The organism is Paraburkholderia sp. RL17-373-BIF-A (genome assembly GCF_046030175.1).
Classification (GTDB): Bacteria; Pseudomonadota; Gammaproteobacteria; order Burkholderiales; family Burkholderiaceae; genus Paraburkholderia.
This window is the reverse complement of the sequence record NZ_JARESO010000024.1, coordinates 57,672-115,342: the sequence shown is the minus strand read 5'-3', so window position 1 is coordinate 115,342 and position 57,671 is coordinate 57,672. Positions and strand designations below refer to the sequence as shown.

At 60.3% G+C, this 57,671-nt stretch carries 50 protein-coding genes and 6 pseudogenes (2 of these 56 cut by a window edge); 21 read left to right on the top strand and 35 right to left on the bottom strand.

All coding sequences use genetic code 11. The features are described 5' to 3' along the window. The 6 genes from P0D80_RS27350 to P0D80_RS27325 form a co-directional block, all read right to left on the bottom strand. Positions 1 to 789, bottom strand: partial view of an acetamidase/formamidase family protein gene (locus P0D80_RS27350; protein ID WP_408183536.1) — the 5' portion only. 207 nt of this gene lie to the left of the window's left edge; only the first 789 of its 996 coding nucleotides appear in the window; it begins with the start codon at positions 787 to 789; the stop codon falls past the left edge of the window. Between the two features lie 61 nt (positions 790 to 850). Then, entirely contained in the window at positions 851 to 1,555 is a 705-nt protein-coding gene (urtE, locus tag P0D80_RS27345; RefSeq protein ID WP_408183529.1) for an urea ABC transporter ATP-binding subunit UrtE, read from the bottom strand. Positions 1,556 to 1,557: 2 nt separating this feature from the next. Continuing rightward, entirely contained in the window at positions 1,558 to 2,313 is a 756-nt protein-coding gene (gene urtD, locus P0D80_RS27340; RefSeq protein ID WP_408287991.1) for an urea ABC transporter ATP-binding protein UrtD, read from the bottom strand. Beyond that, on the bottom strand, positions 2,310 to 3,446 hold the full coding sequence (urtC, locus tag P0D80_RS27335) for an urea ABC transporter permease subunit UrtC (RefSeq protein WP_408287988.1): 1,137 nt from the start codon (positions 3,444 to 3,446) through the stop codon (positions 2,310 to 2,312). The genes urtD and urtC overlap by 4 nt, the downstream gene beginning before the upstream one ends. Further along, complete coding sequence (gene urtB / locus P0D80_RS27330; RefSeq protein ID WP_408287986.1) at positions 3,443 to 5,053, bottom strand: urea ABC transporter permease subunit UrtB; 1,611 nt, start codon at positions 5,051 to 5,053, stop codon at positions 3,443 to 3,445. The genes urtC and urtB overlap by 4 nt, the downstream gene beginning before the upstream one ends. A gap of 83 nt (positions 5,054 to 5,136) precedes the next feature. Continuing rightward, positions 5,137 to 6,384 (bottom strand): urea ABC transporter substrate-binding protein, encoded by a 1,248-nt coding sequence (locus P0D80_RS27325; protein ID WP_408183574.1) that lies wholly within the window; start codon positions 6,382 to 6,384, stop codon positions 5,137 to 5,139. A 398-nt stretch (positions 6,385 to 6,782) separates the two neighbouring features. Here P0D80_RS27325 and P0D80_RS27320 point away from each other — a divergent pair, with 398 nt between their 5' ends. Continuing rightward, on the top strand, positions 6,783 to 7,970 hold the full coding sequence (locus P0D80_RS27320) for a transporter substrate-binding domain-containing protein (RefSeq protein ID WP_408287983.1): 1,188 nt from the start codon (positions 6,783 to 6,785) through the stop codon (positions 7,968 to 7,970). Continuing rightward, entirely contained in the window at positions 7,967 to 8,569 is a 603-nt protein-coding gene (locus tag P0D80_RS27315; protein WP_408287980.1) for an ANTAR domain-containing response regulator, read from the top strand. Before P0D80_RS27320 ends, P0D80_RS27315 begins: the two co-directional genes overlap by 4 nt. Before the next feature lie 1,144 nt (positions 8,570 to 9,713). Here the strand turns inward: P0D80_RS27315 and P0D80_RS27310 are convergent. Then, positions 9,714 to 10,310 (bottom strand): annotated as a pseudogene (locus tag P0D80_RS27310) (transposase); the annotation flags it as partial. A gap of 301 nt (positions 10,311 to 10,611) precedes the next feature. Between P0D80_RS27310 and P0D80_RS27305 the strand changes: the two are divergent. Beyond that, positions 10,612 to 11,589, top strand: a complete 978-nt coding sequence (locus P0D80_RS27305; protein WP_408288043.1) for an ABC transporter substrate-binding protein — start codon at positions 10,612 to 10,614, stop codon at positions 11,587 to 11,589. A 55-nt stretch (positions 11,590 to 11,644) separates the two neighbouring features. On the opposite strand, the gene P0D80_RS27300 is transcribed toward P0D80_RS27305, so the two are convergent. The 6 genes from P0D80_RS27300 to uxuA all read right to left on the bottom strand — a co-directional run bounded on the left by P0D80_RS27300 (position 11,645) and on the right by uxuA (position 18,266). Continuing rightward, positions 11,645 to 12,553 carry an SMP-30/gluconolactonase/LRE family protein gene (locus tag P0D80_RS27300; protein WP_408287978.1) on the bottom strand — a complete coding sequence of 303 codons (909 nt, stop codon included), beginning with the start codon at positions 12,551 to 12,553 and terminating at the stop codon, positions 11,645 to 11,647. A 24-nt stretch (positions 12,554 to 12,577) separates the two neighbouring features. Then, entirely contained in the window at positions 12,578 to 13,591 is a 1,014-nt protein-coding gene (locus P0D80_RS27295) for an ABC transporter permease (RefSeq protein WP_408181570.1), read from the bottom strand. Then, positions 13,588 to 14,523 (bottom strand): ABC transporter permease, encoded by a 936-nt coding sequence (locus P0D80_RS27290; protein ID WP_408181571.1) that lies wholly within the window; start codon positions 14,521 to 14,523, stop codon positions 13,588 to 13,590. The genes P0D80_RS27295 and P0D80_RS27290 overlap by 4 nt, the downstream gene beginning before the upstream one ends. Continuing rightward, complete coding sequence (locus P0D80_RS27285) at positions 14,520 to 16,046, bottom strand: ATP-binding cassette domain-containing protein (RefSeq protein WP_408181573.1); 1,527 nt, start codon at positions 16,044 to 16,046, stop codon at positions 14,520 to 14,522. The genes P0D80_RS27290 and P0D80_RS27285 overlap by 4 nt, the downstream gene beginning before the upstream one ends. An 84-nt stretch (positions 16,047 to 16,130) precedes the next feature. Beyond that, positions 16,131 to 17,165 carry an ABC transporter substrate-binding protein gene (locus P0D80_RS27280; RefSeq protein ID WP_408181575.1) on the bottom strand — a complete coding sequence of 345 codons (1,035 nt, stop codon included), beginning with the start codon at positions 17,163 to 17,165 and terminating at the stop codon, positions 16,131 to 16,133. Positions 17,166 to 17,216: 51 nt separating this feature from the next. Next, positions 17,217 to 18,266 (bottom strand): mannonate dehydratase, encoded by a 1,050-nt coding sequence (uxuA, locus tag P0D80_RS27275; RefSeq protein ID WP_408287972.1) that lies wholly within the window; start codon positions 18,264 to 18,266, stop codon positions 17,217 to 17,219. A gap of 143 nt (positions 18,267 to 18,409) precedes the next feature. Here uxuA and P0D80_RS27270 point away from each other — a divergent pair, with 143 nt between their 5' ends. Together P0D80_RS27270 and P0D80_RS51885 are read left to right on the top strand one after the other, a co-directional pair. Continuing rightward, positions 18,410 to 19,129 carry a FadR/GntR family transcriptional regulator gene (locus tag P0D80_RS27270; RefSeq protein WP_408181577.1) on the top strand — a complete coding sequence of 240 codons (720 nt, stop codon included), beginning with the start codon at positions 18,410 to 18,412 and terminating at the stop codon, positions 19,127 to 19,129. 661 nt (positions 19,130 to 19,790) lie between these two features. After that, a complete protein-coding gene (locus P0D80_RS51885) occupies positions 19,791 to 20,705 on the top strand; it encodes a reverse transcriptase N-terminal domain-containing protein (protein ID WP_459252761.1) in 915 nt (304 codons plus the stop codon). Between the two features lie 385 nt (positions 20,706 to 21,090). Here the strand turns inward: P0D80_RS51885 and P0D80_RS27260 are convergent, their stop codons facing one another. From P0D80_RS27260 to P0D80_RS27235, 6 genes are all read right to left on the bottom strand, one after another. Further along, positions 21,091 to 22,443 carry a purine-cytosine permease family protein gene (locus P0D80_RS27260; protein WP_408181578.1) on the bottom strand — a complete coding sequence of 451 codons (1,353 nt, stop codon included), beginning with the start codon at positions 22,441 to 22,443 and terminating at the stop codon, positions 21,091 to 21,093. Between the two features lie 229 nt (positions 22,444 to 22,672). Then, positions 22,673 to 23,668, bottom strand: coding sequence for a 5-oxoprolinase subunit C family protein (locus P0D80_RS27255; RefSeq protein WP_408181580.1), 996 nt, complete (start codon positions 23,666 to 23,668; stop codon positions 22,673 to 22,675). Continuing rightward, entirely contained in the window at positions 23,658 to 24,536 is an 879-nt protein-coding gene (locus P0D80_RS27250; protein WP_408181581.1) for a 5-oxoprolinase subunit B family protein, read from the bottom strand. The genes P0D80_RS27255 and P0D80_RS27250 overlap by 11 nt, the downstream gene beginning before the upstream one ends. Further along, a complete protein-coding gene (locus tag P0D80_RS27245; protein WP_408181583.1) occupies positions 24,533 to 25,975 on the bottom strand; it encodes an acetyl-CoA carboxylase biotin carboxylase subunit in 1,443 nt (480 codons plus the stop codon). The genes P0D80_RS27250 and P0D80_RS27245 overlap by 4 nt, the downstream gene beginning before the upstream one ends. Before the next feature lie 5 nt (positions 25,976 to 25,980). Beyond that, a complete protein-coding gene (locus P0D80_RS27240; RefSeq protein WP_408181584.1) occupies positions 25,981 to 26,223 on the bottom strand; it encodes an acetyl-CoA carboxylase in 243 nt (80 codons plus the stop codon). Between the two features lie 36 nt (positions 26,224 to 26,259). Continuing rightward, positions 26,260 to 27,039, bottom strand: coding sequence for a 5-oxoprolinase subunit PxpA (locus tag P0D80_RS27235; RefSeq protein ID WP_408287965.1), 780 nt, complete (start codon positions 27,037 to 27,039; stop codon positions 26,260 to 26,262). Positions 27,040 to 27,306: 267 nt separating this feature from the next. Here P0D80_RS27235 and P0D80_RS27230 point away from each other — a divergent pair, with 267 nt between their 5' ends. Next, positions 27,307 to 28,224, top strand: a complete 918-nt coding sequence (locus P0D80_RS27230; protein ID WP_408287961.1) for a LysR family transcriptional regulator — start codon at positions 27,307 to 27,309, stop codon at positions 28,222 to 28,224. 45 nt (positions 28,225 to 28,269) lie between these two features. On the opposite strand, the pseudogene P0D80_RS27225 reads toward P0D80_RS27230, so the two are convergent. Then, positions 28,270 to 28,545 (bottom strand): annotated as a pseudogene (locus P0D80_RS27225) (transposase); the annotation flags it as partial. 405 nt (positions 28,546 to 28,950) lie between these two features. Here P0D80_RS27225 and P0D80_RS27220 point away from each other — a divergent pair. The 10 genes and pseudogenes from P0D80_RS27220 (at position 28,951) to P0D80_RS27175 (ending at position 38,578) form a co-directional block, all read left to right on the top strand. Next, positions 28,951 to 30,317: pseudogene (locus tag P0D80_RS27220) on the top strand (amidase family protein). 18 nt (positions 30,318 to 30,335) lie between these two features. After that, positions 30,336 to 31,223, top strand: coding sequence for a polysaccharide deacetylase family protein (locus tag P0D80_RS27215; protein ID WP_408181589.1), 888 nt, complete (start codon positions 30,336 to 30,338; stop codon positions 31,221 to 31,223). Between the two features lie 51 nt (positions 31,224 to 31,274). Further along, positions 31,275 to 32,612 carry an MFS transporter gene (locus tag P0D80_RS27210; RefSeq protein WP_408181591.1) on the top strand — a complete coding sequence of 446 codons (1,338 nt, stop codon included), beginning with the start codon at positions 31,275 to 31,277 and terminating at the stop codon, positions 32,610 to 32,612. Positions 32,613 to 32,640: 28 nt separating this feature from the next. Beyond that, positions 32,641 to 33,414 carry an SDR family NAD(P)-dependent oxidoreductase gene (locus P0D80_RS27205; protein WP_408181593.1) on the top strand — a complete coding sequence of 258 codons (774 nt, stop codon included), beginning with the start codon at positions 32,641 to 32,643 and terminating at the stop codon, positions 33,412 to 33,414. Between the two features lie 30 nt (positions 33,415 to 33,444). Next, a complete protein-coding gene (locus P0D80_RS27200; RefSeq protein WP_408181594.1) occupies positions 33,445 to 34,203 on the top strand; it encodes an SDR family NAD(P)-dependent oxidoreductase in 759 nt (252 codons plus the stop codon). Positions 34,204 to 34,236: 33 nt separating this feature from the next. Next, positions 34,237 to 34,584, top strand: a complete 348-nt coding sequence (locus P0D80_RS27195; RefSeq protein ID WP_408181595.1) for a hypothetical protein — start codon at positions 34,237 to 34,239, stop codon at positions 34,582 to 34,584. Next, a complete protein-coding gene (locus P0D80_RS27190) occupies positions 34,581 to 35,663 on the top strand; it encodes a CobW family GTP-binding protein (protein WP_408287954.1) in 1,083 nt (360 codons plus the stop codon). The genes P0D80_RS27195 and P0D80_RS27190 overlap by 4 nt, the downstream gene beginning before the upstream one ends. A 48-nt stretch (positions 35,664 to 35,711) precedes the next feature. After that, a complete protein-coding gene (locus P0D80_RS27185) occupies positions 35,712 to 36,917 on the top strand; it encodes an ABC transporter substrate-binding protein (protein ID WP_408287951.1) in 1,206 nt (401 codons plus the stop codon). A gap of 19 nt (positions 36,918 to 36,936) precedes the next feature. Further along, positions 36,937 to 38,031, top strand: a complete 1,095-nt coding sequence (locus tag P0D80_RS27180; protein WP_408287948.1) for a GntR family transcriptional regulator — start codon at positions 36,937 to 36,939, stop codon at positions 38,029 to 38,031. A gap of 235 nt (positions 38,032 to 38,266) precedes the next feature. Further along, on the top strand, positions 38,267 to 38,578 hold the full coding sequence (locus tag P0D80_RS27175; RefSeq protein ID WP_408181602.1) for a hypothetical protein: 312 nt from the start codon (positions 38,267 to 38,269) through the stop codon (positions 38,576 to 38,578). A gap of 53 nt (positions 38,579 to 38,631) precedes the next feature. Here P0D80_RS27175 and P0D80_RS27170 read toward each other — a convergent pair whose 3' ends face one another. The 6 genes and pseudogenes from P0D80_RS27170 to P0D80_RS27145 all read right to left on the bottom strand — a co-directional run bounded on the left by P0D80_RS27170 (position 38,632) and on the right by P0D80_RS27145 (position 44,419). Next, positions 38,632 to 39,030, bottom strand: a complete 399-nt coding sequence (locus tag P0D80_RS27170) for an H-NS family nucleoid-associated regulatory protein (RefSeq protein ID WP_494478618.1) — start codon at positions 39,028 to 39,030, stop codon at positions 38,632 to 38,634. After that, positions 39,007 to 39,084: pseudogene (locus P0D80_RS27165) on the bottom strand (H-NS family nucleoid-associated regulatory protein); the annotation flags it as partial. The pseudogene P0D80_RS27165 and the gene P0D80_RS27170, both read right to left, overlap by 24 nt. A gap of 673 nt (positions 39,085 to 39,757) precedes the next feature. Next, positions 39,758 to 40,465: an ABC transporter ATP-binding protein gene (locus tag P0D80_RS27160; RefSeq protein WP_408287943.1), complete on the bottom strand. Its 708-nt coding sequence runs from the start codon at positions 40,463 to 40,465 to the stop codon at positions 39,758 to 39,760. Beyond that, the gene (locus P0D80_RS27155) at positions 40,455 to 42,272 is read right to left on the bottom strand and encodes an ATP-binding cassette domain-containing protein (RefSeq protein ID WP_408181606.1); all 1,818 of its coding nucleotides are present in this window, start codon (positions 42,270 to 42,272) and stop codon (positions 40,455 to 40,457) included. Before P0D80_RS27155 ends, P0D80_RS27160 begins: the two co-directional genes overlap by 11 nt. A 14-nt stretch (positions 42,273 to 42,286) precedes the next feature. Continuing rightward, on the bottom strand, positions 42,287 to 43,162 hold the full coding sequence (locus P0D80_RS27150; RefSeq protein ID WP_408181608.1) for an ABC transporter permease subunit: 876 nt from the start codon (positions 43,160 to 43,162) through the stop codon (positions 42,287 to 42,289). A gap of 27 nt (positions 43,163 to 43,189) precedes the next feature. Next, positions 43,190 to 44,419 (bottom strand): urea ABC transporter substrate-binding protein, encoded by a 1,230-nt coding sequence (locus P0D80_RS27145; RefSeq protein WP_408287938.1) that lies wholly within the window; start codon positions 44,417 to 44,419, stop codon positions 43,190 to 43,192. A gap of 691 nt (positions 44,420 to 45,110) precedes the next feature. Here P0D80_RS27145 and P0D80_RS27140 point away from each other — a divergent pair. Both P0D80_RS27140 and P0D80_RS27135 read left to right on the top strand, forming a co-directional pair. Beyond that, positions 45,111 to 45,302, top strand: coding sequence for a GTP-binding protein (locus tag P0D80_RS27140; RefSeq protein WP_408181611.1), 192 nt, complete (start codon positions 45,111 to 45,113; stop codon positions 45,300 to 45,302). 379 nt (positions 45,303 to 45,681) lie between these two features. Continuing rightward, the gene (locus P0D80_RS27135) at positions 45,682 to 47,103 is read left to right on the top strand and encodes an amidase (RefSeq protein WP_408181613.1); all 1,422 of its coding nucleotides are present in this window, start codon (positions 45,682 to 45,684) and stop codon (positions 47,101 to 47,103) included. A 63-nt stretch (positions 47,104 to 47,166) separates the two neighbouring features. Here the strand turns inward: P0D80_RS27135 and P0D80_RS27130 are convergent, their stop codons facing one another. The 5 genes and pseudogenes from P0D80_RS27130 to tatA all read right to left on the bottom strand — a co-directional run bounded on the left by P0D80_RS27130 (position 47,167) and on the right by tatA (position 51,252). Beyond that, the gene (locus P0D80_RS27130; protein ID WP_408181614.1) at positions 47,167 to 48,129 is read right to left on the bottom strand and encodes an AraC-like ligand-binding domain-containing protein; all 963 of its coding nucleotides are present in this window, start codon (positions 48,127 to 48,129) and stop codon (positions 47,167 to 47,169) included. Positions 48,130 to 48,975: 846 nt separating this feature from the next. Continuing rightward, positions 48,976 to 49,248 carry a hypothetical protein gene (locus P0D80_RS27125; RefSeq protein ID WP_132382040.1) on the bottom strand — a complete coding sequence of 91 codons (273 nt, stop codon included), beginning with the start codon at positions 49,246 to 49,248 and terminating at the stop codon, positions 48,976 to 48,978. A 163-nt stretch (positions 49,249 to 49,411) separates the two neighbouring features. Further along, positions 49,412 to 50,142 (bottom strand): annotated as a pseudogene (locus tag P0D80_RS27120) (IS6 family transposase). Positions 50,143 to 50,382: 240 nt separating this feature from the next. Further along, positions 50,383 to 50,979, bottom strand: a complete 597-nt coding sequence (tatB, locus tag P0D80_RS27115) for a Sec-independent protein translocase protein TatB (protein WP_408287932.1) — start codon at positions 50,977 to 50,979, stop codon at positions 50,383 to 50,385. Positions 50,980 to 51,024: 45 nt separating this feature from the next. Then, positions 51,025 to 51,252, bottom strand: coding sequence for a Sec-independent protein translocase subunit TatA (tatA, locus tag P0D80_RS27110; protein WP_408181617.1), 228 nt, complete (start codon positions 51,250 to 51,252; stop codon positions 51,025 to 51,027). 324 nt (positions 51,253 to 51,576) lie between these two features. Here tatA and P0D80_RS27105 point away from each other — a divergent pair, with 324 nt between their 5' ends. Further along, positions 51,577 to 52,833 carry a cupin domain-containing protein gene (locus P0D80_RS27105; protein WP_408181618.1) on the top strand — a complete coding sequence of 419 codons (1,257 nt, stop codon included), beginning with the start codon at positions 51,577 to 51,579 and terminating at the stop codon, positions 52,831 to 52,833. A gap of 166 nt (positions 52,834 to 52,999) precedes the next feature. After that, a complete protein-coding gene (locus P0D80_RS27100) occupies positions 53,000 to 54,304 on the top strand; it encodes an Nramp family divalent metal transporter (protein ID WP_408181620.1) in 1,305 nt (434 codons plus the stop codon). Here the strand turns inward: P0D80_RS27100 and P0D80_RS27095 are convergent. The 3 genes from P0D80_RS27095 to P0D80_RS27085 form a co-directional block, all read right to left on the bottom strand. Continuing rightward, positions 54,191 to 55,330 (bottom strand): LysR family transcriptional regulator, encoded by a 1,140-nt coding sequence (locus P0D80_RS27095; RefSeq protein ID WP_408287922.1) that lies wholly within the window; start codon positions 55,328 to 55,330, stop codon positions 54,191 to 54,193. The genes P0D80_RS27100 and P0D80_RS27095 overlap by 114 nt on opposite strands. A 69-nt stretch (positions 55,331 to 55,399) precedes the next feature. After that, on the bottom strand, positions 55,400 to 56,218 hold the full coding sequence (locus P0D80_RS27090; protein ID WP_408181623.1) for a formate/nitrite transporter family protein: 819 nt from the start codon (positions 56,216 to 56,218) through the stop codon (positions 55,400 to 55,402). 415 nt (positions 56,219 to 56,633) lie between these two features. After that, a complete protein-coding gene (locus tag P0D80_RS27085) occupies positions 56,634 to 56,789 on the bottom strand; it encodes a catalase-related domain-containing protein (RefSeq protein WP_408181624.1) in 156 nt (51 codons plus the stop codon). Positions 56,790 to 56,858: 69 nt separating this feature from the next. On the opposite strand from P0D80_RS27085, the pseudogene P0D80_RS27080 reads away from it, so the two are divergent. Next, positions 56,859 to 57,067: pseudogene (locus P0D80_RS27080) on the top strand (DJ-1/PfpI family protein); the annotation flags it as partial. A gap of 523 nt (positions 57,068 to 57,590) precedes the next feature. Here P0D80_RS27080 and P0D80_RS27075 read toward each other — a convergent pair. After that, positions 57,591 to 57,671, bottom strand: the 3' end of a protein-coding gene (locus tag P0D80_RS27075; protein WP_408287917.1) for a dienelactone hydrolase family protein. The gene runs 738 nt beyond the window's last position; only the last 81 of its 819 coding nucleotides appear in the window; its start codon lies off the right edge, out of view; it ends in the stop codon at positions 57,591 to 57,593.

The following is a 57,671-nucleotide window of genomic DNA, read 5'->3' as shown; positions in this document are numbered from 1 at the left end:
CGCCATCAGTAGCTCATCGGTTTCGAGGCGCGGCCATTCAATGTGCCAGCCCTTGATCAGATCGACGTGGATCGTGGTCGTGCTGGAGTATTCGACGGCGGTGCCGCACACTTCGCCGTCACCCTGGCAGGCGTGCGCGTCGCCGATAAAGAGCCGCGCACCGGCGGAGCGCACCGGGAGATAAGTGATGCTGCCCGGGCCCATGTCGGGCACGTCCATATTGCCGCCGTGGTTGTCCGGCGTGAGCGAATTGATCGAGTCGATTTCCGGCGACAGGCTCAGCGTACCGATATGTGGCTTGTACGGCAGCGTGACGCGCTTGCTCCAGTAGACCCCTTCTTCGTCCACGTCGATCTTGCGGGTGATCTCGGGCAACGGCTCATTAAGCGTTGCGGTGTATTCCGTACCGGTCAGCGCGCCGAAGCGCGGAATCAGGCAGCAGGTGCCGCGCGGATTGTCGCCGCGCGGCAGCATCGATTCGATGTATACCGCCACCACGTCGCCCTTCTCCGCGCCTTCGATCATGATCGGGCCGCTTTGCGGATTCAGGAACGGCACCCGGAGCTTCTGACTCGGCAGATCCTTTTCCGTGAGGATCTTGCCGTCAAATGCGTCGCGTGTCTGAACCACAACCCGGTCGCCCGGGGCAATCTTCATCACCGGCGTCGAGTATGGTCCGATGGTGTAGTGAAATGTGCCCTGACGGGATTCGCTGAGTTCGTGCGTTTCGCGGACCTGGCCGCGAGCGACGCCGCGCGTGTACATGATCGATTGTTCAAGCCAGTTCATCATGGTGTTTCCTGTTCAAATGTGGGTTGTCGATGTGAATGGGCGCAACGCTGACGCCGCATTACACTGAAATTAACGCTCTGACGTTATTGGCTTCCATCTGGTCCCCGGCCCCAGCCGACACGACCTGGCCGCGTACCAGCACGACATAGTCGTCGGCTACCGCCTGCGCGAAATCGAAAAATTGCTCTACCAATAGGATCGACAGCGATCCTTTCAGCGAACGGATCACCGCCTCGATCTCCATCACGATCGACGGCTGAATGCCCTCAGTCGGCTCGTCGAGAATGAGCAGCTTTGGATTGGTCAGTAGCGCTCTGCCAATCGCAAGCTGCTGCTGCTGTCCGCCGGACAGATTCCCCGCAATGCGCCCGCGCATCGTCTTCAGCACAGGAAAGGTATGAAAGACGTCGTCGAAGGAAAATTGCTTGCCCTTGGCGGTCTGATTGCTCTCGCCCGCGTAGGCGCCGATGCGCAGGTTTTCTTCGACGCTGAGTTGCGGAAAAATCTCGCGTCCTTGCGGCACGTAGCCCAGACCCGCCAGTACGCGCCGGTGCGACGGCGTGCGGGTCAGCGGCTGGCCCGCCAGTTCGATTTCGCCGGCTTTGACCGGCAACAGCCCGACGAGGCACTTCAACAAGGTCGTCTTGCCCACGCCGTTGCGGCCGAGCACGACGGTGCAGGCGCCGTCGGCTACGTTCAGCGACACGTCGCGCAACGTGTGGCTGCTGCCGTAAAACTGATTGAGTGCGGAAATCTTCAGCATGCTCACCGTCCGAGATAAACCTGAATCACGCGTGGATCATTGCGCACGCTCTCCATCGATCCCTCGCCCAGCAACTGCCCTTCATGCAGCACGCTTACGAGGTCCGCGATCCTGCCGACAAAATCCATGTCGTGCTCGATCACCACCACCGCCCGCTCAGGCGACTTGAGCCCCGCGATCAATTCGGCGGTGCGTGCGGTTTCGTGATCGGTCATGCCGGCAACCGGTTCATCGAGCAGGATCACTTGCGGATCGGCGACAAGCAGCATGCCGATTTCGAGCCACTGTTTCTGGCCATGTGACAGCGTGCCGGCCATCCGGGGCCCTTCATTCTCGAGACCGATCGTCTCGAGCACTTCGTCGATACGCCGGTTCTGCTGTGCGCCGAGGCGCGAGCGAACCATCTCCGCATATCCGCGACCGTTGCGAATCGCCAGTTCGAGGTTTTCGCGAACCCGCAACGCTTCGAACACGCTCGGCTTCTGGAACTTGCGGCCGATGCCGAGGCGCGCGATAGACGTTTCGTCGAGCGTCGCGAGATTCGTGACCTTGTTCAGAAAGACCTCGCCGCCTGCCGGCCGGGTCTTTCCCGTGATGACGTCCATCAAAGTCGTCTTGCCCGCACCGTTCGGACCGATGATGGCGCGAATCTCGCCGTATCGAAACTCCATCGACAGGTTCGTGATCGCCGCGAAGCCGGAAAACGTGACAGACAGGCCGCTGATGTAGATGGCGGTGGCCGGTTGTGGATGGTTCATTGGCCGCCCCCCCTGCTTTCGCCGCCGGCGGCCTTGAGCGTACCCCACAGGCCATTGCCGAAATAGACGACGATCACGAGAGTCACGCCAGCAAGAATGAACGGCCACAGCGCCGGCAGTTGCGCGGTCAGCCAGAACTTGAGTCCGTTGATCACGATAGCTCCGACGATCGCGCCGATCAGGGTGCCGCGCCCACCGATGGCAACCCACACGGCAATCTCGACAGACAGTTGTGGCGAAACGATGGTCGGGTTGACGATGCCGACCTGCGGCACATATAGCATTCCGGCAAACGCCGCGAGTACCGCCGAGAGACACCACGCGAAGAGCTTCAGCGTATGCGTGCGGTAGCCGAGAAAACGCATCCGCGCTTCGTCGTCGCGCACCGCGATCAGCGCCCGGCCAAAAGTGGAGCGCGCGAGAAAACGCACGCCGACATAGGCCACCACCAGTAGCAGGCACGAACATACGGCGAGGCCTATCTGCGTGGACGTATCGGCAATCTTGCGACCGGCGATGCTCGTAAAACCGGTCATGCCATTGTTGCCACCGAGGCCCACGTCGTTGATGAACAACAGCAGCATCAGCGCGTACGTGAGCGCCTGAGTGATGATCGACAGATACACGCCATTGATGCGCGAGCGGAACGTGACGAAGCCAAACGCGCCCGAGACCAGCACGGTGACGATGATCGTGCCGACGATCGTCACATCGAGCCGCGACAGCATCTTCCATACCGCGGGAAAGTCGCTCGCGCCCATGTATTGCATGAAGTCCGGCAATACGTGCGTTTCGGCATAGGCGCCGTTCAGCAGATAGATGGCCATCATATAGCCACCTATGCCGAAGAAGATGCCGTGCCCGAGGCTCAGGATGCCCGCATAACCCCAGACCAGATCGAGCGCCAGCGCGAGCAGCGCGAAACACATGATCTGTCCGATCAGGTTGACGCCGAACAGCGACAGATGCAACGCATTCGACTCCGGAATCACAAAATAGGCAAAGGGCAAATAGAGCGCCAGCAGGACCAGCAGCGGGACGATACCGACCTCCACGGACTGGCCCAGCCATTTCGTTGCGAACGCCGACAAGGTGACTCTCCCGCCGTGACGCGGATCAGGAAACGTATTCATACGCGGGTCTTCAATGCGAAGAGTCCTTGCGGGCGCTTCTGGATAATCAGCACGATGAGCAGAAGCACAGCCACCTTGGCGGCAACTGCCCCGTAGAACGGTTCGATAAACTGGTTGATTTCGCCGAGCGCGAGCGACGACACGACTGTCCCCGCGAGACTGCCCGCACCGCCGAGCACCACCACCATGAACGAGTCGACGACGAAGCCCGTGCCCATCGACGGATTGACGCTGGCAATCTGCGTCAGCACCACGCCGGCCAGTCCCGCGAGGCCGGCGCCCAGGCCGAACGCGATGCGATCGACGCGCTCGGCGGGTACGCCAAGGCAGCGCGCCATGTCGCGCAGCTGCGTGGTGGCGCGCATCAGCAGCCCAAGCTTCGTGAAGCGCACCACGGCGAAGGTCGCCACGAAGATCAGCACGGCGAGCACGATTGCAAATACGCGGTTGTAGGTCACGAAAAAGCCGGGCGCGATCTGCATGCCGCCGTTGAGAAAGGCGGGCGTGATGAACTCGACGTTCTGCGAGCCGAACAGCACCTGAATGAGCTTGATCAGCGCAATGCTGACCGCCCATGTGGCAAGCAGCGTCTCAAGCGGCCGGCGATACAGAAACCGGATGACGAAGAATTCGAGCAACATGCCGCACGCTGCGCAGATCACGAACGCCACGGGAATCGCTACGAAAATGTAGGCGTCGAACAGGCCTGGCAGATGCGCCTGCATGAAACGTTCGACGAGATACGTCGCGTACGCACCGATCATGATGAATTCGCCATGCGCGAGATTGATCACGCCCATCAGGCCGAACACGATCGACAAACCGAGCGCCGTCAGCAACAACACGCCGGCATAGCTCAAGCCGCTAAACAGAATCGACAAGCCCTTGCCGAGCGACAGCCACGTATCCATGTTGCGGATCGCACCCTGCACGGCAGCCAGCACGCCGGGATCCGAACGCACGGAATCCTGCGCCGCAAAGTTCGCCAGCGCGGTCCGCGCGGTTTCGCTCGGCACCTCGGCCACAGCCTTGATCGCCGCCAGTCGGTCGGCCTTCACATCGCTGTTCAGCCCGCGTTTAGCCAGCGCCAGCGTGAGAATGGTCGCGATATCCGGGTCGTGCTGCGCCTTGACCGCACGGGCGACGACAGCGGGGTCGAGCAATACGTAGAACTTGTCGACTTGCCGCGCAGCCGTCGCGCGGGTGTCCTGCTGCGGAGAGAACAGGTCCATTTCCGCCGACGCCACCGCGAGCCTGCGCATCATCACGATGCTCGGCACATAGGGCGAAGCCGCCGGCGCGTTGGCGCGCGGCTGAAGGGTCGCGGCGTCGAACGCAGGGTTTCCCTGCAGCGTCGCCTGCCCGTCTGCGCCGCACGCCAGCGTGCCGTTACGAATCGCATCGACGATCCGACGCGCCCACGCACGCTCATGCGTATCGTCCGACACGCCGGTTTCGACAAGTTGCTCTAATGCAGAGGCCTTATCGCCGTTTGTCGCGCAGAACGACGTGAGCATCGCGGCGCGGCCCGGCGCGGCGCTCGCGGTAGTGGCCCAAACAAGCGCCAGACAAGCGATCGCGCGAAAGATCTGCCTGAAATTGATCATGGGTGTTTCCATTCGATCCTGCTAGGGGACCGGCATGCTTGCGTATGCCGATCCCACACCTGCTGACAGTGCGACAGGGACTGTCAAGCCTTGCCGATGAACGGGCTGAATGCCACCGGCTTCTCGATGTCTTTCGACTTCCACAAAATGTCGAAGCCCTGAGTCGCGTTGATCGAGCCGATCATGTCGCCCCGCCACAAATACTGCGTGGAAGCATCCATCTTCACCGTGTAACCTGCCGGATCGACCATCGACTGACCCGCGAGCGCCTTGCGCACCGCGTCTGTGCCGGTGGAATGCGCTTTCGCGGCAGCCTGCGCCCACAGATTGATGCCGAGGTAGGTCGACACCATAGGGTCGATCACCATGTCCGGCCGATGCTTCAGGTTATGCGCGCTGACGTAGGTCTTCCAGTCGCTCTTGAACTGGCGATTCTGCGGCGTATCGACGTTCTGGAAATAGCACCAGCAGCTGAGGTGGCCGACCAGCGGCTTCGTATCGAGACCTTCCAGATCGCTGTCGACCACATCCAGGCCAAGAATCGGAATATCGGTGGCGCGCACGCCCTGATTGATCGCTTCCTTGAACATCGCCGGAATCGAATCGCCCACCACGGTCATTACGACGATGGCCTGGCCGCCCGGTTGCGCGGCGAAGTCCTTGATATCGCGCACGATGGTCTGGAAGTTCGACTGTCCGAATGGAACGTAATGTTCGCGCCATGCCGAGTCCGGAATGTTCTTGGTCTTCAGATAGCCCTTGAGCATCTTGTTGATCGTGCGTGGCCAGACGTAGTCGCTGCCGATCATATAGAAGCGCCTGGCACCGCCGCCCTGGTCACTCATCAGGTAATCGATCGCCGGGAGCACCGAGCTACTCGGCGGCGAATTCAGATAGACGACGTTCTTCGACTGCTCTTCGCCTTCGAAGTGAAGCGGATAAAACAAGAGACTGTCCTGCGACTCGACCACCGGCAACACCGACTTGCGCGACACCGACGTCCAACAGCCGAACAGCGCCGCGCATTGGTCGCGCAGAATCAATTGCTTCGAGAGCTGCGCATACATGGGCCAATCCGACGCCGGATCGACGACGACGCCCTGAAGCTTGCGCCCGAGCACGCCACCCTTGGCGTTGATCTGATCGATCGTCATCAGCGCCGTATCTTTTAGCAGCGACTCGCCATTGGCCATCGTGCCCGATTGCGAAAACAGCAGGCCGAGCTTGATCGGATCGCTGGTTCCCGCGGCAAACGCAGCCTTAGGTAGCGCAGTGCCCGCAGCGGTCACCAATCCGGAGCCGACTGCCGACAGGAAAGTACGTCTTTTCATTTGCTTCACTCCGACATGGATTAGAAATCGCAAACGCAAAAAGCCCGAAACCAGACAAGCTGGATTCGGGCTTTTTTGGCCGGTGCCGCTCAAGACGCCTTTGTCTCGAACAGCGAAATAAATGCTGTGGGTCACCGCTATGCACGGCGGGTCAGCGTCACCGTAGGAGCAATGGTCATGCCAGCGGTTTGCGTTCGGCGGGGTGCGTGCCGCAAAACCCTTTTGTGCAGCGGGTGCAAATTGATTAGTTGCGTCCCGGTCAACTCGGAAGGCATTATAAATGAAGCACTTTGCGCGACTGACTGCTTGAGCACCGCACAAAGTCAGTGCGAGTGCGCACCAGTCACGTGCTACACGCACAAACAGTGCACTTCCCTGGCGACCATTGGTTTTGACGAATGACTCGTATTGATGCCAGCCGTACCTCGGACCCAATCAGAATTGGCGTCCTGTATTCACGCTCAGGCGTAACCTCGGCCGCGGAGCTCACTCAACTGCAAGCCACCATGCTTGCGGTGGAGGAGATCAATCGCGCAGGCGGCGTGTCCGGACGCGAGATTGAACTCGTCTGTTTAGATCCGCAATGCCAGCCGCGGCGTTATGCCGACCTCGCAGAACAATTGATTCTCGAACACCGGGTTCGGATCATCGTTGGCTGTTACATGTCCAGCACGCGCAAGGCGGTCATTCCGATTGTCGAACGGCACAATGCGCTGCTCTTCTATGCGACTCCGTATGAAGGCTTCGAATACAGCCGTAATGTGATCTACACTGGCGCGGCGCCAAATCAGAACACCTTGCCGCTCGCCAGTTTCATGCTCACGCAGTTCGGCTCACGCGTGAGCATGATCGGTTCAGACTATGTGTGCCCATACGAGTCGAATCGCGTGATGAGCGATCTGATTCTCGAACGCGGCGGAGAAAAGGTGGACGAAACCTATCTGTCGCTCGATGCGCCGTGGGAGAGTTATCTGGATGCCGCGAAGCGGATCAAGCAACTCGCACCCGACTTCATTTTCTCCACGGTAGTGGGAGAAGGCATTCCGCATCTGTACCGTGCGTTTGCGCAGGTCGGGCTCGATCCGTACCGCACACCTATCGCTAGCCACATGACCAGTGAAGCCGAAATCGCAGTAATGGGAAACGACCTCGCACAAGGACACATCACCTCAGCCGCGTACTTCCAGAGTGTGGATACAGCCGCGAACCTCGGCGCCGTCGCCCGCTATCAGGCTCGCTTCGGCGACGATCAGCCGACCAATATGTGCTGGGAAGCCTCCTATTTCCAGGTGCATCTGCTCGCGGATGCGATCCGCCGCGTCGGCTCCGACGACCCGACGCTGTTGCTGCGCGTGTTGCCCGGACTCGAATTCGACGCGCCGCAAGGCCGCGTGCGTATCGACGAGCACAATAACCACACATACCTGCACCCGTTGATCGGCCGGGTCGACGCGCATGGCCGTTTCGATATCATCGGGCGCGCGCCCGAACGCGTGAAGGCGGATCCCTACGTCGTCTCTCACAGCACGCCAGCGTGGACCGCGCACGCGCATCCTCAACTCGCGCGCGCGGGAGCGGATCGATGAAGGGGACCGCGCAGACGCCGGTGATCCTGCGCGACCTGCGTTCGCTAAAAGTCGTTGTGATTCATCCGCAGGATCAGGACGGTGAAGAGTTGCTCGCGCAGCTTCAGCGCATCGGTTGTGAGGTGCAGGTATGTTGGCCGCGCCTCGATAGCCTGCCTTGCGACACCGGCCTCGTCGTCATGGCGATGCGTCCTGAGACGCTGTCAGTCGATTATCCGTGGCTCGGAACCAGCACGTCGCCGCCTGTAATTCCGGTCGTGACTTACGAAAATCCGATCACCATCGAAGCGGTGCTGCGGTTGAATGCGTTCGCTACGATCCCGTCGCCGGTCCGCTCGTTTGGGTTATTGACCGCCATCGCCGTCGCGCTCACACAATTCAAGGCATCCCGCGCACGTGAGCGATACATCGAGCGGCTTGAGCAGAAGCAGGCGAAAGTTCGGGTGATCCAGCAGGCCACCCGGATCGTAATGGACTCGCGCGGCATGTCTGAAGAAGATGCGTATCAGCTGCTGCGCTCACAGGCGATGCTCAAACGCGAACAGATCGAGACCGTGGCCGGCGACATCGTCAAGGCACACGAAACCCTGAGTTTCTAGCCTCGGCGCGCTGGCGTCGCGCAGGCGCAATTGAGTTCGGCGTTTGGGCGCGACGGATGGGCGATGCTTTGGCGGCAATTTATTTCGAAAATTTGTCTATTAGGCAACCGAAATTCCGGCGTTTCGGACCGAAAGTGACAGCATGGGGAGGTTAAGGTCGGTCGGATCCGCCATCGTTTTCTTCCGGCACGATGACGGTTCGTGGAACGCGTTTTCGGCAAAGGCGAGCAGGCTGGCGATGCGCGCTTATCCGCTTGCGCGTGAGCGAGGGGTCGGGCGTCAATAGCAGGCGTCGGTGTCGTCGCCTGCCGGTTTTGGAGTCCCCACCCGCGAGCAGTGCACCCCCTCTTACCCCGATGGAACGCCCACTCAAAGGGTTAGCACGGGAAGCGCGCGCATATTCTCATTGCAGAGTATCCCGTCAACCGAGTCAATCGCACCGACGAACTGTTGCCATGGGTCGTTGCCTATCGGCTTCACGCCGACGTCATCTGAACCCACTATAAATCGCGTTCAGCACCTTGACATCCGCGCGCGTTCAGATACGGTCACGATTGGACACGTACGGATATTCTGCCAATCTAATCACTGAAGACGTCTCCCACGAACCCGGCGAATCTGGCGTGAAGAATAACCAGTTGGTGGCACGGACATGTTGCCGAAACCGATACGAGCCGGCGTTGAGCACCAAGAAATTTCACGTCGTTTCGATCGACGGCAGCCACGAAGGCGCTCCACGCAAAATACCTCGTATTGGCTTGAGAACGCGCTTCTAGTAGGTTGGCCGGACATCCGTCGTTCCTGCACCAACGTGCAGTGCGACGGCCCCTTAGGTCTCACCTTTGAAGAGCACAGAACACATTCGCGGGCGATCCATCCGCGTAGTTTGCGATGACCTGTACGCTCGGCTCCTTCCGGCACGTTCCCTTGACCAAAGTTGGCTCGGTCCACGATAGTTCTTTTATCGCTATTTTTTCCGCAAGCACACCTGCAACGCATCCGGCACTACGCAAAGCGACGAACTTCCGACGGGCAACGCCAGACGAATCGATACTTCGGAGTACGTCTCGAATGACAACGAGCCTGTTAGGATCGGCGCCGACATCGCCGTTGCCGCTGACTGTCGACGTGATGGCGCATATCGTTATCGGAGCGAGTGAAAGCGAAGGACGCCTTCGGGAGCTACTTCAAGGTGGGCCCGCCACTGACCGTCCTGACCATCGCGGTCGGCGTGCTGTGGCTCTCCGTCAGATAGACACCTACGCATGCGTCGAAGCGGTTTGAACCGAGTCGACGCGACACTGCCTGCACGACCCGTTGGACGCGGGTAACCGCGCCCAGCTACCCGACAATACCCGTGCAGGGTCACCTTGCCGCCGGTGCCGGTTTGCTTCGGTACGAGCCCTGCCCATGCGGCAAACTCACGGCCCGACCTGAACGATTTCGCATCATCCATCATCGCTGCTGCTACCGGCGCTGTAAGCAGTCCCACGCCAGGAATCTCGCTGATCGCCTTCACAGCCTTGTCTTCCTTCTTCCACTCGCGCATACGCCGCTCGATATTTGCAATCTGTTCGTCCAGCTTTGCCAGCCCGTTCCATTGTTCGCGCAACGTGTTGATCAGCGCCGATGGCAGGCGCTCTGCAATACGGCCGAACACTTCCGGTATCGCCTTGTCCAGAGTCGCACGCCCGCAGCCCATAACCTCGCCGCACTCCGTCAGCAAGCCTCGCAGACCGTGCGTACCGTTCTTCAACTTGACAATATCAATCAGGCATCGAACTGGTGCATCGCATTCGAGAAGGCCGGTTCGTCACGTGAGTTCGCAGGCTTTCTTTCATCGCCCTCTTTGTGCCGGCGTCCGAAATACCTCGATAGTCATGGCACGTATGCCCTCAAATCCGGCAAAATGATGCAGTGACGAGCGCGGCTCGAACCGTCGTCGGCGCTTGAATCACATTACATACGAAAGGAGACAGCACGTGCGATCAAGCAGACTGGCTTGCAAGATTTTCAGCGTCGCGTTTTTTGCCGGGTTCGCGATGTCGGCGTCAGCCCAAGTGGCAACAGGCGATACATCGTCACTGAAAATCGCGCTATCGAATAACTACGCCGGCAACAGCTGGCGTCAGATGATGCTCAAGAGTTGGTCCGACGTCGCGGACGTCGCGGACGTCGCAGTCAAACAGAAAGTGGTGGCAGCTGCACCCACATTTACCACGGCCGAAAGCCAGGCGACCGAGCAAGTCCAGCAAATCCAGAACCTGATTCTCCAGGGCTTCAAGGCAATAACGGTCGACGCTGTGTCCCCCACCGCGCTTAACGGCGTGATCAAGCAGGCGTGCGCCGCGGGCGTGACGGTCGTGTCGTTCGACGGCATCGCAACCGAGCCTTGCGCATACCGAATCGCCGTCGACTTCCAGGGCGTGGGCAGAATGCAGGTGGATTATCTGGCGAAGCGACTCAATGGCAAGGGCGACCTGCTCGAGATCCGCGGACTGGCCGGCGTGTCGGTCGACGACGAGATTCATCAAGGCATGGTCGAGGAGCTCAAAAAGTATCCGGGTCTGAAGGTAGTCGGATCGGTACATGGCGACTGGACACAAACAGTCGCGCAGAAAGAAGTGGCGAGCATCTTGCCGACGTTGCCGAAAATCGACGGCGTCCTCACGCAAGGCGGCGATGGTTTCGGCACAGCACAGGCGCTGAAGGCAGCCGGCAGGCCGACACCGATCATCATCCTCGGCAATCGCCAGGAAGAACTCGCGTGGTGGGCCGATCAGAAGAAGAGCGGCTATGAAACCATGTCGGTAACCATTCCGCCGGGTGCGTCCACGTTTGCATTCTGGGTGACGCAGCAATTGCTGGCAGGCAAGAAGATGCCGCACGACATCCGTATGCCCGTGCTCCAAGTGAAGCCGGAAGAGCTCGACGCCGTGCTGGCAAAAACGCCGCCGGGCTCGCTCGCGAACAAGGAATACACGCGCGAGGAAGTGGTTGCAGTCGTGGCAGGCAAGTAACGAATCCACAAGCGCCGGCCGGCTTGATTGGCCGGCGCTGTACGTTGTTTCTGCTTCAGCGTGCGGCGCCCCGAACACCAACATGCAGCGCATACACCGATGAACTCGCTGTAATGAACAGCCGGTTGCGGCTCAGGCCGCCAAAGGTCAGGTTGGCCACCGTTTCGAGAATCAGGATCTTGCCGAGCAAGGTGCCATCTGGCGCATAGCAGTGCACACCGTCTTCCGCACTCGTCCATACATTGCCGTGTTCGTCCGTCCTCAGGCCATCCGGCACGCCGCTTTCCATCTCCACGAATATGCGTCCGTTGCGCAACGCTCCGCCGCTGGCGACGTCGAAGACGCGGATATGGCGCGGCCCATCCACATCATGCGACGCACCGGAGTCCGCAATGTACAGACGTGCTTCGTCCGGCGAAAACGCAAGTCCATTAGGCTTAACGAAGTCGTCGGCAACGAGGCACACGCGTCCATCGTCTGGCGAAACACAATACACATTGCAACTACCGATTTCGCTCGATGCGCGAAAGCCTTCGTAATCGCTCAGGATTCCATAGTCAGGATCGGTGAACCAGATCGCGCCGTGCGAATCAACAACAAGATCGTTTGGGGAATTCAGTCGCCGGCCTTCGTAATGCGACGCGAGCACGACAACGCTGCCATCGTGCTCCGTGCGCGTGACTTGACGGCCGCCGTGCTCGCAGCTTAACAGGCGTCCTTCGCGGTCGCGGGTATTGCCGTTGCTGTAATTGGAGTTGGACCGGTAGACGCCCACGCCCATGCCCGGCGCCCATCGCAACATGCGGTTGTTGGGGATATCACTCCAGATCAGCAAGTCGGTCGCCGGAAAGTACACCGGCCCCTCGGCCCACAGGCATTCGTCGGTGAGCCTTTGCAGTGGCGCATTAGGCTGGACCAGCGTGCGAAAACGGGGATCGTGTACTTCAAGTTCGTCAGATTTCACTATCTTGTCCTTTTGAACGCGCTTTTATCGCAACGCCTTGCCGCCGGCCGCGACCGTTACGACAATGATCAGCAAACCGTACACCACCGAGCGCACGCCCGAATCGGCGCCGACCGCATTGAGTACGGCATTCGTGAGAAACAGGAACATCGATGCACCCCAGACCCCGGCGATGGTCGGCTTGCCGCCTGTGACGAGCGTGCCGCCGATCACGACAACGGCGATCGATATCAACATGTACTCCACGCCCATGTCGAGCGACGCGCCGCCGGAGACCGCCGCGAGCAGCAGCGCGGTGACCGCCGCAATCACCGATGACAGCACGTAGGCAATGCAACGCGTCCAATGCACATCGACGCCTGCGAGCCATGCAGCGCGCGAGTTCTGTCCGATGGCGGAAAGCCGGCGGCCGTAGATGGAACGATGCAGCAGCAACGCGAGCGCAAGCGACAACACAAACGCCGCCAGTGCAATGTACGGGATCTGCGCGAGGCGACCGGCTGCAAACGCCCCGAGCGCAGCAGGCGGCGGCGGCAATTGACGCCCCTGCGTGATTGCCAGCGACTGGATTATGAAGCTGGACGACAACGTCGCGATGATCGGCGGAATGCGAAGCAGGCGGATCAGCGCGTAATTGGCGAGCCCGACCGCGATACCCACGCCGAGCACCGCCGCGAAGCCCAGCACGATCTGGCCGTTCAACCCGTTCATCACGTGCATGCTGACGACGCCCGCGAGTGCGATCGTGGACGGCACCGACAAGTCGATGTTGCCCACGCCGGACGTGATGACAAGCATCTGCCCGAGACCCACCAGCACCATGAAAACGCCGTACACCAGCGCCGTCTGGGCCACGTTGGCCGCAATCGAAAACCCGAAGATCAAGACGATGGCCAGCCAGACCAGAACCGCACCCGCGAACGACCAGGCCCACGGCGCCTGAACGCTTTTGAGCCGGGCCAACCAGCCGGATCTGGGCACCAGCGCAACGGTCGCTTCTTTATCGCTGCGCACTTCGCTGGATGTTTGCGGGCTCATTGGTGGTCTCCGCGTTGCAGCATCACGCGCAACGACAGCACGACGATCAGGATCGCCCCTTGCATGCCGACTTGCCAGTCCGACGAAATATTCAGGAATGCGAGAAACGACGCGGCAAGCGTCAGCGTGATCGCGCCCAGCACCGCACCGATCACCGACACGCGCCCGCCGACGAATTCCCCGCCGCCCAGGATCACGGCCGCAATCGACAGCAGCGTATAACGCAAAGCGAGATTGGCATCGGCAGAGGTGGTCAGGCCCAGAAGCGACAAACCCGACAAAACGCCGAACAAACCCGCGATGCCGTAAAGCGTCGCCTTGCTGCGCACGAGCGACCAGCCGAAACGACGCATCGCGCGTGGATTTCCCCCGGCTCCGCGAATCCGGACGCCCGCCGACGTGCGCATCAGTAACAGATGCCCAAGCACTGCGATCAGGGCGGACCAGACGATAGGTGCTGCGATCCACGGTGTCTGGTAGTTCATCGCCGTGCCGAGCCACTCGGGGCTCGTGCCGCCCGGGGAGGGCAGCAACACGATCGCGAGCCCGCTCCAGACGAACGCCAGGCCAAGGGTCACCACAATCGATGGAATCTGCCGCAACTCGATCAGCGCCCCGACCGCTGCGTACGCCAGCACGCAGCCCACCAGCGCCAGTACGCCGAGCCACGGCTGCTTCACCAGCAGGGTCGCGCCAATGCAGGCCACGAGGCTCACAAATGGCCCGATCGATAAATCCAGGTCGTTGACCGTGATGATCGCGAGTTGAGCGAGCGTCGCGAGCACGATAGGCACGGCAAGGTTCAGCAACAGGCTCGAACCGAAATAGCTCATCGTTGCTGGCTGCAGGCACAGGATCGGCACGAGCACGGCGACCAGCGAGATGGCCGGAAGCAACGCGCGCAATCGCGCCTGGGTAATCGCAAACGTCATGCGGCATGCTCCTCGAAACTGGCGGCCAGGAGTGCTTCCTCCGTGCATTCGTCGGCGTGCAGCAGGCGCGTGACAGATGCCGAACGAAACACATAGGTCCGGTCACAATACGTCAGTTCTTCGTTCTCGGTCGTGTACCAGATGAAGGTGCGGCCCTTCGCCGCTTCGTCGCGCACGAGTTGATAGATGTCTCGTTTGGTGCCGACATCGACACCGCGAGTGGGATCGTCCATCAGGATCAGATCGGCATCCGAAGCGAGCGCGCGTGCGAACAGCACCTTTTGCTGGTTACCGCCGGACAGCGAGAGAATGCCCGCGTTCATCGATGCACCGCGAATCCCGATCTTCACGCGCCACGCCTCGACGACCGCGCGCGCCGCCGCAAAATCCACGAGCCCTCGAATCGGCAAGCGCTTCGCCCCGGCCCTGCCCGCTTCAGCCATACCGCCGCCCAACCAGCGGAGGTCGAGGTTCTGCGCGATCGACCAAACGGGAAACACACCGTCGCGCCCGCGATCGCCTGCCACGAAAGCCACTTTCGCGCGACCAGCTCCGCGGCTGGTAGCGGCTTCGTAGATGGCTAGCAGCGCCTCCGTCTGCCCTTGTCCCGCGAGCCCCGCAAAGCCGATCACCTCGCCGCGCGAAGCATCGATCTTCGTTCGCCGTCCCGCGCCGAGCGCCCATTGGTACTCCGGGCCGTCGGCGCGTTGAAGGCGCGCACGCTGGTCGGCCGACGCCTTGTCGACCTCGAGGTGCTGGCCCATCGCAAGGATGATCGCTTTGCGGCTGAGATTGTCCCGCGCGAGCACGCTGACAATGCTCCCGTCGCGCATCACTATCACGCGGTCCGCCACACGCTGTATCTCGCCGAGCATGTGAGTGATAAGCAGGCACGTGATGCCGCCCTGCGCAGCCTTGCGCACGAAGGCAAGCAACTGTTCCGCGGTATGCGCATCGAGCGACGAGGTGGGTTCGTCGAGAATCACGAGACGCACGGGAGTATCGGTGATAGTGAAACCCCGGGCGATCTCGACCATCTGCCGCTGCGTGAGCGTGAGGTCGGAGACCAGTTCGTTGCCGCTCAATCCGTTGCCGGGAAAGATTTCTTCCAGCTTCGCACGCATGAGAGCGGTCGCCCGCCGCCGCCAACTGCGCCCACGCAGTTGCGGATGCACGATGCACATGTTCTCGGCGATGCTCAAGTTCGCGCAGAGCGACAACTCCTGGAACACGCAGCGCACGCCGGCGTGGCGCGCGGCGTTGGCGTCGTAGCCCGGCAACGACTCGCCATCGACCTCGATGTGCCCTTGCGTAGGTTCGAAGACGCCCGCGAGCACGGCCATGAGCGTCGATTTTCCGGCGCCGTTATGCCCGGCGATGCCTACGCACTCGCCCCGCAGGAAGCTGAAGTTGATATCAGTCAGCGCGCGCACGCGGCCGAATGTCTTGCCGATGCCATGGAACCGGATCAGCGCCTCGCGCCCTGTCTCTTCCGTCTCTGGCGTATTTTTTATTTCGCCCATTCACATGCTCCGCATGTCTGGTTCCGACATCACATAACCGCCTGGGTCGGGCTCATGCGCCCGCCGCGGGCGGGCGCATTCAGCTTACTTCTTGCTGAGCAGCGCGACCGTTTGCGGCAACGTGTAGGTCACGTCGCTGATGCCGCCCTGCGGCGTCGCCGAGAGCTTCGCCTGCAACTGTTCCTGCGAAATATCGAGGAGCGGCACATTGATGGTCACGTCCTTCGGGATATTCTTGCCGGCCAACACCTGCTGTGCCACCCAGAATGCAAACGATACCGCGCCCGGGGGATTCGACAGTGAACGCGACTGATAGCCGTTTTTCGACTGCTCGTTCCACCAGTTGAGCTCCGCATACGTGCTGCCGATAATCATCGGCGGAACCGGCCGGTTGGCCGCCGTGAAGGCCTGCGCAATGCCGAACGACATCTCGCCTTCGGTCGCCACACCATCGACTTGCGGAAGCGTCGGCAGGATGCCGGCCACCGCCTTCTGCGCCACCGATTGCGTCCAGTCGCCGTTCACCGAACCGACGAGCTTCATGCCCGGGTACTTCTTCAGTCCCGCGAGCACACCCTCGTGCATGAGGTTATCGACGGAGATCCCCGCCACGCCTCGCACTTCGAGAATATTGCCCCTGCCGTTCAGACGTTTGGCGAGATAGTCGACGCCCGCCTCGCCCCAGCCGCGGAAATCGAAATTAACACGATACGCGCACGGTTCATCGACAATGCCGTCGAACGACACCACGACGACGCCGGCGGAGCAAGCCTTCTTGATCGTACCGTTGAGCGCGGTGGGCGAGACGGCGTCGATCACGATCGCGTTATAGCCCTGCAGAATCAGGTTCTGGATCTGCTGGGCCTGCTCCGTCACCTGGTTCTCGGCGGTCGTAAACGCAGGCGCGGCGGCGACTTTCTTTTCCTGCACCGCAACAGTCGATACCGCAGCCCAGCTCTTGAGCATCGATTGCCGCCAGGCGTTGCCCGCGAAGCTATTGGACAGTGCGATCTTCTTTTGCGACGTATCGCCAGCCGCCACCTGTGCGTGCGCCGAAGACGCCACCATGCACGACGCCAGCGCGAGCACGGCGCACACATGCTTTCCTGAACCGATCATCCATTTGTCTCCTGTTATGACAGCGTTTCCGATTTTGATGCCGAGTTGGGGCTAGGCCAGCTCCCTTGCCTTGCGGATGCCTTCCCAGAGCCCGTTCAGATAGACCGCGCCGAGGGCGCGATCGTAGAGGCCATAACCTGGCTTGCCCGTCTCGCCCCATATCATTCGGCCGTGGTCCGGACGGAGATACCCGGTGTAATCCGCATCGCTGTAGGCCTGCATGATCGCCGCCATGTCGAGCGAACCATCAGCCGTTCGATGCGCGGTCTCATGGAAATCGCCTTTATCGTTCACCTTGACGTTGCGCATGTGCGCAAACGGGATGCATCCCCGGGCGGCGAATTCCCGGACCATCGCGGCGACGTCGTTCGCGGTATCTGCGCCGAGCGAGCCGGAACATAACGTGAGCCCGTTCGCCGGGCTATCCACGATGGAAAGTACGCGTTCAAGATCCGCGCGATTCTTGACGATACGCGGCAAGCCGAAAATGGGTCGCGGCGGATCGTCAGGATGGATTGCCATGCGGATTCCGGCTTCCTCCGCCACGGGAATAACGCGCTGTAAGAAGTATTCGAGGTTTGCCCAGAGGCGCTCTTCACTGCAGGACGCGTATTCGGCCAGCAGCGCGCGCAATTGGCCTGCGTCGTAGCTCAAATCCCAGCCGGGCAACTGGATTCCGTCGTCGGGATTGATGCTCGCGACCGTGTCCACGTCGAACGCAAGCGTGGTCGAACCGTCGGGCAGGCACTTCGCAAGCGTGGTCCGGGTCCAGTCGAACACCGGCATGAAGTTGTAGCAAACGACCTTGATTCCGGCCGCGCCCAGATTGCGCAGCGTGCGCGCGTAATTCGAAATCAATGCGTCCCGCGAGGGCTTGCCAAGCTTGATGTCTTCATGAACCGGCACGCTCTCGATCACATCGATTGCCAGGCCCGCCGCGTGGACGGTGGCCTTCAGTTCGACGATTTTCTCGGGCGGCCAGACTTCCCCGACAGGCACGTCGTAGATGGCCGAAACAATGCCGTACATGCCCGGGATCTGACGGATATAGTCCAGCGAGACGGGGTCGTCCCGGCCGAACCACCGAAAAGTCATCTTCATGCCGTTGCCTATTAAGGACCCGTCCCGAAGGGATGCTATGCTTACAAAAAGCAATTTTTTGGTCGGGTGGTCAGGCCACTAGACCGCAAAAACAGTATAGCGGCTTACTTTTGGGCGCGCAATTCAGTTGACGGAGTGAAGAGATGGAACTGCCGAGCCTCAAAGCGGAGCGCTTGTACCAGAAGATTTCGACGTTGCTCATCGGATTTATCAAGGACGGCACGTTTCAACAAGGGCAGGCATTGCCGGCCGAGCGCGAACTGTCGAAACAACTTGGGGTTGGCCGGTCGTCGGTGCGCGAAGCGCTGATCGCACTCGAGATAGCAGGCTGGGTCGAAATCCGCACCGGCACCGGCGTGTTCGTCCGTCACCCCGGCGAAGCCCGCATCGAGCCCGCGCTGATGGACGCGGAGTTCAGCGCGGCGGACTTGCTGTCCGCGCGCGCGGTGATCGAGGGCGAGATCGCCGCGCTTGCAGCCAAAAACGGCACTGATGCGCAGCGAGAAGCGCTGGCGCGAACCATCGGCATGCTGGAGGCGCAATCGGTGAACAACGCCGCGTTTCTCGACGAGGACAAGCGCTTTCACTTGCTTATCAGCGAAATGACCGGTAACGCGGTGCTGACCGAGGTGATGACGGTTCTCTGGAACAAGCGCTACAGCCCCATGTTCACTCATCTCGAGACCTTTTATGCCGACGAGAACATTCCTGTCGCGCTGAACGCGGACCATAGACGAATTGGCGAGGCGATCCTGAATCGCGACGCGCGCGCGGCGAAAAATGCGATGCGCGCGCATCTGCGCAATGTGCATCACACACTGTTCGCGGATTCACCGGACGGCGCTCCGCCGGACAATGGCTAGATGCATGACTACGGTCGGAATAACGCGAGTACGGAACGCCTCGGCGCGAGAATGAGGTAATCGTCCTTTTCGTTCAATTTCTGACAGTTAGTGTCTAAAAACGGTTATCTATCAGAGGCTTGGTGAATCCGTGTTTCGGGGAAATGTTGCAGCACAGGAGATCCTTGCTGGACAGGGCTCTGCGGGCGATGACCGCCAGAAATTACTGAGATGGACCCGACGCCTCCCCCGGGGGACACTAATCGACTCAACCGGACGTCTGGATGGAGGTTCATCATGGAAATCGATATTCTCGGCATTGATCTCGCCAAACAGGTATTCGTGCGACCTGCAAGTCGCGTGAGTTTCTGTCTCACAGGTGCAGGTATGACCTGATGAAACCGGTTGTTCCATCAACCGTTCCCTACCCGGACATGCGGAGTTGGTAACAGCTCGGTGTGAAGCTTCGGGGACAACGTAGCCGCCGGGTAGCCGGTACGCCGTGCCGCGAGGCAAGGCGGAATCTGCCAGCACGAAGGCGGAGAGGAGCAAGGGATGAGTGGATACGACCAACATATGTGAACTTCCGCTAAACGTCGTGAGTTTGAACAAGCCAAACGTGCTGACAGGCTTGAACCAAAACGGTACGCGGTGAGGAGTGGTCTTTGAATACTGGGCCGCCATGGACAATCAGCCGCCGGCGAAGAGGAAGGGTCCGCCCCGCTCGGAGATTCATGCGGAACAGGGTAAGCCCATAGTGCTGCCGGCATCGGCAGGCGAACCGCAAGGAACGCTGTTGGCGCTGTGGGTAAAGGAATGCGGAGAAAGCGAATGCCCGGCTGTAATGGACGGGATACGGGCTGCAACATCGCTCGACGCGAAAGCGGGCAGACTTCCCTGCGGTCATTCATGGCGAGAGAACCTTGACCAATCGTTATACGAGGGAAGGCAGATGACGGCGATCGGCGCGAAAGCGACCGGGGCTGGTGCGCCCTCGCGCGCTGCACAGATGTGGGATCAGGCAAACTGGTCGCACGTCGAGGCAGATGTAAAACGACTTCAGGTGCGTATCGCCAAGGCAGTTCGGGAAGGCCGATGGGGCAAGGTAAATGCATTGCAACGTCTGCTAACCCGCTCGCATAGCGGCAAGATGTTAGCCGTGAAGCGGGTGACGGAGAATCGCGGCAAGAGAACGCCGGGGGTGGACGGCAGGATATGGTCATCTCCGGCGGCCAGATGGAACGGAATGTTGTCACTTCGACATCGCGGCTATCGTGTGATGCCGCTGCGACGCGTTTACATTCCAAAGAGTAACGGCAAGAAGCGTCCGCTGGGAATTCCCTGTATGCAGTGCCGGGCGATGCAGGCGTTATGGAAGCTCGCTCTGGAACCGGTGGCGGAGACACTGGCGGCCCCGAATTCCTATGGATTCCGGCCCGAGCGCTCGACGGCCGACGCCATCGAACAGTGCTTCATCACTCTGGCAGGCATAGAGTTCATGCATCGCATTTGCAAAGGACACTTCAACCTCGCGAAGCTAAGCCTCAAGGATACCGCTGCGCCCGCTGTGTGGGATGCCGTCCTGACGGTTCGATAAGACTTCCTTAGTTATACGAAACACAACGACCCGGACCGCCTATTTGCACCAGAACCTCAACCTCTGCCGAGTTGCCCGCCACGGGGCACATCACGGCCAATGAGAGATGGTGGGCAGTGAGGCCTTCATGTTGAGTCTTTTGGCCTGTGCGGTCGGTCGCTGATGCAGATCGCAGGCGATAACGGCGGACTTCGGTATTTGGTTTGAAACAAATGGATGTTCGGACCTGCGCCGGCTGTGAGTCTTCCTGACAGCGTACCAAAACACAATGCGGCGCTAGACCAGCGACACTCCGCTGGCCATCATCTGCTCCTGGCGACTAGGTACCCTGTACCGACGCAGATATCTGAAAGGCAGATCACCGCCTTCGATGTCTGCCTGCGCTCTAGCCACGCACGAACCACGTTCGTTTGGCCGAAGTGAGCATGCCCCGGTACACAAGCCAGGAGACGAGAAAGCTTGCTGGCGCGGAGAACGACTGCACAAGTCCCGGGACATTCATCAACACAAGACCGGCGAACGCACCTGCAAACCATGCGGTCAGGCCGCCTGGATTGAAAGCAGGCACGTGCGAATCGCGGCATTCGACTTCCCCGCCGATCAGTTCGTCGTAGCGTGTCGAACGGATGTGTGCGAGCGCCACACCGACCCACGCGACCACGAAGATTCCCTGATACGCCAGCGCCTGCAGGATCTTCGAAAATACATCGGCCATCATCAAGGCATAAACAGCCACGCCGACAACCAGCGCCCACACGAACTTCGGCGCGCGAAGGCCGAGTACTTTCTGGGAAAAAGCCTGCATATTGATGGCCGCGAGATAGTAGTTCGCGGTATTGATGCGCGACTGCGTTACCCACACGAACAGCAGACCCCAGACCCCCATCAGCTTGAGCAGCGCAAGCACAACGGATACTTCCGAAAGTGTGCCGAGGCCTGGAATCGTACTGACCAGATAGATGCCGACCGCTCCATTCAGCAGGAACGTGACCAGATAGAACGGCATGCCAAAGTTGAAGCGGCCGTGGTAACCCGCGTCCTCCTTGCGGCCAAAACGGGCGTAGTCGAAAGTGAACATCATCAGCACCCAGACGCCCATGTAATAGACAAAGCAACTCCACCAGCCGTTGGCCGGTGCGTTGCCTTTCGGGCCGAAGTCGAGCCACGCTGCGTTGTAGCCATATTCATGGGTAGCCAGCGCGACGGCAGCGACCAGCCCGAGCAGATAGAACGGCAACAGTACGCCGTTGAACTTGTCGAGCCAGTGCTGCACGCTGCCGAACACGAGTGGCACGCTGTAGCAAACGACGATCAGCGCCGCCCACCGGTAGTCGAGCACAGGAAAAAGACTGTGCGCCGCAACAGCGATCACGGACCCTTCGAATACCGCGTAGTAGATCGCAGTCGCGAAGAAGATCAACGTGGCGAGCGCCGCACCTGCGCTGCCGAACAAGACCCGCGAAAATAGCGCGACGGACAGGCCGGTGCGAACCGCGTAGCGGCTGATGATGGAATTGACAATACCGTACGACACCACCGATAGCGCCATCCCGATCAACGCGTTGCGCGCACCGTAATTGAGTGCAAGCGTTGCGCCGACGACAATGTAGAACACCGCGCTGCAAACCGCCCACCAGGCCATCGTGAGCGAAAACGCCGGCATGCGGGCGTTCTCCTGTATAGCGATGGTCGATTGATCCAGATCGCTTTCGGCGGGTTCCTGGGCCAGATTGGCCATGATCGTGCTCCTCAATGCATCTGCAGGTTTGGGAACGACGCCGTGATAGCGACCGTGTTCGGTGCCATGGCGACGAGTGAAAGAAAGACAACCGGTACGGCACAAAATGACGGACGTGTGCGTCCGCGTGCGGCGCATGGCGCCGCACGATCTGATTCGCGAAAATGCACTTAGGGATCACGGGGCCGGGCGCGCAATTCAACCGGCCCGAGAATGCGCTGCTTGCGCGCTAGCGCAGCAACACCTCGCGCAACCGTGCAAGCCGCAGTTGGGCATCGCGGCGGGCAGCGAGCGCCTGCGTCATGGTGACGGGCAGGAAGTGCGCCTGATGGTTCGGTTGCATTTGCCCGATCAGATCCATGTCGGCGCTGATGACGGTGCCGATCGTGGCGTAGCCGCCGCCGGACACTGCGTCACGGTGCAAAATAATCGGTTCGAGTCCGGCAGGGACCTGGATTGAGCCAATCGGATAGCAGGCATCGACAATGTTTGAGGGATCGGAGCCCGCGCCGAACGGCTGCTCGCGCTCGCGAAACTTAAGTGGCCGGCCCTGCTTATAGCGGTAACCGATACGGTCTGCTTCAGGGGCGACAGTCCACGTGTCTTCGAAAAACGTGATGGCTGACTCATCCGTCAGACGGTGGTGATAGAGGCCAGGCAGCACGCGCAATTCGACTTCCCGAGCGAGCGGCGTACGCAACCGTTCTGGCAATTCCGTGCCTTCACGAGCGGGCCCTCGGGTACGCCCGATTCCGAGCCGGTCGCCTTTCTGCAGGCGCCGCCCCTCGTGGCCACCGAAAGCCCCTAGCGTGTACGTGGAGCGGCTTCCGAGCACCATCGGCACATCAACGCCGCCGGCCACCGCGAGACAGGCCCGCGCACCGCCTTTCACATAATCGAACGTCAGCGTGCTGCCTGCCTTGATTCGCAGGGCGACGTTGCATGCCTGGGCCACGCCGTCGATCTTGGGTTGCATTTCAGCACCCGTCACGGCAATCAGCGCGTCCGCATGAAACAGCAGCTGAGGACCAAGTAGCGTGCATTCAAGTGCGGCCGCACTTTCGGGGTTACCCACCAGGAGGTTGGCCGCACGCAAGGCGTACTGATCCAGCGCGCCGGAAGGCGGAATGCCGACATGGTAATACCCTTGGCGGCCCGTATCCTGCACCGATGTAGCCAGTCCGGGCTTGACGACCTCGATGGCATGGAGAGGGTTAGTCGGCATTGAGCACCTCGATCAACGAACGGTTGTAGGCTTCAGGGTCGCGCATAAATGAGCCGAGCGAGAAATTCACATCGCGCACCCGCAATGAAAAGATCCCCGCATCGACAGCGGCCAAGGCTTTGTCGTAAGTGTCGCGATCGATCGGCTTGAACTTGACGATGTCACCGGGGCGGAAAAACACCATGAAATCGCGCAGGTAATCCAGACGCTGCGCCGGATCGAAGATCGGTGCGGGCGTCACGCCGAACATCTGATAGCCCCCTGCGCCACGCACCGAGTAGATGCAGCCGAAGCACCCCCCGTGGCCAACCGTCAACCTGGGCGTATCGGTGCGAGGCCGCAGATATTTCGGTACCTGCAACTGACGCGCACGTTCGACCATCTGGAACATGAACGGTAAGCCGGCCACGAAGCCCACCATCGAGACAAACCATGGGGAGTCGGAGTGTGCTGCGATGAAGTCTTCGACGTCCTTCTTCCCGTTGATCCGTGCCGCGTATTCCAGATCCGTCGAAGCCGGGTCCTGATGACGCTCGCGAAAACGCATCAGTGTCTCGTTCGTCCACGGATCGTTGTAAAGCACGGGCACCTCGACAATGCGTGTGGCGATGTCCAGTTCCGTCGCGCCGGCGACCTCGGCCTCGATCTGTTTGAGCAGCGCGAGGAGCGTGTCCGGCTCGATCACGTCTGGATCGTAACGAACCTGGAAAGATGCGTTAGCGGGGCAGATTTCGGTCACGCCGTCCACTTTGCGGCGCTGCAGTTCGCGCGTGATCGCGGTCCCCTTGAAGAAGGCTTCGAGCGACATGTCTTCGCTGATCTCCACGAAGATGAACTCGTCGCCACCGAATGTGTATCGGATCGTCATGCAGCCTCCTCGTTCAGGTCCGTGGCGGCCACCCGTTTGGCGCGCCAGTCTGTCATCCATGCTTCCAGATAGTTGGTGTCGTAGCGGCCGGCGCGAATGTCGTCGTCTTCAAGCAGCGCGCGGTGCAGCGTCGCGGTGGTCTTGATGCCCACGATGCGCAGTTCGCTCAACGCCCGCTTGAGCCGCGCGAGCGCTGCAGGCCGGCTTTCGTCAAAGGCAATCAGCTTGGCGAGTAGCGAATCGTAGAACGGCGGGACGGTGTAACCCTGGTAGAGCATCGAATCGATGCGCACCCCTGGGCCCGCCGGCCAGACCAGTTCGTCTATGCGGCCGGGGTTCGGACGAAAATCCTGCTCGGGATCTTCCGCGTTGATCCGGCATTCGAGCGCGGCACCGCGCAACACGATGTCATTCTGGCTGAAACGCAACGGTTCGCCGTCCGCGATACGCAGCGTCTCACGCACCAGATCGATTCCGGTGACGGCCTCGGTCACCGGATGCTCGACCTGGATGCGTGTATTCATTTCAATGAAATAGAACTCGTCGCGCGTTTCATCGAACAGGTATTCCAGCGTTCCGGCACTGCGATAGCCCACCTGCTTTGCAAGCCGCGTCGCGGATGCGCACAGCGCATTGCGCAGCGCCGGCGTGAGCGAGGGTGACGGCGCCTCTTCAAGAATCTTCTGGCGGCGCCGCTGCAGCGAGCACTCGCGTTCGAACAGATGGACAACGTCGTTGCCGTCGCCGAGTACCTGCACTTCGATATGCCGGGCGCGTGCGATGAATCGTTCGAGATACACCCCGCCGTTGCCAAACGCCGCATGCGCCTCGCGTTGTGCAAGGGGCAATTCAGCGTCGAGTTGTGCAGCGTCGTGTGCCACCCGAATGCCGCGTCCGCCGCCGCCGGCTGCCGCCTTGATCATCACCGGGTAGCCAATCCTTGCTGCGATCTCGCGCGCTTCGTCGAGCGACAGGACGACACCGTCGCTGCCCGGGACTGTTGGTACATCGGCGCGCTGCGCGGTTTCCCGTGCATTTGCCTTGTCACCCATGGTTGCAATGACGCTCGACGACGGGCCAACAAAGATCATCCCGGCGTTCTCTACCTGCGCTGCGAATGCCGCGTTTTCGGAGAGGAAGCCGTATCCCGGGTGGATGGCATCCGCCCCGCACTGCTGTGCGGCAGCGAGAATCACCGCGGGGTTCAGGTAGCTTTTCGCCGCATGCGCATGGCCGATGTGAATTGCCTCATCGGCCATGCGCGCGGCAAGGCTATCGCGATCGGCATCGCTGACCACCGCGACCGCCCGCATACCCAGTTCGTGTGCTGCGCGGATCACCCGCACCGCGATCTCGCCGCGATTGGCAACCAGCACCGTACGGATTCGCTTCGGCTGATAGAACATGCCTGAGGAGCCGCCCGTGTTTGACGTGTTCATCCTGTTCACCCTTCAATCCGCATCAAGACTTGTCCTGCATCGACCGGCTCGCCGTCGTCGACAAGAATATCGGTGATGCGGCCCGCCACGCTTGTTTCGACATCGCTGAACTGCTTCATCACCTCGACGAGTCCAACCACCGCGCCGCTTTCGACAGATGCGCCTGTTTCGACGTAGGGCGCGGCCTCCGGCGACGCCCGCCGATAGAAGGTGCCAGGCAGGGGGCTGACGATATCGTGTAGTGCCATAGGGATGCTCCTCAAGTCTCTTTGGGGTAACTGGAATTAGCGGGCGGCCGCAGATAAGGGGGCTGCCACACGGATATCGTGATTGGCCAGTGTGGCGCGAGTGGCCTCGACGAGTTTGAGGGCGCCCGGCGTGTCGCTGTGAATGCAGACCGAGTCGAAATCGATATCGATGTCGTCGCCGTCGACTGTGGCCACCCGTCCTTCCACGCAGGCTCGCAACACCTTCGCCGCCACCTGAGCCGGATCGAGCCGTCCGACGCGTCGGGTGAAGACGATCGAGCCGCTGCGATCGTAGTCGCGGTCGGCGTAAAACTCGCGGATCACCGGCTGGCCGAGTTCGCGCGCAATCCGATACGTCACCGACGCTTCCATGCAATACAGCAGGAGCGTCGGATCCAGCGTCTGAAGCGTCCCGATCAGGAGGCGCGACAGGTCCTCGTCGCGTGCGGTGAGCATATAAAGCGCTCCGTGCGGCTTCACGTGTTGCACGCTGACGTTGTACAGGCGCGCGAATTCGCGCAGTGCGCCAAGCTGGAAAATGATGTCGTTGTAGAGCGCCTGCGGCGTCTCGGCGATGTTGCGGCGTCCGAAGCCCACCAGATCGCGAAATCCCGGATGTGCGCCGACACCGACACCTGCCTGTTTCGCGAGTTGCACCGTACGCGCCATGATGTTGGGGTCGCCTGCGTGAAACCCGGTCGCGATGTTGGCCGAGCTGATGAGGGGCATGATGTCCTCATCGACGCCATCACCGATCTTCCATGAGCCGAAACCTTCCCCCATGTCGGAATTCAAATCGACGCTGCGCTTGTTCATGCTAGATCTCTCCTGGTTCAACAGCCTGGTCAGCTTGAAGGACGCGCGCCAGACCCGTTAAGGGAACGTTATCCGCTCGCCGGCTGCCAAAATAGTTCTATTTTTATATGGCACGTTATCTGTTTTTTCGATAGCTTCAGCGGCGCAAGGAGGAGCGGAAATCGGGCTTATTGCGGACTGGTCAAGGGAAGCGGAGGCGGATTCCATTCTGAACACTTGCGGGATTAAGATATTGCGCAGTGCAATATCATTTTTTCAGGTGGCCCCATGGCGCTGACTCTCCGGCAACTGAAGTACTTCGTCGCCACGGCCGAACTCGGTCAGATTTCGCAGGCGGCTATTCAACTGACGATTTCACAATCGGCAGTGACCAATGCCATCAAGGAGCTCGAGGACAGTCTCGGCACGCAACTGTTCATGCGCACCGCTTCCGGCATGACCTTGACCAATACCGGGCGACGTTTTCTCAATCAGGCGTACACGATCCTGTCGTCGGTCGATGAGGCCATGCGCATTCCGAATCTCGAAAGCACGCTTACGGGCACGCTGACGCTCGCCGCAAGCTATACCGTGCTCGGCTATTTTCTGCCGCATCATTTGCAGCGCCTGAACACGCTCTATCCGCAACTCACCATCCAGTTGCACGAGTTGAATCGCGAGTCGATCGAAGAGGGATTGATCGCAGACCGATACGACATGGCTGTGCTGCTCACATCGAATGTTGCGAATCCGGAGTTGGTACTTGAGCCGGTCATTCATTCAGTGCGGCGCCTGTGGCTGTGTGCGCAGCACCCATTGTTAAAGCGCGAGAACGTTACGCTCGCCGATGTCGCTGCCGAACCATTCATAATGTTGACCGTCGACGAAGCGGCTTTTACGGCTTCGCGTTACTGGAACGAGACGCCGTACCGACCGAACGTGAAGCTACGCACATCGTCCGTTGAAGCGGTGCGCAGCATGGTGGCAAATGGAAGCGGCGTGGCGATCCTGTCGGACATGGTGTATCGCCCTTGGTCGCTGGAGGGCAGGCGCATCGAGACCGTCCAGCTGCGCGATCCGGTGCCGCCGATGAGCGTGGGTCTCGCATGGCGCAGAAGCGCCGAACTGAGTCCGGCGATGCATGCGGTGCGCGAGTACTTCCGGCATACATTCATGGAACCTCGGGCGTTCACCGGTAGCAGCTGAAGCACTGAAGTGGCGCGCGCAAGCGTTGTTTCCCGCAGCAATCGCGATCTCGTTGACCTGCCGTAACTCACGAACTTCCCGCTCAAGTTCCTTAGGCCGATCCTGCTCCTACGTGCTCGTCGCTGGGCGCAAGCCACGATCCCGTTCAGCCTGCCGCACCCAGCTTCGCAGCGTCTCTCCCGAGCAGCCGATCTTCGCCGCTATCGACGCAATCGCTTTCCATGTCGACTCGCGGGCGCCCTGCTGCTCCAGCACCATCCGCACGGCCCGCTCACGCACTTCCGGCGAGTACCTTGGTGACTTCTTCTTTACGTTTTCCATAACTCCATTCTCTCAAACGTTGGAGCCTCCGGAAAACCCGGTGCGATTCAGTCTGAAGCAGTTCGCTGCTTAACGCGTTGGCGTCGACCATTTCCGACCGACCTCAGTTTGCCCTGTCGCGTCTTGATGTTGATATTGCGCGAAACCGCATTTGTGGGGCTTTTGTTTTCCGCGGCATGACGGGCCACTGCCTGCATGAGCCACGCAAAGACGCAGCATGCGATGTGCCAAAACATCCGCGGCGGTTCCACAAAGTACAAAACCTCAAACGCCCCCACCGGCTTTCACCCGGATGCGCAAATAAGGGTAATCCCCCATATCGTTCATTAATTTGAATTCATTCAATATAAACGTATCTTGTTGACGACATACATTTAAATCGCTCGCGAAACGGACACCCGGCACATGCCAGCAGACTTTCCGACCGCCCTCCGCCTGTCGAACGACTACGCCCTCGGCTGCGCCCACCCCGTCAGCGTGACGGAGTGCGCGCTTGAACGCGCCACCAGCGTCCCGGAAGCGTTCATCGTCCTGACCCCGGAACGCGCACACGCTGAAGCCGCGCAATCGGCCGCGCGCTGGAAAAGCGGCGCGCCTTTGAGTCCGCTGGACGGCGTGCCGGTCGCATGGAAAGACCTGTTCGATATCGCGGGCACCGTCATCACGGCCGCGTCGGCGGTCAACGCGAAGCACGTCGCCACGCACACCGACGCTCGGCTCGTCGCCCACGCCACCCGCGCCGGCATTATCTGCATCGGCAAAACCAACCTCCCCGAGTTCGCCTTTTCCGGCCTCGGCCTCAACCCGCACTTCGGCACGCCGGTGAACCGCGCGCTCGACAGCGGCTCGCGCGCGCCGGGCGGCTCGTCGTCAGGCGCGGCGGTTGCGGTCGCGGCCGGGGTTGTGCCGCTTGCCATCGGCACCGACACCGGCGGCTCGGTGCGCGTATCCGCCGCCTTCAACGGCATCGTCGGCTATCGCGCGAGCACCGCGCGCTATCCGAAAGACGCACCTTCGCACTGCCCCGCACGCTCGACACAACAGGGCCGCTCGCCCGCACCGTCGCCGACAGCATCGCGTTTGACTCGGCCGTACGCGGCATCACCTCGCCCGCGCCGATTATGCCGGCGTCGCTCAAAGGCCAGCGCTTCGTGATCGACCCTACGTTCAGCGAACGACACGCGGTCAGCCCATCGGTGCTCGGGCAACTCCACGCGGTCGTCGAACGTCTGCGCGACGCGGGCGCGCAAGTCGACGCGCGCCGCCTCGCAACGCTCGACCAGTTGCACGAACTGATCCGCATGTACGGTTGGCTCGGCGGTCTCGAAGCCTTCAATGTGCATCGCGCGTTGCTCGATTGGCCTGACGCCGAATGCATCGATCAACGCGTGCGCACGCGTCTCGAAGCGAGCCGAGTCGTGCCCGCCGAGCGCCGCGCTTTCCTGCGCGAGCAACGTCTCGCGATGATCGCGTCGTTTCGCGACGAACTCGCCGACATCACCCTTATCGCTCCCACCGTGCCGCACGTCGCTCCGTTGCGCGCACCGCTCGAAGCCGATCCCGAACTGTTCGCGCGCGTCAATCTGCAAACCCTGTCGATGACCATGCCCGGCAGTTTTCTCGACACGCCCACCGTCGCGCTGCCCTCCGGCACCGACGCCGACGGCCTGCCCACCAGCGTGCAACTGATGCGCGCGCAAAACGACGACGACGCGTTGCTGCGCATCGCGCTGTCGGTGCAACACCACGCAAACTGCAGTTCTGAAATCTGAAACAAGGAGGAAGTACAGATGGCCAAGGAAATCCTGATCACCTTCGGTATCGACGTCGACGCGGTGGCCGGCTGGCTCGGTTCGTATGGCGGCGAAGACTCGCCGGACGACATCTCGCGGGGCCTGTTCGCGGGCGAGGTCGGCTCGATGCGTCTCCTCAGGCTGTTCGAACGCGAAAAACTCAAGACAACCTGGTTCATTCCGGGTCATTCAATCGAGACCTTTCCCGAGCAGATGAAAGCGGTCGCGGACGCGGGCCACGAAATCGGCATTCACGGCTATAGCCACGAAAACCCGATCGCAATGACGCCCGAGCAGGAAGAAGCCGTGCTCGACCGCAGCATCGAACTCGTCACGCAACTGTCGGGCCGCCGCCCGACCGGCTATGTCGCGCCGTGGTGGGAATTCAGCAACGTGTCGAACGAACTGCTCGTGAAAAAGGGCATCAAGTACGATCACAGTCTGATGCACAACGACTTCCATCCGTACTACGTCCGGGTCGGCGATAGCTGGACCAGGATCGATTACAGCAAGCACCCCGATACGTGGATGAAGCCGCTGGTACGGGGCGCGGAAACCGATCTCGTCGAAATTCCGGCCAACTGGTATCTCGACGATCTGCCGCCGATGATGTTCATCAAGAAAGCGCCGAACAGCCACGGTTTCGTGAATCCGCGCGAAATCGAAACGATGTGGCGCGACCAGTTCGACTGGCTGTATCGCGAGCACGACTACGCGGTGTTCCCGATCACGATCCATCCCGACGTATCCGGCCGTCCGCAAGTGCTGCTGATGCTCGAACGTCTGATCGCGCATTTCAAGTCGCACGACGGAGTTCGCTTTTGCACCTGCGATGAAATCGCCGACGACTTCCTGCGCCGCCAGCCACGCGTCAAACCAACCTGAACCCGGCGCGATTCAAAGCGCTATGTGTAGCGTCCTTATCGGAGCATTGAGATGAAAGAAAGTGCCTTGACCCGCGCCGGCTTCAGGCTCGAAAAGATCCTCCCGGTCGACGTGAAGCGCGCCACCGTGGTCGCGTTTTTCGCGTGGGTGTTCGCGGTGTACGACTTCATTCTGTTCGGCACGCTGCTGCCGGAAATCGGCAAGCACTACAACTGGGACGCAGCGACCCAGGCCGAGATCGCGACCTTCGTGGCGATCGGCACGGCGATCATCGCGTTCGGCATTGGCCCCCTGCTCGACCGCGTGGGACGAAAGGCCGCGTTGTTGTGGACCGTCGCGGGCGCGGCGCTGTGCTCGGGTCTCACTGTTCTCGGCGGTGCGATGGGCCAGTGGCCGCTGGTGCTGATCCGTTCGCTGTCGGGCCTCGGTTACGCCGAGGAAACCGTCAACGCGACCTATCTGAACGAACTGTACTCGGCCGCCGACGACCCGCGCCTGAACCGCAACAAAGGCTTTATCTACAGTCTCGTGCAGGGCGGGTGGCCGATCGGCGCGCTGATCGCCTCGGGTCTGACCGCGCTGCTGCTGCCGCGCATCGGCTGGCAAGGCTGCTTTATCTTCGCGACGTTCCCAGCTATCGTCATCTTCTTCATGACGCGACGCTTGAAGGAAAGCCCGCAATTCCTCCTGCACAAACGCATCAAGCAACTGCGCGAAGAAGGTCAGGACAAGGACGCGCGCGCGCTCGCCAGCGAACATCGGGTCGACTACGAACAACACAGCCGCGCGGGCCTGCGCGAAGCGTTTCGCGGCGACGCGCTGCGCGCGACGCTAGTGCTTGGCGGCGGCATTCTGCTGAACTGGTCGGCGATTCAGGTATTCAGCGTGCTCGGCACTACCGTGCTGACGCGCGTGCATAACGTGTCGTTCGAAAACTCGCTGCTGATTCTCGTCCTCTCGAACGTGATCGGCTATTGCGGCTATCTGAGCCATGGCTGGATCGGCGACAAGATAGGCCGACGCAACACGCTCGCTATCGGCTGGATGTGCGGTGGCCTCGCATTCGCCGGGATGTTGATGGGACCGAGCAGCTATGCGGTGGTGGTCGCGCTGTACAGCCTGGGTCTGTTCTTTCTGATCGGGCCGTATTCGGCGGCGCTGTTCTTTATCGGCGAAAGCTATCCCACTGCGATTCGCGGTACAGGTAGCTCGATCGTCCATGCGATGGGTCCGGTCGGTGCCATTCTCGCGGGCGTCGGTGTGACCTCGATGCTGAATCACGGCGTGGACTGGTTGCATGCGGCGCTGTGGTTCGGTGCGCTGCCATGCTTCCTGTCCGGCCTGTTGATCTTCTTCGCGAAACACGTCAACCCGGAACGTATTCATTAATTTATCGCCCTTATCGAGCAGACAAGTCATGAGCGAATCACAACGCACTAAAGTCGCGCTGATCACCGGCGCGGCGAGCGGCATCGGCCAGGCGCTCGCGCTTGCGTATGCGCAAATCGGCGTCGCGGTTGTCGGCGGCTACTTTTCGGGCGATCCGCACGACCCACGCGACACCGAATGTCTTGTTTCCGAAGCCGGCGGCCAGTGCTTGATGCATCCCGTCGACGTGAGATCCGCCGACCAGGTCGACGCGTTCGCTGCCGTCGCACTGGAACGCTTCGGACGGATCGACTTCGCCATCGCCAATGCTGGCCTGCTGCGCGCCGCGCCGCTCACCGAGATGCGCGACGAGCAATGGTTCGAGATGATCGATGTCGATCTGTCCGGCGTGATGCGCACCTTCCGCGCCGCCAGCCGGCATATGTCGGAAGGTGGCGCGATGGTCGCGGTGTCGTCGATTGCGGGCGGCGTGTATGGCTGGGAAAATCATACGCACTACTCCGCAGCGAAAGCGGGCGTGCCTGGGTTGTGTCGCGCGGTCGCGATGGAACTGGCGCCACGAAAGATTCGCTGCAACGCAGTGATTCCCGGGCTGATCGAAACACCGCAATCGCTCGACGCGGTCAACTCGCTCGGCCCGGAAGGCCTGCTCGAAGCGGCGCGCGGCATTCCGTTGCAACGGGTCGGACGCCCTTCGGAAATCGCCACGCTAATCCGTTTTCTGACCAGCGAGGACGCGTCATATATCACCGGCCAGGCGATCATCGCGGACGGTGGCTTGACGGTCCGCTGGCCCGGTTGAGTCGCACATCGAGTCAAGGAGAGTCGAACCATGAGCGACACATTTTCACTCGACGGCCGCCGTGCCGTCGTCACGGGCGCGGCGAGTGGCATTGGCGCGGCGATTGCACAGGCGTATGCGTCGACGGGCGCGCGGCTCGTGCTGGCGGACCGCGACGTTACACGTCTCGAACAGCAGGCCGACGCCTGCCGCAAGCTGGGCGCAACGGTGCATACCGTGCAAGCCAATGTCGGCGTCGAAGCGGACGCGAACCGTATCGTCGATACCTGCATCGAGGCGCTCGGCGGCATCGATATTCTGGTCAACAACGCGGGCATGCTGACGCAGGCGCGTTGCGTCGATCTCACCACGGACATGTGGGACGAGATGATGCGCGTCGATCTGCGCAGCGTGTTTTTGTGTACGCGTCGCGCGTTAACCTCGATGATCGCGCAACGCTGGGGCCGCATAATCAACGTCGCGTCGCAACTCGGGATCAAAGGTGGCGCGGAGTTATCCCACTACTCCGCGGCGAAGGCGGGCGTGATCGGCTTCACCAAATCGCTCGCGCTCGAAGTCGCGCCCGACAACGTGCTGGTCAACGCCATCGCGCCGGGTCCGATCGACACCGCGCTGGTAGATGGGATCAGCACCGCGTGGAAAACGGCGAAGTCGGCGGAGTTGCCGTTGCGGCGTTTCGGTCGCGCCGAAGAAGTTGCTCCTGCTGCTGTGCTGCTTGCTTCGGACCCTGGCGGGAATCTGTTCGTCGGCCAGACGCTAGGCCCGAATTCCGGCGATGTGATGCCCTGAGCGGCATTCGTGAACAACCCCTGGAGAAGCACCATGTGCGGAATGTGTGGCCTGCTCGGCGGCGGCAATCACTGGTCGAATACGACGGCGCCCGCCCCTTCATCTGCGGACTCGGGTCCCGGCGGCCGTCCCAATGCTCGACGCCAGCGACTGTTGCAGGCCTCGTTGGCCAATCGGATTCTGGTGCCGCTGCGGCTGCGTCTCGACGACTTTCACGGGCAATCGTTCGTGCTGTCGTCACCGACCGGCGCGAGCGAATTGGTCGGTGATTTCGCGCAGGTATGGAAAGCGGCAGAGCGTATGCTCGGCCGTCCGCTCGATCCGCTGACCCTGTTCGCTGAAACAAAGATCGCCGCTACTTTGGATCAGGAGCCCGCGTGAGCCTCGCCTACGACATTATTCCGGTCACGCTCGTGACCGGCTTTCTGGGCAGCGGCAAATCCACCTTGCTCGCCGACGTGCTCACCGGCGAAGCCGCGCGCGACACCGCCGTGCTCGTCAACGAATTCGGCGAGATCGGACTGGATCACCTGCTGATGGGCGAGGTGGATGCGCAAACCGTGCTGCTCGAGAACGGCTGCGTGTGCTGCTCGATACGCAGCGAACTGAAGGACGCGCTGGCCGCACTGTTTTCGAAGCGCGCGCGGGGGGACGTGCCCGCATTTTCGCGTGTGGCGATCGAAACCACCGGTCTCGCGACGCCCGCGCCGATTATCGCCACGCTGCTCGCCGATCCGGTGATACGCAGTCACTATGCATTGAACGTGACCGTTACTGTCGTCGATGCGGTGAATGCCGAGCTGCAACGCGAGCGCTATCCCGAGTGGCTCGCGCAAATTAGTGCGACGGATCGTATCGTAATCAGCAAGGCCGATCTGGTGGGCGCGCAGCAGGTCGACGCATTGCGCATTGCGTTGGCTGCGTTGAATCCATTGGCGGAAATCGTTACGCGTGCGTCGTCTGCGGATGCGTTAAGAGATTTGCTGTCCATACCAGCGCGTTTTGTACCCGATGCCGTTCAGAGCATGAATAGGATCGGGGCGGGTACGCTGCGTCTTGGTGAAGGTGGCGGCACACGTCTTTCCCATCGCGCGGAAACGCAGCCGCAACCGCACACGCAACCTCAAACCCTGAGCAACGCCATCACCTCCACCTGCCTCACCATCGACATCCCCATCGACTGGCAGGTCTTCACCCTCTGGTTCACCCTGCTGCTGAACCGCCACGGTGATAAGATTTTGCGCGTGAAAGGCCTGCTCTCGCTCGAAGGCTCGGACAGACCGGCCGTATTGCACGCGGTACAGCATCTGGTTCATCCCGTTCTGCATCTCGACGCGTGGCCCGACGAACCGCAAGGATCACGCGCCTCGCGGCTCGTATTCATCACAGAAGGCATCGACGCTCATGCAATCGAAAACTCGTACCAGCGCTTTTGCGCCGTGCTCGCACAAGCGGCCTGATGCTGCGCGCTCCACCTTCACGTTTTAAGAACCTGTTCAACCCAACCCGTGCGCACCTCTCCCGAAGCACCCGCTATCCATCGCGGAAAGATCGAACTGCGCGTGCTCGGCACGTCGGTGACCTTGCAGGACCATATTCGCAAGCAGGCGGAACAGGACCTCGGCATCAAGCTGCGTTTCATCGTCGAAGATGGCTCGGCCGTGCAACGTAACGGCGTGATGCATCCGCAAAGCTATGATCTGTACGACCAGTGGTTTCACAGCATCGACTGCCTGTGGCCCGCGCACGCGCTGCAACCCATCGACCTCACGCGCATCACGCGCTGGGGCGAGATCAACTCGCTGCCGCGCGCCGGACGGCTCGGCAAACGCGTGTGCACCGGCGCGGGCTCGGTGCCGGCGGACCGCCTTTATGTGCAGCCGGACAACTCGCTCGGCCGCCAGCCCAGTGAGCGCATCAGCATGCTGCCGCTCACGCATAACGCGGACAGCTTCGTCTATCTCGACGATACGCTGCCCGCCGCGCTGATCGAGCGCGGCGAAAGCTGGTCGTGGCTGCTCGCGCCCGAACTCGCCGGACGCGTCGCATTACAGGCCGACGCCGCGATCGGCGCCATCGACGCCGCGCTCGCCGTCGAAGCAAGCGGTCTGATGCAGTTCGCGGACATCGGCAACCTGAGCATCGAAGAAATCGATGCGTTGATCGCCACCCTGACCGACTACAAACGACGCGGCCATTTCGCGGGCTTCTGGTCAAGCTTCGCCGAAGCCGCACAACTGATGATCTCCAACAAGGTGGCGATCCAGAGCATCTGGTCGCCCGCTACCGTCGAACTGGAAAAGGCCGGGTTAAAGTTCAGGCTCGCGAGTCCGCGCGAAGGCTATCGCGCGTGGTTCGGAGGCCTGTCTCTATCACGCGCGACCAACGGCCGCGTGCTCGACGCCGCCTACGCCTATCTGAACTGGTGGCTCGATGGCTGGGCCGGTGCGACGATGGCGCGGCAAGGCTTCTACATCGCCAACCACGAACGTTCGCGTGACTACATGAGCGACGCCGAATGGGCTTACTGGTACGATGGCAAGGCTGCGGCGCACGCGTTGCCGGGCCCCATCGGCGAGCATCTGGTGGCCGCCGGTCAGCGCCGCGACGGCGGCAGCTACGTGGCGCGCATGGGCCGCATCGCAGTATGGGACTCGGTGATGGACGAGCATAATTATCTGGTGCGCCGCTGGGCCGAATTCAGGCGCGCGTGACGACGTACTCTATCAAACGATGACACGACGTGCAGGGCTAACCGCGGGGCCGAATGATTCCGCGAACGAAACGGCGACCCGCGAGACCGTTGAATCCAATAGCGAGATTATCGCCGTCGAAAGTGAGACGCGCCTGCGTTATCGGCTGATTCACGATCAGTTGAAGAACGCGATTTTGCGTGGGCGGATCGCGGCCGGACTCGTACTGCTTGAAGGGCCGGTTGCGCGGATCTTTGGCACGAGTCGAGTGCCGGTCAGAAAGGCGTTCGAGTTGCTGCACGAAGGTGGACTGTTGCGCACGTTCGAGGGGCGCGGCTATCTGGTGGCCGGACCCGATGGGCCAGACGGCCCCGATCCACAGCCCCTGCGCGTGCCGCTCTCTGAAGCGGCGCTCGGCTTCGACGAAGCGCCTGCGCCACTCGCCCTACCCTCCATCAGCGAACGCATTTATCACGACCTCGAAGCCACGGTGTCGATCGGCATTGCGTTCGGCCATTTTCGTATCGACGAATCCGAGGCCGCTGAGACTTTCGGCGTGAGTCGCGGCGCGGTTCGCGAAGCGCTGAGTCGTTTGCGCGATCTCGGCCTGGTCGAGAAATCGGCTTACTCGCACTGGATGTGCGGACCGCTGACCGCGCGCGCCGTGCGACACGATTATGAATTGCGCTCGCTGCTGGAACCGGCAGCGTTGGCAGCAAGCGCGCCGCTGCTGTCGCGCGACACCTTGAACGCATCGCTTCGGGAAGTGGAGCGCGCCATTGCTAACCCGGAGCGCGTAGATTCGGAGGCATTGCAGCGGCTTGAAAACAGCCTGCATGTCGACTGCCTGCGTTGTGCGCCGAACAAGAAGCTGCTTGAGACAATCGGGCACGCGCATATGCCGCTGACCGTAAATTACGCGTTCTATAACGCGTTCGATCTGCATCCCGATACGGCGACGTTGATTGAACATCGCACCGTGCTAAGGTACTTGCTGGACGGCGATGCGAATGCAGCGGCGGACGCGTTGCGCATTCATCTGCAAGCAGGACAGAAGCGCACGCTGCAACGTCTGAAGGTGCTCGCCGTGTTGCCTGAACCCGATCTACCAGGCTTCATGCAGCGGATCGCATAGCGCTTCAAGGTGCCCGCGAGATGAGCCGACTAGCCCTCTTCTGGGCAATTTCAATTCTCGCCGAGCGGCCCGTCGGTTCAGTCCGTTGCTGGGCGCGCCGTATCTCGGCCGGCGACTGCTTGAACGGGTTGGCCCTGGCCGGCATCCCTCCCTCCGGGTCGCGCTTGCACTGTCTCTTGTCACGGAGACAGGTGGGCCTCCGGATTACGAGGGCGGACACGTCATTCTGGGCGACGTGCTGAAGGACGATACCGCGAGCGAGCCGCTGCGCAGCATGGCAGCAGCGGCTATTGCGGACAGTGCGCGGCTTGGTCGTGGCATGGACGCCGACCTTGAGATGGCCAAGGACATGTATGCCACGGCCTTGGAGCTTGGACATCGCTCAGCCGCGTACAACCTTGGTTTGTGCTGGGAGGGGTACTGGGACAGAAGTGCTCCCGGCGACGTCGTTCCTGACAGCTCAAAGGCCGCACAGGCCTGCAAGCGCGGTGGTTCGAACGCAAAATGCGCCGCGCGTCTGGACGCGCTGCGGGCCCGTTCGCGGTAGACCCCATCAATCGCGCGTCCCGACGCAACGAAAAGCGAGCTCTGTGTCCTGGCTTACGCGGTCGCTTGAGCAGTCATAGGTTCTGGCGCGGTTGCGACAGGCAATTTCGTAACCGCCTTTTTGGCGCCAACCAGTTTCTTCACCGGTGCCTTCTTCGCTACCGCAGTCGTTGTTGCGGGCTTCTTCGCGACGGCTTTCGGCTTGCTCGCAGCGGCAGAATCCGCAACTCCGCTAACGCCATCAATCAAAAACCTCGAACGTTCTTTGGCACCAGCAAGCCACGCCGGCGCCCGCCCACGCCCGCTCCAAGTCGCGCCACTCTTTGGGTCACGATAAAGCGCAGGCTGCGGACCGCGGACGTAATTGCCAGCAGCCTTCGCTTTGCTCACAGGTGCCGGCATCGCCTTACCTCCATCAACAAGGAATTTATCGCGATTTTTTGCGCTTGCAATCCACTGGGGTGCCCGGCCATGTCCGGTCCACGTCGCGCCACTCTTCGGGTCCCGATACTTGACCGCGGCAGTGCCCCCTTTGCCGACAGCCTTGGCTCCAGTGCGTCTGAAAGTTCGCCCGCTGAAGAAGCTGAAGGACGCCGCGGTCTAAACCGGACCGCCGGAGAGGAAGCCCCTCGCGATGGAAGTCTGAGGGGCTTTTTTGTTTCTATGCCTGCCCACATGCAACGAGAGCCGTTCCGTGACGTCAAGTTGATTGCGTCGCAAACGGATTGATGGGCTGAACCTTTCGGCGGTCCTTAACGCGATCAAGCATCTGGCATGAACCAAGACGGCCACGAGTGCTGGCAACTTCTGCCTGGGGGCGGCAATTTTTCTTGCTCCCCCGGTATCGGTGACGAGCACGCTGGCTCCGCTATCGCGCAGGCGGTACTCCAACGCTTCCTCTCCAAACAATGCGAAGAGCGGAACGGAAAACGCGACTTCCTTGCGTGACACCGCGCTTTCGCAGGCAGTTCGCTGTCTGATTGCTTCTCCGCCGGAGTTCGCCGAAGGAGACGCGAGTGATGTGCCCGTTGCCGTGCTCGTGAATCAGCGCCAGCTGCTCCGGGTCGAGCGCCGCCCACTTATTGCACACAGCCACCCCAATGTTGTACTTTTCGGGAATGTTCCAGCGAAATTCTTTAACTTCAGATTCGTAGCTGGTGTCTCCGCGTAGCATACATGGTCAAACTCCCAGGTACTGCCGCTGTAGGTCGGCATCGTTGATTATCTGTTCCGGCTCACATTCGAAGATAACACGACCTTTGTCAACCAGTCGGCAATGCGCGCCCATGCGGGCAACAAACTCCAGATTCTGTTCGACCACAATGACCGCGATGCCCTCACGTTCATTGATTTTCCGGACAGTCGCAGCTATCTGGTCAACGATTGAGGGTTGTATCCCTTCGGATGGCTCGTCGAGAAGCAACAACGTTGGGCGTGTGATGAGTGCCCGTGCCAGAGCCAGAATCTGTTGCTGGCCGCCACTTAGCGAATCCCCGCGCTCGTCGGCTTTTTCGCGAAGCATCGGAAATTCGGAAAGCAGCCCGTCAACCGCTTCGCGCCAGTCGCTGCGCTTCGTGCCGAACGCCGCCGCTTTCAGGTTGTCGAGCACCGACAAGGATGGAAAGATGTCGCGGCCCTGGGGAACGTATGCAATTCCCCGGTGGGCACGCTTGTGCATTGGCATGTCTCGTATCGACGAGCCATCGAAGTGAATCTCGCCTTGCTGCACCGGGATGGCTCCAACGATGGCACGCAAAAGCGTCGTTTTTCCGACTCCGTTTCGCCCAAGGATGGAAATCATCTGCCCCTGCTCCAGCTCCAGGTCGAGACCGTGCAACACAGGCGTTTGACCGTAGCCGGCGCGAAGGTTCTTCAGTTCAAGCAACATGCCCATGTCCTTGTCGCCCCAGATAGATGTCGAGAATCCGCTCGTCGCGTCGCAGTTCTTCAAGCGACCCGGATGCGAAGACGTTTCCCTGGTGGAAGACGGTGACGGGAACGTCCAGCGCCCGCACAAATTCCATGTCATGCTCGACGACGATGACCGACACACTCTGTCCGAGCAGGCGCACCATCGCAGCCATGCGGGCAGTCTCCTCCCTGGTCATTCCAGCTGTTGGCTCATCGAGCAGTACCACCGAGGGTTCAGCAGCGATGACCATGCCAATCTCCAGCCACTGCTTCTGCCCATGGGACAGCGACCCCGCAATGTCATCCGCCCGGTGCGCGAGTGCCAGCCAGCCCAACATTTCCGCGGAGCGAAGGTCGGCCGCTGCCTTGTCTCGTCGACGCCCATACGCGGCTAGCCAAAGGTTCTCGCGTACCGACAGTTCAGTGAAGATGCTGGCCACCTGCAGCTTGATTCCTAGCCCGTTCCTCACCCGGTCGTGTGACTTCATATGGGTAATCGGTCGACCGTCAAGTTCGATGGCGCCGCGATTCGGAGGAAAGCGGCCGACAAGAAGGTTGAAGAACGTGCTCTTGCCCGCGCCGTTCGGGCCAATTAGACAATGAACGCCCTTCTGACCGAAGTTGACTGTTGCCTTCTGCACAGCTCGAACGCCGCCAAAGCGCTTTTCCAGTCCAGTGGCGCTGAGTGCGGCGCCGCTGGACTCGCTGCGAAAAGGCAGCTCTGCAAATCCCTGTTCCTCAGGCAGTGGAACATTGGCGGCCGCTGCGCCAGCCGAACCCGATTTCCGTTTTGCGACCAGGAGTTTGGCTGAGGCCGGAACGATTCCAGACGGCAAGAAAAGAACGACCGCGATGAGCACGACGCCAAGGACGATGGGTGTTGCGTCTCCAGCACCACCGCCCAGCGCGAAGGACAGCGACTGTACGAGCAAGGTTCCAATGAAGGCTCCAGCGAATGACACCCGACCGCCAACCAGGACCCAAATCACCACCTGCGCTGCCAATGCCAGTCCGAAGACCACCGGGCTTATGAACATAGCCCATGCGGCGTAGAAGGCACCCGCGATACCGGCAATCGCTCCGCCAATCGTGAACACTACAAGCTTACGGAGCCGGACATCGAAGGCCAGAAGTTGAGTGCGCAACTCGTTCTGCGTGAGAGCGGTAAGAACACGGCCAAACGGGCAATGAAGGAGAACGTACAGGCCTGCAACAATCAATGCGCAAACCAGAATCACGGTGGAGTACGACTGAACGACTGTCAGGGCGGTTCCGGATTCCCCGAGGGGCAAGGTGATGGGTGGGACGCCCGAGATTCCGTTGTAGCCGCCGAGTTGAGCCTCTCCAATATGGTATTTGGGGTCAGCCGTGCTCGACAGAACGGTGAAAAGCACGAGGGTCATCGCGAGCGTGATGATTCCGACGTAGACGTCGCCGACGTTGCCATAGAAGATGAAGTATCCAACCAAGGCCGCCAGCGCCGCAGTCGCGAGTGCTGCAACGACGACCGAAGATACAGTCTCATTGGTAGCGGGCAAGATGTTGATGGCTGCGACGCTGTACGCATAGGCGCCGATTCCGAAGAAGGCGCCTTGTCCGAAGCTGAATATGCCACCATGCCCCCAGACCAGCGTAAGGCTGGCTGCAAGCAGCCCGAATAGTGCCCAGTTCGTCGCTTGTAAGGTCGCGAATTCCGGCATCGCAAATCCAAGCGCGAGAGCGAGCAGCGCGACGACTGCGCAACCGATGAGGCGCAATTTCAAGGCACGGTTTGATGGAATCATGGTCAGCGTCTCATTCAGAGTTTGCGCCGCAGACGACCCGAGATACCAGTCGGCAGCACGCGTACAAGGCAAATGGCCAGGACCAGCAGAGCCGCTTGTCCGAGGAACGGGGTAAACAGGTATGACACCACGTTCTCGACTCCGCCAAGCAGCGCAGAAGCCGCGGCGGCGCCGGTCAGCACGCCGGAGCCACCCACAACCACCGTCATGAACGCACGAGCGATATATGCCTCTCCCATCGTTGGCATCACGCCTACCATCGGGGCAAGCAATGCGCCAGCCGCGCCCGCAAGCGCTGCACCGAACATGAACGTTAAAGAGTTGATGCGTCGCGGGTCGATGCCGACGGCCGACGCCATCTGGGGTCTCTGAACTGCAGCCCGTGCCATGACGCCGTACTTCGTACGCGTGAACACCGCATAGACGAATGCGAGGAGTGCGAGCGCGGCCAGAATAAGAATGACGGAATAGGCGGAGACGGAGTACTCGCCGAGGTGGATGCTTCCACCCGGAGTGGCAATTCCTTGCGTCGTGGCGCCAAATACGAAGACTGCGCCTTGCGACATGATGAGACTGAGTCCCCACGTCGCCAGCATGCTGTCCATCAGGCGGCCATACAGGAATCGAATCAATGCCCGTTCGACTACCCAGCCGAAGGCCGCAACGGCGAGCGTCGAAACCAACATTGCAACGGGCAGAGGAAGGCCACCCCTGACACCGGCAAGCGTTCCGAACGCGCCAAACATCAGAAACTCTCCATGGGCCAGGTTGATAATCCCCATCATGCCGAAGAGCACTGATAGCCCGAGCGAGACCAACACGAGAATTGCGATGCTGAGTCCGACGGACACAGCCATATTGATGAACCAACCTAGGCTTGAGGCTTCCATGTCTATTCGTCCGTTACAGTACGTCGTCTAGTTGGCTTTAGCCGAAGGCGTGAACTGCTTTGCGGTATTGGGTCGTGCAACAAGGTCGCACACGGTTCGTTCATAGCTCGGCGGAACAGATTTCTCCTCGCCAATAACCGTGAACCCATGCTTATCGTCAGCGCGCGCAATGTGGACGTTCTGAACCACATGGTGTGTCGGACCGTCTACTGTGACCTTGCCTGAAGGACCGTCGAAGCTGACACCACTTTCAAGCGCCTTAATGACCTTCTCGCGGTCTGTGCTGCCTGCCTTCTCGACAGCCAAGGCCCACAGGTGCCAACCGTTCCAGACGGCTACAGCGCTGTCTGTGATGTAGGGGTAGTTGGCTCCGTAAGCCTTCGCCCACGCCTCGCGGAACTTCCTGCTGCCTTCAGAAGAGCCCTCTTGAAAGTAGGGAAAGGCGACGACGATGCCGCTCGCTTCCTTGGGACCCAGGACCACCTGTTCGTTTCCCAGTCCGAACGTCGCGGAGACAATCTGCATACGGCTCGACAGGCCTGCGGACGCAAACTGTCGATAAAAAGCGATGTGGTTGCCACCAACCAGAAGAGAGAGCACCACGTCAGGTTTCGCCTCCTGCAGTTTCGAGATGACCGAGCCGAACTCGCTGACATCAAGCGGAATGAATTCGGCGCCGACGACACTACCGCCAGCTTTTGTCACATACTGCTTCACCCAGTCCGTCGAGATATGGCCGTAGTTGTAGTCGGCTGCCAGAACGTAAAACTTCTTCTTTCCGTTCTTAGTCGCCCAGTCGACAAGCGGCGGGATTTGTTGAGAGGGAACAATGCCGGTGAGGAAGACGTTTTTGTCGCAAACGCCTCCTTCATACTGCTCGTTGTAGAAATACAGTGTCTTGTTGCGGTCCGCTACGGGGCGGACGGCCTCGCGCGAAGCACTGGTGATGCCGCCCATGATGACGGATGCATGGTCTCGGAGCGCGAGCTGGTTCGCATAGCTTGTGTACTTCGCGTTATCTGACTGGGCATCGTAGGTAACGAGCTTGAGCGGACGTCCCAGCACCCCCCCGGCGTCATTGATGGACTTGACGGCAAGCTTCGTAGCATCTGCCATCGCCTTACCGTACACGTTGAGCGCACCAGTCTCATCAAGCACGCTGCCGACAACAATCGGCTCCTTGTCCGCGGCTATCGCGGGGTACTGCGTTGAGAATGCCAGGCAACATAAAGCAAGCCAGCGAAATGCTCGATTCATAGAATCTCCGCGAGAGTAAAGGGCTGTTCGAAGCCGAGTGCGTCCCGAAATCGACGAGGCAAGCCGGGCGACACGAGTTACATTGTTGCAGCAATGGATGCCCGTACGTTGTGAGGCGCGCCGTGGCATATGCCACGTTGCCTTACGGCAGCAGCAACGCGACAGCCCGTTCTCTGCTTGTTTTGAAGATGGTCTGCACGGGTCCACTGCGGAAGGATGTGGTGTTTGTGACAGTAACAGGCCGGCACCTGGGCTCGCTTGCATACCACGGACAACCGGATAGTCCCGGTACGCCATATCAGGGTGATTGCTGATGAATCGAACGGACCCGATGACTGGCGTTCCCACACTTCACGTCACGCGGCAGGTGGCTGTCCGTTTAAGACAATGACCAGGCGTCCCGCAGTCAAACCGGCCTGACGGCGGCGAATACCAGGGTTACATGGACTCACCTGTAAGGACTGGCATGAACGCGAAAATCGAAGATTCCCGGACAAGGGTCCGATGCCGCATTGCGGGTCCACCGAAGAAATTCTTACGGAGAAAGCACCATTGACCCGGAGGCGTGGGACGTCCTTGTTCACACCCTTGAAAGCAGAATCCGGCCTGGAACGGCACCAATTTCAGACGCACCGCGCCGACGTGATGCGTTACCACTGCGCTTTCATATGCTAGCTTTGAGAGAAAAGTCGTGCTTCAAGGCGTTCATATGGTGGTGCGCCCAGATGCGGGGCAGCCTTGGAATCAGCAGGAGCGCGTCTCCCGCATGGTCTTCATCGGGCGTCGCTCGCGCGCGCCGGAACTCAAAGAGGCGCTCGGGAGCTGCCTCGTTCAATCCGCACTGACACCGGCGCTGCAGGAACGGGTCAGGCATCGATGCTGATAATCGCGGGGGTTCTTTCTGCCCATGCTCCCCACAAAAGACCTCACCTGTTGGCAGCCGGCGCAATGCCGTGACTTTGCTGTTCCATCACGATGGCGCGCTCGCACAAGCTATTGGCAATTCGGCAAGGTACGCTCAGGACGTCGTCAACGAAGGAGAAATATGATGCCCAACTCGAGTGTGGAGCAGCTGGTCAGGACCACAGCTGAACACTCAAATCTGCCACTCGAAGACGGTCGCGTAGCAGCAATTAGACAGGTTCTCGAGGTGTGGTTGAAGGACGCAAATGCCTTGTCGGCGAAGTTGAGTGCGCTTGAGTTCGCGCAGGTGTCACCAATCACGGGCTTCCTCCAGACGGTGGTTCATGGTGAGGTGTCGCATGAGCAGTGAACTCGCCAGGTTATCGATTGCAACCGCCGCTAAGCTTGTTCGAAGCGGCGAAGTCAGCCCGACAGACCTGTTGAACGCATCGCTTCAAGAAATCGAGCGACATAACAGCACCTTGCGTGCATTCATTTCCGTCACCGAAGAAACGGCGAAAAAGGCGGCGACCGCTGCCGAACTGTTGTTGTCCGCTGGCTATGACCTCGGACCGCTCCATGGCATCCCGTTGGGAATCAAGGACAACGTAGGCATCCAGGGGCAGAGGACTACCGCCGGCAGCAAGGTGTTAGGAAATTGGTATCCCGACAAAGACGCGACGGTAATAGCGAAGCTTAAACAGGCTGGGTCGGTGTTCGTTGGAAAAACGAACATGCACGAATTCGCTTGGGGTGGCACTTCCGCAAATCCCCACTACGGTCACGTCCGCAATCCTTGGGATACCAGCAAATTTCCCGCCGGGTCGAGCGGTGGTTCAGGCGCTGCCGTGGCCGCAGGCCTGTGCTTTGGCGCACTGGGCACAGACACGGGCGGTTCCATCCGACTACCGTCAGCGATTAACGGGGTGGTCGGCCTGCGACCCACCTACGGAAGAGTCAGCAACTCCGGGATTGTCCCTCTCGCATGGTCCATGGACACCGCGGGGCCAATGACTCGAACCGTCGAGGATTGTGCGTTGATGTTCAACGCGATTGCGGGCCCCGACCCAACCGACCCGGCCACCGCGCCGGTCCCTGTGGATGACTATCTTTCCCGACTGAATTCGGGTGTCAGGGGGCTGCGAATCGGCGTGGTGCCTCGCTACTTCTTCTCTCACCTTCAGGCCGACGTGAAGCGGGCCGTAGAACAGGCGCTGCGGACGTTCGAAGGTCTAGGCGCCCAGCTCGTCGAAGTCGACATCAATCACATCGAAGGCAATATCTCCGCGCAGCTCACCATCGAATCTGCCGAGCCGAGCACCTATCACCAGAAATCGTTACGTGAAAGGCCGGGCGACTACGGCGATGACGTACGGACGTTGTTAGAGGTCGGGGAGATGCTTCTAGCCACGCACTATCTTCAGGCACAGCGCTACAGGTCGGTGCTGCGCGCGGAATTCATCGAGGCATTCAAGGAGGTCGACGTCTTCGTGTGTCCAACGTTGCCTTTTACCGCCACAGCCTTGGGCGCGACAACCGTCGTGATTGAGAACGGGGTGGAAGAGGATATGCTCTCGGCAATCATGCAGTTCACGGGAGTACCGAGCCTGACGGGCCTTCCCTCTCTCAACGTGCCATGTGGATTCGATTCCAGCGGACTGCCGGTCGGCATGCAGATTATTGGTGCGCCCTTCTCAGAGTCGAAACTGTTCTCTGTGGGTCATGCGTTCCAGTCCGCAACTGACTTTCATACGAAGAGCCCCAACCTGGCTTCTTATTGAAAAGAAAACGCCGCGTCATCAACGAGATGCGGCGTTGCTGTACGTGGTGTCCGCACACGCTATTCAGCCTTCGGAACAGTCAACCGGCTCCCTGTTCCGAAGCAATACGCTCTGAGGCGTAACGCCGTAGCTCTTTTTGAACGAGCGGCTGAAGTGGGATACGTCACAAAAGCCAAACGTCATCGCGGCGTCCGTAACATTTTTGACCGAGCCTTCCCGAAGTGCACAGTAGCTCGCCGCGAGCCGCTTTTGCCAGATGGACTTCATGGGAGTCGTAGCCTGTCCCGCGAATGCACGCGCCAATGTTCGCGTTGAAACGTGCATTGACGAAGCAATGTAATCGACGTCGAGGCCTGCGTACTCGATGTTGTCTTCAATGAACGCGAGCGCTTTTCGATACAAGGCGGCTTGCGAGGACGTGACAGGCGCTTCCCCGGAGTGGATGTCGATGATTGCACTTACGAGGTCCAGTATTGCGCCAGCAATCCGCGACCCAGCATGCGTCGACTGGCTGAGTTCCCGCGATTCGCACGCCTCCTTAATCATCGCGCCGAGTACGGCTCTGAATCCCGTGCCAGGTCCTAACGAGGTGGCGACTACGTGCTCGGCGCTCGCGGTGCGACGAAGGAGCAAATCGCGCGGGATTCTGACGATGAAGAAGGACTCTGGCGAAATGGTGTAACTGAATGGGCGCGCTGCATCGTACAGCAGCACGTCACCCGCGTTTTGGACAACCCGTCGGCCGTTTTGCTCCAGGTAGCCGATGCCATTCTCGAGAAAGGAAAGCCAGAGATTGTTTTCAGGACCGGACCGGATATTAGTGAAATCCCGAACCCATTCGTGTTCCGGGCCGGTCATCTTTGCCACATCCAGGGCGCCGAGTGAGCGGCCGATAATCTCAGCGTCGAATTGAGCTCTAAATTGCGAGTCGCTCGTCGCGGGAATGCAGTGACTGCAAACCACGTCCCGCCAGTAGTCGAAACGTTCAGGAGCCGCGACTGAAGATGTTGAGAACAAATATTGCATTGCAGTTCCGATAGCGGCACGTTAGCGATGGTCCTTGCAGCCAGTCTCGGAAAGGTAAGTCGCCTCGGAGCCGGCAAGGCAATGGGCGTGTGTGCCCAGTGTTTGTTGCACTGCGTCATTCTCCTGCGTTTTATGCGGTGGAACTATCAGCATTCGCCGACCATAGAACGCCAAATATCAGCGCGCAAGGATTAGGAGTTTGATTGGGTGTAAGGAGGTTCTCTGGAACCCTGAAAAAGAGTCTCCTTAGCAAGTAGGGGCTCTTCCCGCCGTCACGCCGGTACGAGGTGGGTCCGTTCGTGGACTCCGCCCGTCGGGTGATGGCAGCGCCGCTCTTCTCGCAGACAAACGAGGACGCAATGGCAAGCAGGAATGCTTGAATGGCACGGGATGGAAAGGTTCAGCAACAAGCTTCCCGTCAATGCTCCGGAGTAACATTCTTTCAACTGAGGGAGTCCTTCGAAGGTTACGTTTCTAAAATTTTAGGGAACCCCTCACCGCCCCAGCCGGATACTCGTCCGGCCACGCCCTTGCCAGCCATTTCCACAGCGACCCGTATCGCCAACTGTCACATCCACATCTGTCGCTTCCCGCCCCGGCGCACTCCGCCGTCTCGTCGTCGCTCATCTCCGCGGTCCCCATCCCTCATTGATGCCAAAAGCGATTGCGCGCAAGCGACCCTGGCGAGTGCACGTCGAAGCCGTTGGAACATCTCGTTTATCAGGCCGAGTTCTCGCGTAACGACCTCGACGTCGGTCGCAGCGTCTGATAGCAAAAGTTCTAAGAGCAGTCCGGGTTGTGGTTTCCGGATAGCATGCATTGATGAAATGGTATTTCAACAGCCAGTTAGTCCCCAAACGGGTTGCCGGTGTCTTTCACTTCGGTACTAAGGTTGTATTCCGCACGCACAGCCTTGAGCACGCCCTCGATGTCGCGCTCGAAGCCGACCGCGTTGCCGAAGTGGGTCATGTTCCAGTTGCAGCCTGTCTTGTCAGGCTCCTGCATCTGCGGCCGCGGCACACGAATCTTCACGCCATCCTCGACGATTTCCTGCAGTCGATGGATTCGTCGGTTGACCTCCTGCTGAAGCTGCGAGGCATTGAGCGTCTTGCGTATCATCCAGGTCTCCCTCCGGTTGCTTAAGCCAGTCTAGCGCAAATGAGGCGTTCCGCGACCTGGCGCTGAAAAGCAAAGTGCCTGAGAGAGCAGGCGCCTTGGTTCGTCGGGGGGTTGTGGTGCAAATAGCGCAGGCGAGCGCGAGGCCACCCGGCTGTTCGTCATCTCAGCGAGCTGAAAGGACCGCCGTCCACACTGAGGGCGCAGTGGTATCTTTGAGGTGCAGCTTCATCAGCTTGAATTGGCCTTTGCGAATGCGATGCATCAACTCGATGCCGGAAATGGAGGTTGCTGCCGGAAATGGAGGTTGCCGCAGTCCTGAAGCGTTTAAAGCCGAGCATCACGTTCAGCCGCGCTTTGAGGTTGCGATGATCCTGTTCGATCAGGTTATTCAAGTACTTCGACGATCGCAACGTTGTGCTTTCAGGCCGCAATTTATCGATCGTCATTTCGCGCACTGCGCGATGCGACGCCGCGTAGCCGTCCAGCGTGATTGTCTTGGGAGCGAGCCCTTGACTCCTGATCGCTTTCGCGAAAAAAGGCTCTGGCAGCAGCGACATCGCGCCTGGCGCTGAGCCGGAAGTCAACCGTCTTGCCGGCCCGGTCAACCGCTCGGTAAAGATAAACCCACTTGCCACGGATCTTCACCTAAGTTTCGTCGACTCGCCACGACCGGCCGGCTGCCGTAGCAAAACGGTTCCAGCGCTTGACGAACTCCGGCGTGAACCGCTTGACCCAGCGCATGATCGTCGTGTGCGCCAGAGAAAGGCCACGCTCGGACATCATCTCGACCAGATCGCGCAGGCTCAGCTGTTAGCGCAGGTACCAACGAACGCACAAGACGATGACTTCGCGATCGAAGTGCCGACCTTCGAACAGCTTGTCAATGTTCCTCAGCTTACTCATTCTGTTTGCCCTGCGTGCGTCAAAACCCTGAGCCTAACCCATCGGCCTCCGTATTTGCACCAGAGCCCTCCTACCCGCGTTGAGAAAGTACCTGGACTACGAAACGCCAGCCGAGCGATCCAGCAAACTATTGCATCCACCGGTTGAATCCGCCCCTGCGTGCATCTAGTGCCGCGACTTATAGGGAGCCTATATCAGTGCTTGAGAGGCTGCATAACTAGCCAAAGAGCTTCACGCGAGGCGTCCACCATTCCGTCCCAGCGCCTTGCTGGCGGCCATCGAGACAACTCGGGTGCGCTTGACAGCGGCGCCTCGACCGCCTGATGCCGAACCGCGCCACCTCGCCCGCGCTTGCTGGCTAGAAAATGCTGGTGCCATGGACGAAACAGCATCCGGGCGAGGCGCGTGAATTGAGGCTTCGAACTGCCCCGACATCGGCAACTTCGCGGGTCGAACCTTGAATAGTTCCGCCTGCAAATCGTCCGTACCGTCGTGGACGGAGGGCAGGTAGGCGGTTGGCAACACTTCTTTCAAGCTTGCCGCCGTCGCATCGACGCCAGCTTGCAGTTCACCAGCATGTTGGCGCACGGCACGGTCGACAGTACCCTGCACATTGGTCACCGCCAGTTCTATACCTTCCTTCATCTTGCGCAATTCGTCGATCCGGATCTGCTGATCTACTTCCGCCCGCACGCCATTCAGGTAACGTTGCGCGCGCCCCAGTAACGCGCCGGCAGTGCGCGCGACACGGGGAAGTCGTTCCGGACCGAGCACAACCAGTGCGACCGTGCCGATGACGGCCATTTTGGAAATGTCGATGTCAAACATGGCAACTGCTCCTCCAGACTGTTGCGAATTCAATCAATGCACGGGTCATTGTTGCGAGACGGCAGGGGGATCCCGCACGTCGATGTGGGCGGCCACCGGCGCCTCCTTCCCGGGGCCGTCTGCGATAACCGGTTCGATTTCCTGCATGCCTTCCTTGAAACCCTTGATCGCTCCGCCGAGGTCCGAGCCGAGATTGCGGATCTTCTTCGTGCCGAAAACTAGCGCAACGATTGCCAGAACGATCAGCCAGTGCGTAATGCTAAGGCTACCCAAGATCAAACTCCTTTCATATGTAATGGACTTAACAGCAATCAATCCCACGTCTTGCGCTCATCGTAGTGCCATTTGCATGTGGCGTGTATCAGATGCTCTTATGGTTTTTTCAAAGAAATCTTGATTGTTCATTTGCGCCGCACGTTTCTAATATTCGTCGCACGGAGCGGATGGCGATCTTCCGATTCTGCAGGGAGCCCTCCAGATTGAGCGACGACTCACTGCAGCACAAGCCAGACCGGATCGTGCCCACATCTGTGTCGTACAGGAGTTCATCCTGACCACCGTGGATTCTTCAATAGGAATACTTATGAGAGAGCAACCATGACTGACCTGAAACGTCGCAGTGTACTAGCCGGTGCGGCCGCAGGTGCCGTGGCACTCGGTGCAACGGCCGCCGCCAAGGCAGCCGAATTCGGCAACCCGGACCGTCCTTTGCAGGGAGGTATCAACTCGACGCCCGCTGCGATTTCCGAGCCCGGCCCGCAGAATCCACAACTGCGCGATGTTTTGCCGTCGTTCAACAACCCGCCGCCGACGGATGTCGGCGGAATGCCGATTCCATGGGCATCCTTCAATGAGGCGCACAAGCGCATACAGGCGGGTGGCTGGGCACGCGAAGTGACAACGAAGGCGTTTCCGGTGTCGAAGGACATCGCGGGCGTGAACATGCGCCTCGGACCCGGCGGTGTGCGCGAACTGCACTGGCACCAACAGGCCGAGTGGGCGATCATGGTCAGCGGCGAGGTTCGTATCACGACTATCGACACCAAGGGTCGCGCTGAAGTCGCCGATGTACAAACCGGCGACATCTGGTACTTCCCGCCGGGTCTGCCGCATTCGCTGCAAGGCTTGGGCAACAACGGCGGCGAATTCGTGCTGGCTTTCGACAACGGTTCATCGGGCGAATTCAACACGCTGATGGTGTCGGACTGGATGGCGCACACGCCACCGGAAATCCTGGCGCAGAACTTCGGCGTGCCGGCCGAGAAGTTCAAGGAAATCCCGCTCGAGCAGCTGTGGATTTACCAGGGCGCCAAGGCCGGTCCGCTCGCGGCCGACCAGGCCTACGCCGCGGCGCCGAACGGCCGCCCAGACCATCCGTTCATCTTCCGCATGGGCTCCATGGCGCCGACGCTGGCCCAGCCGGGCGGTGAAGTGCGCATCGTCGACAGCAGTATCTTCCCGGTTTCGAAGACCGTGGCGGCCGCGATGGTGACGCTCCGTCCGGGCGGTTTGCGCGAGATGCACTGGCACCCTGATGCGGATGAATGGCAGTACTTCATCCAGGGTACCGGCCGCATGACGGTGTTTAACACGGGCCCGGCCGCTCAGACGGTCGACTTCAATCCGGGCGACGTGGGCTACGTCGAGAAGAACCTGGGGCACTACATCAAGAATACCGGGAATACCGACCTCGTTTTTCTGGAAATCTTCAAGTCGGACCACTTCTCCGAAGTGACTCTGGCACAGTGGCTGGCGAACACGCCGCGCCAGCTGGTGCGTGAGCACCTGCGCGTCGATGACGCCACGCTCGACGTTATCCACAAGCTGAAGGACCGTCGCGACGTGCTCGCGTAAGCGCAAGCAGTTCTGCGGTGACAGTGGCGCGCCGCGTGCACGCAGGGTCGATCTGAAGCGGACTCACGGCGCCCCAATCCGGATTCAATTCTGTTCCCCCGTGATTGCGGGGCAGAAGCAGTCATCTCGTATCGACACCACGTAGCACTTTGAAAAGGCCCCCACCATGTTGATGGCAATTAAACGCACCGCTAACTACGCCCTGTCCGGGAGATCAACGACCGACACCGTCACGGCGATGCGCGATGTCCTCGACAACAGGCGACATGGCATCCGTGCGCTGCTGCCATTCGCCGGCCCTGGGGTGATCGCCTCGGTCGGCTACATGGACCCGGGCAACTTCGCGACCAACATCCAGGCGGGCTCGACCTACGGTTATGAGCTGCTTTGGGTGGTGCTGCTGTCAAGCCTTGTGGCGATGCTGTTTCAGGCGATGTCAGCCAAACTCGGTATTGTGACCGGCCGTAGTCTCGCGGAACTATGTCGCGACGAATTTCCGCGTCCGCTTGTGATCGGGATGTGGATCGGTTCGGAGATTGCCGCGATGGCAACCGATCTGGCAGAGTTCATGGGGGCGGCGATGGGCATCTCGCTGCTGTTTCATGTGGCGATCGGGTGGGGACTGCTGATTACCGGCATCATCACTATCGGCATTCTGTCGCTCGATAGAAAGGGTTTCCGCCCGCTCGAAATCGTCATTGCCGCGCTCATCGCCATCATCGGTCTGAGCTATCTATGCGAGCTCGTGATCGCACCACCAAACTGGCACGCCGCCATCTTTCACACCTTCGTGCCGCATCTGCGGGGCAACGACGCCCTGATGCTCGCGGTTGGTATCGTCGGCGCGACCATCATGCCGCACGCGATTTATCTGCACTCGGGTCTGACGCAGAACCGCGCACCGGCTCGTAACAACTACCAGCGCCGCAAGCTGGTGCGGTTTTCGAACCGTGAAGTGGTGATCGCCCTGGGCTTTGCCGGCTTCGTGAACCTGGCAATGGTGGCCATGTCCGCTTCCGTGTTCAACAAGAAGACACCAGGCATTTCCGACATCACGGTGGCGTATCACACGCTCACACCTGTTCTTGGCGCCGGAGCGGCAGCACTGTTCCTCATTTCACTGCTGGCTTCGGGTATCTCCAGCTCGGTGGTGGGAACGATGGCCGGTCAAAACATCATGCAGGGCTTTGTCGGATTCAAGACGCCGGTGCTGGCACGACGCTTCATTACGATGGTGCCGGCCGTCATTGTCTGCATGACGTGCAATCCAATGACCGCAATGGTGGATAGCCAGATCGTGCTCAGCATCATCCTGCCCGTCCCGCTTATTGCGCTCGTGGTGCTGTCATCGCGGCGCTCAGTGATGGGTCGATTCACTGCGTGCCGGAAGCTGATCGGCACTGCCGTCTTCGCCACTGGCGTGATTCTGGCCCTGAACGTGATGCTCGTCTGGCAGTCGGTCGTCGCGTAACAGCGCGCGAGTGCGAAGCGCGACTTCGTGGCTGGCGCTACTGGCGGCAGTCGTCCTTGTTTCTAGAGCGGCGTGGTCAGGCCGCTGAAGAACGATGCCCGTATGCACACTCTCAATACCCGTGAAATCTTCAAGCCGTGTACCGCCCTCGGTAAGAAGAAACTGCCGGAAGTCGTCCGCCGCCCGCGGTAAGGGGCGGTCCGCGCGATGGACCACACACCATTGGCGTCTAAGCGGAAAACCCTGCACGTCGAGCACTTTGAGCAAACCGGCGCGCACTTCGGACTGAACCGCTTGTGTTGATAGAAAGCTGATGCCCATGCCGGCCATGACCGACTGTTTGATCGCTTCTTCGCAGCCGATTTCCATAAAACGCGGTGCCGATTCGCGTCGGCAGAATGTGTCGTTGGCGGCGTTGCGGGTGTCGGTACCACTCTCCCTTACGATCAGGCATTCGAGCGCGATGCGCGCATATGGGATGTCGGTTTCACAAGCAAGCGGATGTGTCGGTGCCGCCACCAGCACGAAGGGATTGGGTGCAAACGGCTCGGCTATGATGGCAGGGCCATCCGGCGCGTGCACCATCACGGCGAGGTCGATCTGGTCGCTTCGCAGCAAGGTGATGAGTTGATCGCGACTGCGCACTGTCATGTCGAGATCGACGCTGGTGTTGCGTTGCATGAACGAGTTGATCAGATGCGGAAAGAAGTAGCTGCCCGAGGTGATCAATCCGACTCGCAGACGCTGGATGCCGCCTGTCATGAGGTCCGCCAGTGATTGCTCGGCAGTCTTCAGATCTGCAAGAATCACCCGGCAATGACGTAGAATCAGCGTGCCGGCTTCGGTCAGCGAGATCCGCTTACCGGTGTGGCGGAACAGCGGCAAGCCAGTCTGGTCCTCCATCTGCTTGATCTGCATCGACACGGCCGGCTGGGTCAGGTGAAGGTCCTCAGCCGCGCGGGAAAAACTCAAGTTGCGCGCCACACTTTCGAAAGTCTTGAGTTGTCGAATCGTTATATTTCTCATGTAAGACCGCGCGTCTCCTTTCAGGACCGTAAAAACGCCCATTAGAAATCCGGGAGGTTTCAGGCGTTATCAGTTCGTGCGGGCGCGGTTGCCCGCAGCCGGAATGCGTGCATTCGACGCATGGCCAATGCCGCCTTCCTGGAGCCAATAGCCAAGACCCATGAAAATCCCACCGCCGGCGAGATTGCCCAGGGTGACGGAGAGTTCGTTGTGTACGGCACCGGCGAATGTGATGTTGGCCGGGTGCTCGCTGATCAGCGCAAGCGCGAACACGAACATGTTCGCGACGCTGTGCTCGAAGCCGCTTGCAACGAACGCGAATACGGGCCAGAAGATCAACCCGAGCTTGGCCGCGTCACTATCGGTCCGGGCTGCCATCCAGATCGCCAGGCACACGAGCCAGTTGCACAGGAGGCCCTTTGCGAACAGCTGAACCGCCGGGGCGGCCATCTTCGCTTCAACCACCTTGAAGAACACCTCCGAACCGTCAGTCAACAGCACGCCCCCGCCGGCCGCGTGTAGAATCGCCGCGAGCACCACCGCGCCGATCAGATTGCCGATCCAGCACACCGCCCACACTAGTACCATGCCACCGACCCCGGTTTCTCCGCGGAATACCGCAAACGGCATGTACATCGCCGTGCCGGTGAACAGATCGGAACCGGCGAACACAACGATCGTCAGCGCGCAGGCGAATACTGCACCCATGATCAAGTGCGTATAGGCCTGATTGACATGCGAGCCGACCGAAAACATAAGGATGTCGCCAAAGCCAATGTAGGCACCAGCCATCGCCGCGCCAATCAGAAAGGCAAGCGGCGAGCGCACGACAGCCGACGCTTTGTGCGCGCCGATCTTCGCGAATTTATCGATACTATCTGCGTACATCACTACTCCACAAAAATAAGTCGCGTCCGGATCGAGTAGCTATCCGGAAGCTTCACGCTCACCGGGTACCCCATTCTCGGCCGCTCACTCTGGCGGCCCCATGACACTGCGATTACAAGTGTGTTATCTTCACGCTAGCCATGCGGTCACACGAGTACACCGGCGTGTCAGCACCGATGGTCCCGCCCCGAGCCCCGTACGAGCGGGACGCCACGCAGCACTTCAGCGAATCCGGGAGCACGCAAAGCGACAAACTTCTTACAGGCAGCGCCATGCACTGTCGCTTTAAGATGCAATCCAGATCGACTTGGTGGTATGTCCTACAACGTTCCGACGGCGAAGCGCGCAAGCGAAGCTGCGACACCCGCGCCATACTCCGGATCGGCCCTGGTGCAGTTGTCGTTGTGGCGCTGCCTCACTTCATCCCTGCATCGCCCATCGCCCGCGCCGTGTTGTCGAAGAGCGTCTGGCGCTGGGCCGCATTCATCTTGCGGAAGAGATCGCCTGGCTGCTTGTAGTGATCGTCATCGACCCGATGGTCCCAATGAGCCGCCGCGCCGTCAATTTCCAACGGCGGTTCGTTGAGTTGCGGCTGACCCGTCCAGACCGCATTGCTGTTAGGCCAATACGACGGCATGCCGCTGGACAGATCACGTTTCCCTCCGACATTGTGGCGTGGTTACGCTCGACTGCCACTCGCAGCCGACGATACGGCTCCATCTGCACGGGCGCCTTTATACTCGCGTCAACGGTCTGCTTGACGGACGTCATGTGACGATTCATTGGGCCGCCTCCGAGGCTTCGGCCGGAGCGCATCCATCGCTTACGATCGACGAAGACGCGCTGTACGGTGTCAGCCTGTAGGTGCCCCGGTGTGTGCGGTAATGCACACAGAGAACGAGAGAAAAAAACTCCCCGAAATGGGGAGCTTTGATCGGCTCGGGCCGATCCACCAGTGCAAGCGCGAAGTAACGCGAACCGCGGCGAACTATTGAGTGATTTTCACTTGGATCAAACCGACGCGGATACATCGTTCCGCTTCGCGAAGTTGAATCGCAGCAGGTTGCTGATATCGGTATCTGGGTGCACGCTGCGGCAGTTCGGTCGGCACGCGAGGCAGATACGCATACCACCGTAGAGCATTGCCTCCCGTAGATCGCACACTTAGATTAGATTCCCAAAGACGCGCTTTTACGCGATCGGCCTTGTGCAGCACTGCGCCTTCGAAGTTACCCCCGCGCACACATGACGCGCTGGAGATCCCGGGCGACGAAAGTCGAAGCCCGGGATCTTACGATTAGGACTCCATTACTTGAAGCAGACGAGCGTACCGCAGGAGAGCAGTCGCGCAATCTGGCGCACAAAGGTTTCTTCAAGAGAGTCGAGCCCTGAAAAAGTCAAGAATTTCGTCCCGCGCCTTTGTCGTCGGCTGCCCCTCTTGATCTATGAGATG

Coding starts and splice junctions, on each gene's coding strand:
- urtD (WP_408287991.1), bottom strand. CDS start 2,313: ATGAACCATCCACAACCGGCCACCGCCATCTACATCAGCGGCCTGTCT.
- urtE (WP_408183529.1), bottom strand. CDS start 1,555: ATGCTGAAGATTTCCGCACTCAATCAGTTTTACGGCAGCAGCCACACG.
- P0D80_RS27095 (WP_408287922.1), bottom strand. CDS start 55,330: ATGAGAAATATAACGATTCGACAACTCAAGACTTTCGAAAGTGTGGCG.
- P0D80_RS27145 (WP_408287938.1), bottom strand. CDS start 44,419: ATGAATCGAGCATTTCGCTGGCTTGCTTTATGTTGCCTGGCATTCTCA.
- P0D80_RS27255 (WP_408181580.1), bottom strand. CDS start 23,668: ATGCCGACTAACCCTCTCCATGCCATCGAGGTCGTCAAGCCCGGACTG.
- P0D80_RS27250 (WP_408181581.1), bottom strand. CDS start 24,536: ATGACGATCCGATACACATTCGGTGGCGACGAGTTCATCTTCGTGGAG.
- P0D80_RS27200 (WP_408181594.1), top strand. CDS start 33,445: ATGAGCGACACATTTTCACTCGACGGCCGCCGTGCCGTCGTCACGGGC.
- P0D80_RS27260 (WP_408181578.1), bottom strand. CDS start 22,443: ATGGCCAATCTGGCCCAGGAACCCGCCGAAAGCGATCTGGATCAATCG.
- P0D80_RS27100 (WP_408181620.1), top strand. CDS start 53,000: ATGTTGATGGCAATTAAACGCACCGCTAACTACGCCCTGTCCGGGAGA.
- P0D80_RS27130 (WP_408181614.1), bottom strand. CDS start 48,129: ATGCAATATTTGTTCTCAACATCTTCAGTCGCGGCTCCTGAACGTTTC.
- P0D80_RS27230 (WP_408287961.1), top strand. CDS start 27,307: ATGGCGCTGACTCTCCGGCAACTGAAGTACTTCGTCGCCACGGCCGAA.
- P0D80_RS27280 (WP_408181575.1), bottom strand. CDS start 17,165: ATGATCGGTTCAGGAAAGCATGTGTGCGCCGTGCTCGCGCTGGCGTCG.
- P0D80_RS27105 (WP_408181618.1), top strand. CDS start 51,577: ATGACTGACCTGAAACGTCGCAGTGTACTAGCCGGTGCGGCCGCAGGT.
- P0D80_RS27205 (WP_408181593.1), top strand. CDS start 32,641: ATGAGCGAATCACAACGCACTAAAGTCGCGCTGATCACCGGCGCGGCG.
- P0D80_RS27195 (WP_408181595.1), top strand. CDS start 34,237: ATGTGCGGAATGTGTGGCCTGCTCGGCGGCGGCAATCACTGGTCGAAT.
- P0D80_RS27315 (WP_408287980.1), top strand. CDS start 7,967: ATGAAGGGGACCGCGCAGACGCCGGTGATCCTGCGCGACCTGCGTTCG.
- P0D80_RS27150 (WP_408181608.1), bottom strand. CDS start 43,162: ATGGAAGCCTCAAGCCTAGGTTGGTTCATCAATATGGCTGTGTCCGTC.
- P0D80_RS27290 (WP_408181571.1), bottom strand. CDS start 14,523: ATGACGTTTGCGATTACCCAGGCGCGATTGCGCGCGTTGCTTCCGGCC.
- P0D80_RS27135 (WP_408181613.1), top strand. CDS start 45,682: ATGAGCAGTGAACTCGCCAGGTTATCGATTGCAACCGCCGCTAAGCTT.
- uxuA (WP_408287972.1), bottom strand. CDS start 18,266: ATGAAGATGACTTTTCGGTGGTTCGGCCGGGACGACCCCGTCTCGCTG.
- P0D80_RS27295 (WP_408181570.1), bottom strand. CDS start 13,591: ATGAGCCCGCAAACATCCAGCGAAGTGCGCAGCGATAAAGAAGCGACC.
- tatB (WP_408287932.1), bottom strand. CDS start 50,979: ATGTTTGACATCGACATTTCCAAAATGGCCGTCATCGGCACGGTCGCA.
- P0D80_RS27285 (WP_408181573.1), bottom strand. CDS start 16,046: ATGGGCGAAATAAAAAATACGCCAGAGACGGAAGAGACAGGGCGCGAG.
- P0D80_RS27180 (WP_408287948.1), top strand. CDS start 36,937: ATGACACGACGTGCAGGGCTAACCGCGGGGCCGAATGATTCCGCGAAC.
- P0D80_RS27090 (WP_408181623.1), bottom strand. CDS start 56,218: ATGTACGCAGATAGTATCGATAAATTCGCGAAGATCGGCGCGCACAAA.
- P0D80_RS27245 (WP_408181583.1), bottom strand. CDS start 25,975: ATGAACACGTCAAACACGGGCGGCTCCTCAGGCATGTTCTATCAGCCG.
- P0D80_RS27320 (WP_408287983.1), top strand. CDS start 6,783: ATGACTCGTATTGATGCCAGCCGTACCTCGGACCCAATCAGAATTGGC.
- P0D80_RS27215 (WP_408181589.1), top strand. CDS start 30,336: ATGGCCAAGGAAATCCTGATCACCTTCGGTATCGACGTCGACGCGGTG.
- P0D80_RS27270 (WP_408181577.1), top strand. CDS start 18,410: ATGGAACTGCCGAGCCTCAAAGCGGAGCGCTTGTACCAGAAGATTTCG.
- P0D80_RS27155 (WP_408181606.1), bottom strand. CDS start 42,272: ATGATTCCATCAAACCGTGCCTTGAAATTGCGCCTCATCGGTTGCGCA.
- P0D80_RS27325 (WP_408183574.1), bottom strand. CDS start 6,384: ATGAAAAGACGTACTTTCCTGTCGGCAGTCGGCTCCGGATTGGTGACC.
- P0D80_RS27240 (WP_408181584.1), bottom strand. CDS start 26,223: ATGGCACTACACGATATCGTCAGCCCCCTGCCTGGCACCTTCTATCGG.
- urtC (WP_408287988.1), bottom strand. CDS start 3,446: ATGAATACGTTTCCTGATCCGCGTCACGGCGGGAGAGTCACCTTGTCG.
- urtB (WP_408287986.1), bottom strand. CDS start 5,053: ATGATCAATTTCAGGCAGATCTTTCGCGCGATCGCTTGTCTGGCGCTT.
- P0D80_RS27160 (WP_408287943.1), bottom strand. CDS start 40,465: ATGTTGCTTGAACTGAAGAACCTTCGCGCCGGCTACGGTCAAACGCCT.
- P0D80_RS27305 (WP_408288043.1), top strand. CDS start 10,612: ATGTCGGCGTCAGCCCAAGTGGCAACAGGCGATACATCGTCACTGAAA.
- P0D80_RS27235 (WP_408287965.1), bottom strand. CDS start 27,039: ATGAACAAGCGCAGCGTCGATTTGAATTCCGACATGGGGGAAGGTTTC.
- P0D80_RS51885 (WP_459252761.1), top strand. CDS start 19,791: ATGGACAATCAGCCGCCGGCGAAGAGGAAGGGTCCGCCCCGCTCGGAG.
- P0D80_RS27210 (WP_408181591.1), top strand. CDS start 31,275: ATGAAAGAAAGTGCCTTGACCCGCGCCGGCTTCAGGCTCGAAAAGATC.
- P0D80_RS27125 (WP_132382040.1), bottom strand. CDS start 49,248: ATGATACGCAAGACGCTCAATGCCTCGCAGCTTCAGCAGGAGGTCAAC.